The sequence below is a fragment of the Variovorax boronicumulans NBRC 103145 genome (genome assembly GCF_001591345.1).
Lineage (GTDB): Bacteria > Pseudomonadota > Gammaproteobacteria > Burkholderiales > Burkholderiaceae_C > Variovorax > Variovorax boronicumulans.
In genome coordinates this window covers 1-55,318 of sequence record NZ_BCUS01000018.1, presented here as the reverse complement: position 1 = coordinate 55,318, position 55,318 = coordinate 1, and the positions used below count along the sequence as shown (strand labels likewise).

Below are 55,318 nucleotides of genomic sequence, written 5' to 3'. Positions count from 1 at the left end.
CCGCCTCACGCGCCAGGTGGCCGACACCTGCCTGCAGTTCTGGGGCGGCATGGGCTTCACGCTGGAGAACCGCGTCTCGCGCCTGTACCGCGACGGCCGCCTGGGCTCGATCGGCGGCGGCGCCGACGAGGTGATGCTCGGCATCCTCGCCAAGACCATGGGCATCGCCAAGCGCCCGCCGCGCGGCTGACCGGCATGGACGCTGAACTGCAGGCCGACCGTGCGGCGCTCGCCGACACGGTGCGCCGCTTCGCCCAGACCGAGATCGCACCGAACGTGCAGGCCTGGGACGAGGCCGGCGAATTCCCGCGCGCGCTGTACACCCGCGCGGCCGAACTGGGCCTGCTGGGCCTGGGCTATCCGGAAGCACTCGGCGGCACGCCCGCCTCGTATGCGCTGAAGCTGCCGGCGTGGGTCGCGCTCGCGCGCCACGGCCAGAGCGGCGGCGTGCTCGCGAGTCTGTTCTCGCACAACATCGGCCTGCCGCCCGTGGTGCTGCATGCCAGCGACGCGGTGCGCCGCGAGGTCGTGCCGGGCGTGCTGCGCGGCGAGAAGATCGCCGCGCTCGCGATCACCGAACCCGGCGGCGGCTCCGACGTGGCCGCGGTGCGCACGACGGCCAAGCGCGACGGCGATCACTACGTGCTGAACGGCGAGAAGACCTTCATCACCTCGGGCATGCGCGCCGACTGGATCACCGTGGCCGTGCGCACCGGCGAAGGCCGCGGCGCGGGCGGGCTCTCGATGCTGCTCGTGCCGGGCGACGCGCCCGGCCTCTCGCGCACGCGGCTCGCGAAGATGGGCTGGCTGTGCTCCGACACCGCCACGCTGCACTTCGACAACGTGCGCGTGCCCGCGCGCTACCTGCTCGGCGACGAAGGCGGCGGGTTCCGCATGGTCATGGGCAACTTCAATGGCGAGCGCGTGGGGCTGGCGGCCGGTGCGCTGGGCTTCGCGCAGGCTTGCCTCGACGAAGCGCTGGCCTGGTCGCGCGAGCGCAAGACCTTCGGCGCCGCGCTCATCGAGCACCAGGCCGTGCGCCACAAGCTGGTCGACATGCAGATGCGCATCGCCTCGACCGAGGCCTGGCTCGAGGCCGTGTCCGCCGAGGGCGACGCGCACGAGGCAGCGGGCCGCATCAACGCGCCGGAGTGGGTGGCACAGGTCTGCCTGCTCAAGAACCACGCCACGCAGACCATGCAGTTCTGCGCCGACCAGGCCGTGCAGATCCTCGGCGGCATGGGCTTCATGCGCGGCACCGTGAGCGAGCGCGTCTACCGCGAGGTCAAGGTGATGATGATCGGCGGCGGCGCCGAGGAGATCATGAAGGAGCTGGCGGCGCGCCAGCTCGGGTGGGTGTAGCGGCGGCGCCGACCTTTATTCCGGCCCGGCCGGAACGCCGCTGCGCGGCAGGTGTCCAACCGTTCAGCACCTTTGCTGAGTCGCGGGAGATCACCATGCTCTCTTTCACTTATGGCATCGGCGCCGTCGCCCTGGTCCTGCTGGCGGCGCTGCTCTTTTCGGCGATATGGATCTTCCGGGAGTACGAGCGCGGCATCGTGTTCACCCTGGGGCGCTTCTCGAAGGTGGCAGGGCCCGGGCTGGTGTTCGTGATCCCGGCCATCCAGCAGGTGGTGCGCGTCGACCTGCGCACCGTGGTGCTCGAAGTGCCGACGCAGGACGTGATCTCGCGCGACAACGTGTCGGTGAAGGTCAGCGCAGTCGTCTACTTCCGCATCGTCGATGCGGCCAAGGCCATCATCGAGGTCAAGGACTTCTTCAACGCGACCAGCCAGCTGGCCCAGACCACGCTGCGCTCGGTGCTCGGCAAGCACCAGCTGGACGACATGCTGGCCGAGCGCGAGAAGCTCAACCTGGATGTGCGCGAATCGCTGGACGTGCAGACGGCGTCATGGGGCATCAAGGTGTCGAACGTCGAGATCAAGCAGATCGACCTCACCGAATCCATGATCCGCGCCATCGCGCGGCAGGCCGAGGCGGAACGCGAACGCCGCGCCAAGGTGATCCATGCCGAAGGCGAGCTGCAGGCGTCCGAGAAGCTGTTCCAGGCCGCGCGCGTGCTGGCGCAGGAGCCGCAGGCGATCCAGTTGCGCTACCTGGAGACGCTCACGGTGATCGGCGCGGACAAGAACACGACCATCGTGTTTCCGCTGCCGGTGGACCTGATGGCGAGCTTTCTCGGCAAGCAGCACGCATAGCGCGCAACGCACAAGAGCGGAAAACCGTTCGAAGCACCCGCCGGCCTCCTTTCATGCCGGCTGACGCCTGACGTGCGTCAGTCCGCGTCTTCCCCACCGCCTGCCTGTGCGGCCAGCGCGGCCGCCGCGCGCAGCTTGTCCTTCTTGCTCGGTCGCGCGCCCTTGATGCCGCCGTTGCCCGAGGTGTCGACCACCACCGGCGCCGTCTCGGTCGGCTCGAAGCCCGCGATGCGCTCGCGCGGCACGCGCTGGCCCTGGCGCTTCTCGATCAGGCGGAAGTGCGCCTCGGTGGCGGGGCTCACGAAGCTGATCGCCAGCCCGCTCGCGCCCGCGCGGCCGGTGCGGCCGATGCGGTGGATGTAGTCGGTCGGCGAACGCGGCAGGTCGTAGTTGATGACCACGGGCAGCTGCGCGATGTCCAGGCCGCGCGCCGCCAGGTCGGTGGCGATCACCACGTCCCAGCGGCTCTGCTTGAACTGCGCCAGGATGTCGCGGCGCGTGCCCTGCGCGATGTCGCCGTGGAAGGGCACGGCGTAGATGCCGTTGCGGTACAGCTTCTCGGCCACGGTCTGCGCGGCGTGCTGCGTGGCAACGAACACCAGCACGCGGTCCCAGGTGCCCTCGTTGTCCTTCAGCAGCTGGCGCAGCAACTGGGTGCGGCGGGCGGCGTCGACCTCGATGGCGCGCTGCACGATGTCGGGCCGGGTGCCGGGCTCGCCCTGCACGTCGACCAGGGCCGGGTCGTGCAGCATGTCGTCGGCCAGCGCCTGGATGGCGATCGGGAAGGTGGCCGAGAAGAGCAGGTTCTGGCGCCGCGCCGGCAGCAGCGCCAGGATGCGCTGCAGCTCCTCGGCAAAGCCCAGGTCGAACAGGCGGTCGGCCTCGTCGAGCACGAGCGTCGACACGGCGTCGAGCGCGAGCGCGTTGTGTTCGACCAGGTCGAGCAGCCGGCCGGGCGTGGCGACCACGATGTCGGCGCCGCCGCGCAGCCGCATCATCTGCGGGTTGATCGAGACACCGCCGACCGCGACGACGATCTTCAGGCGCTCGGGCAGGTGCCGTGCGAAGTCTTCCAGCGTCTCGCCCACCTGGGCCGCGAGTTCGCGCGTGGGCACGAGCACCAGCGCGCGCAGCCGGCGCGACGCCGACGCGGCGGGCTCGGCGGCCAGGCGCTGCAACAGCGGCAGGGAAAATGCGGCCGTCTTGCCGGAGCCGGTCTGTGCCGAGCCCCGCAGGTCGCGGCCCTGCAAAATGGCAGGGATGGCCGCCGCCTGGATGGCGGTCGGCGCGGCAAAGCCGCTCGCGGCGGCCGCTTGCGCGAGCGCGGGGGTCAGGCCCAGGGTATCGAATGGCATGGAACGGGCACCGGGAAAAAGAGAGAGATCGAAAGAAAGACGGATCGAATGGGAACGATGAAGAACAGCCGCACCGGCAGCACGCTGGTGTACTCCACCGAGGCGGGCGGGCGCATGTGCCCCGACTGCGGCGCCCCGATGGCGCAATGCCGCTGCAAGGAACTCGCGAAGGCCCGCACGGCGGCCACGGACGGCATTGTCCGCGTATCGCACGAGACCAAGGGCCGAAAGGGCAAGGGCGTGACCGTGGTCAAGGGCCTGCCGCTCGACGCTGCGGCGCTGGCGGCCGTGGGCAAGCAGCTGAAAGCGGCCTGCGGCACCGGCGGCACGGTGAAGGACGGCACCGTGGAGATCCAGGGCGATCACCGCGAGGTGGTGATCGCCGCCCTCGTGAAGCAGGGCCACACGGTCAAGCGCGCAGGCGGCTGAGGCACGCATGAACCCCGAAGACCTGCAGCGCCTGGTGACGCTCGAAATGCCTTTTGGCAAGCACAAGGGCACGCTGATTGCCGATTTGCCCGGAAATTACCTGACCTGGTTTGCGCGCGAGGGTTTTCCCGCGGGAGAAATTGGCCGGCTGCTCGCTTTGATGCATGAAATAGACCACAACGGCCTGTCCGACCTCCTGAAACCGTTGCGAAACCGCCCGTCGGGTCGGAATGTTTCTCGATAACACAAGATTTCCCCCCTTTTTTCGGAAATCGGGCCGGATAATCCGGCTCACGTGTCTGCGAGCCTTGGCTCCCGTGCACGTAATTTGGTGATCGGTCAGTTTCGCGCCACAGCGCATTAGTTTGTTGTGATTCTGGGACTCCATCGCTTTGTGTTTTTTTGGTTTGAATTAGGAGTCCCTCCATGGGCAAGAAACTTTACGTGGGCAACCTCGCCTACTCCGTGCGTGACAACGACCTGGAACAGGCTTTCGGCGAGTTCGGCTCGATCGTCAGCGCCAAGGTCATGATGGAACGTGACACCGGCCGTTCGAAGGGCTTCGGCTTCGTCGAAATGGGCACGGACGCTGAAGCACTCGCAGCTGTCGAAGGCATGAACGGCGCATCGCTGCAGGGCCGCGCCCTGACGGTGAACGAAGCCCGTCCGATGGAAGCACGTCCCCCCCGCACCGGCGGTGGTGGCGGCTACGGCGGTGGTGGCGGCGGCGGCTACGGTGGTGGCGGCGGCGGCGGCGGTTACGGCGGCGGCGGTGGCGGCCGTAGCGGTGGCGGCGGTGGTTACGGCGGCGGCGGCGGTGGCCGCGGCGGCTACTAAGCCCTCCCCCACACACTCATGAGCGCCTCGGCGCTCTGAATGAATAAAAAGCTCCTTCGGGAGCTTTTTTCGTTTCCGGCCCACCCCACAACCCGGCCCCGGTCCCTGCCCCTTCGAGGAACACCGTGGAACCGGCTCTGCCGGGCCGCTGGTGTTGCCCCCGGAGGGGGTTGGCGTAGCGACACGAAGTGCGCGAAGCCTGGGGGAGAGCCCGTACTTTCCCTGTAAGCATTTGTCCGTACCGCGCTGGTCAGCCGACGGTCAGCCGCTGGCGACGACCCTCGTCCCTTCGAAAACAGAGGGTCGAGACAATGAAAATCAAGAGACAGGCGGACTTCTTCTCAGGAGTCATGTTCGCCGCCGTCGGTGGCGCGTTCGCCATCGGCGCCACCACCTACACCATCGGAGACGGCGCCCGCATGGGGCCGGGGTACTTTCCGCTGATGCTGGGCATCCTGCTCGCGCTGCTGGGCGCGCTGATCATGTTCCAGGCCATGGTGGTCGAGAGCGCCGACGGCGACAAGATCGGCAAATGGGCCTGGAAGCCGCTGGCCTTCGTGCTCGGCGCCAACCTGGCCTTCGGCGTGCTGCTGGGCGGCCTGCCCAGCGTCGGGCTGCCGGCGATGGGCATGATCATCGCGATCTACGCGCTGACCATCATCTCGAGCATGGCGGGCGAGCACTTCAAGCTGCGCGACGTGCTGGTGCTGGCGACCATCCTGGCAGCCGGCAGCTATGTGGCCTTCATCTGGGCGCTCAAGCTGCAGATCCAGGTCTGGCCCACGTTCATTTCGGGTTGAGGAGCACACCGCCATGGAACTGTTCCACAACCTGGCGACCGGCTTCGGCGTCGCCTTCACTTTCACCAACCTGCTGTACTGCCTGGTCGGTTGCATCCTGGGCACGCTGATCGGCGTGCTGCCGGGCATCGGCCCCGTCGCGACCATCGCGATGCTGCTGCCCGCCACCTACGCGCTGCCGCCCGTGTCGGCGCTGATCATGCTGGCCGGCATCTACTACGGCGCCCAGTACGGCGGCTCGACCACGGCCATCCTGGTGAACCTGCCCGGGGAGTCGTCCTCGGTGGTCACCTGCATCGACGGCTACCAGATGGCAAGGCAGGGCCGCGCAGGCCCTGCGCTGGCCGCGGCGGGCCTGGGCTCGTTCTTCGCGGGCTGCGTCGGCACGCTGATCCTGGCCGCCTTCGCGCCCCCGCTGACCGAGTTGGCCTTCAAGTTCGGCCCTGCGGAGTACTTCTCGCTGATGGTGCTGGGCCTGATCGGCGCCGTGGTGCTGGCCTCGGGCTCGCTGCTCAAGGCGGTGGCGATGATCGTGCTGGGCCTGCTGCTGGGCATCGTGGGCACCGACGTGAATTCGGGCGTCGCGCGCTTCAGCTTCGACATTCCCGAGCTCACCGACGGCATCGGCTTCGTGGTGATCGCCATGGGCGTGTTCGGCTACGGCGAAATCATCGGCAACCTCTCGCAGCCCGACGACGAGCGCGAGGTGTTCACGCACAAGGTCAAGGGCCTGTGGCCCACCAAGGACGACTTCAAGCGCATGACGCCGGCCGTGCTGCGCGGCACGGCGCTGGGTTCGGCGCTGGGCATCCTGCCGGGCGGCGGCGCGCTGCTGGCGGCCTTCGCGGCCTACGCGCTGGAGAAGAAGATCAAGATGCGCCCCGGCGAAGTGCCCTTCGGCAAGGGCAACATCCGCGGCGTGGCCTCGCCCGAGTCGGCCAACAACGCCGGCGCGCAGACCTCCTTCATTCCGCTCTTGACGCTGGGCATTCCGCCCAACGCCGTGATGGCGCTGATGGTGGGCGCGATGACGATCCACAACATCCAGCCCGGCCCGCAGGTGATGACCAGCAACCCGGAGCTCTTCTGGGGCCTGATCGCCTCGATGTGGATCGGCAACGCGATGCTGATCATCCTGAACCTGCCGCTGATCGGCATGTGGATCAAGCTGCTGACGGTGCCCTACAAGTTCCTGTTCCCCGCCATCGTGCTGTTCTGCGCGATCGGCGTGTACTCGACCAACAACAACACCTTCGACGTGTGGATGGTGGCGATCTTCGGCTTCATCGGCTACCTGTTCCTGAAGCTGCGCACCGAGCCGGCCCCGCTGCTGCTGGGCTTCATCCTCGGGCCGATGATGGAAGAGAACCTGCGGCGCGCGCTGCTGCTGTCGCGCGGCGCGTGGAGCGTGTTCGTGACGCGGCCGCTGTCGGCCGGTCTGCTGATCGCTGCGGCGCTGCTGCTGGCCATCGTGCTGCTGCCGGCGATCAAGGCGAAGCGCGAAGAGGCATTTGTCGAGGACTGACGGTTTCTTTTTCGCTCAGTTGCAAGAAAGCCCCCGTGTGGGGCTTTTTTGTTTTTGCGGATGCGTGCGTTCGGGGCGCGTGCACAGGACACCGGGTACTCCCCTCCGCGAATGTCCTCCGGCCTGCGGCCTCCCCCTTGATTTCGCTGCGGGGAGCACCCAGTGCCCTGCGCACGAGGGCACGCCCTGCACTTGCGGCCGATCAACGACCGCACGGCCCGACGATCACTTGAAGAACGCGTCGTAAGCCGTCTTCAGGATCAGCGCACTCACCACCACGATGAACACGATCCGCACGAACCCCGCCCCGTGCTTCAGCGCCACGCGCGTGCCGACCAGGCTGCCGGCCACGTTGGCCACCGCCATCACCAGCCCGTAGTGCCACCAGACGTGGCCCTTGGCGGCCAGCAGGATCAGCGCGGCGGCGTTGGTCAGGGTGTTGATGACCTTGGCCGAGGCCGAGGCGTTGAGGAAGTCGTAGCCCATCCAGCGCACGAACAAAAACACCAGGAAGCTGCCCGTGCCCGGTCCGAAGAAGCCGTCGTAGAAACCGATGGTCAGGCCGATGGTGCTGGCCGCCAGCGTCTCGGCGCGGCCGCTGAAGCGCGGTGCGTGCAGCCGGCCCATGTCCTTGCGCGCCAGCGTGTAGACCAGCACGCCCAGCAGGATGACCGGCAGCGCCCGGCGCAGGAAGTCGCCCGGGAAGACCGTGACGGTCCAGGCGCCGAGCATCGAGCCGCCGAAACCCAGCAGCGCGGCCGGCCACATCGCGCCCCAGCGCATCTGCACCCGCTGGCTGAACTGGGCCGCCGAGGCCGCGGTGCCCCAGATCGACGCGCTCTTGTTGGTGCCCAGCAGCGTGGCGGGCGGCGCGCCCGGAAACACCGCAAAGAGGGCCGGCACCAGGATCAACCCGCCGCCGCCCACGATCGCATCGATAAAACCCGCGAGCAGTGAGGCGCCCGTGACCACCAGCATTTCCATGCGGGCGATTGTCTCACCGGAATCGCTATCGAAACGATAGCTGTGGTGGCCGGTACCGGCTGGCCAGGAGGCTTGTTTGGCTTGGAGGAATGCGCCCGCATTCGCGCTGCGAACAGGCAAAAAAAAGCGCCGACCAGCGGCGCTTTTCAAATATCAGACAGGCATCTCGTACGGAGCCTTTGAAGAATGTTCTTGTTGATCGATCGGAAGCTTGTCTCCTCGGACCCTCGGCAGTACGAGCAGGGCCCGTCGCGAGTGCGCAGATTGTGCAAGCGCGCACCCGCCCGGTGCATTAGGAATTACCCGCTTCGTGTTACTTCGACCCTTCGGTTGGGAAACCAAAGTGTTTCAGTCAGTTAACAAGATGGCATGACTCGTGCACACAGGCCTCTTGTCCACCACTCCAAGAAGAAACGGTCATGGCCCTGCTGGCACCCCAAGCCTCCCTGAACGCGGCCGACACCGCCTGGATGATGACCTCGACCGCGCTGGTGCTGCTGATGACGCTGCCCGGCATCGCGCTCTTCTATGCCGGCATGGTGCGACGCAAGAACGTGCTGGCCACCATGGCCGGGGTGGTGGCGATCGCCGCCGTGGTCTCGCTGACCTGGTTCGCGCTCGGCTACTCGCTGGCCTTCACGCCCGGCTGGCCCTGGCTGGGCAAGCTCTCGCGCATCGGCTTCTCGGGCTTCGAGTACCTGAAGGAGGCCGGCCAGGTGGCCGTGAGCCACGTGGCGCCGAACGTGCCGGAATCGGTCTACGCCATGTTCCAGCTGAGCTTCGCGATCATCACCACCGCGCTGGTGCTCGGCGCTTTTGTCGAGCGCATGCGCTTCTCGGCGCTGCTGTGGTTCGCGCTGCTGTGGAGCGTGCTCGTGTACGCGCCGGTCGCGCACTGGGTGTGGGAGCCGGGCGGCTGGCTCGCGCAGATGGGTGCGCTCGACTTCGCGGGCGGCTCGGTGGTGCACGTCAACGCGGGCATCGCGGGGCTGGTGTGCGCCTATGCGCTCGGGCCGCGCCGGGGCTACGGGCGCGAGGCCTTCGAGCCCTACAGCCTGGCGCTCACCATGACGGGTGCGGGCCTGCTGTGGGTGGGCTGGTTCGGCTTCAATGCGGGCTCGGCGGTGGCGGCCGACGGGCGCGCGGGCCTGGCGATGCTGGTGACGCACATCGCGGCGGCGGCCGGCGCCATGAGCTGGATGATCGGCGAATGGATCGTGCGCCGCAGCCCGTCGCTCTTGGGCCTGTGCTCCGGCCTCGTGGCGGGGCTGGTGGCGATCACGCCGGCGGCCGGCTTCGTCACGCCGCTGTCGGCGCTGGCCATCGGCGCCATCGCCGGGCTGGCCTGCTACTGGGGCGCCACGGGCCTGAAGCACCTGCTCGGTGCGGACGACTCGCTCGACGTGTTCGGCGTGCACGGCATCGGCGGCATCGTGGGCGCGCTGCTCACGGGCGTGTTCGCCGACCCGCGCATCTCGGGCGCGGCGGGCAATGTGCTGACGCAGGCGATCGCGGTCGCCAGCGTGGCGATCTACAGCGCGGCCGGCACGGCCATCGTGCTGTTCCTGGTGCATGTGCTGGTCGGATTGCGCGTCGACCCCGAGAGCGAACTGGTGGGCCTCGATCTTGCTCAACACAAGGAACACCTGGGAGCCTGACCCAACGACGGAGACCCCGCCATGCCCTCCATGTCCGAAAGCGAACGCATCGCGCTTGCAGCACGCCTTCACGTGGCACTGCGGCGAAAGCACGGGCGCGTGACCGACACCGAATGGATGGCCACCAATGCCGAGTACGCCGCCGAGATCGTGCGCATGACGCGCCAGCACGCCGCCGAGACCAAGGACGACGAGCTCGACCAGCTCGCCACGCGGCTGGAGCAGGCCATGGAGCCGCTGGCCCGCGCCGCGCGGCTGGCGGCGCGCCAGCCCGACGGCCTGCCGCCCACGCCGCCGCCGCGCTATGTCGGCGGGCTGCGCTGACGACGCTTCAGTTCGCCGCCAGCGCCGCCTTGCGGATCGATTCCAGCGTGCTCGCGGGCGTGATCGCCTCCGGGTCCAGCAGGCAATGCAGGATCGCCGGCTTGCCGCTGGCGCGCGCACGCGCGAGTGCGGGGCCGAATTCTTCCGTCGTGGTCACGCGTTCGCCGTGGCCGCCGAACACCTCGGCATAGCCGCGGAAGTCGGGGTTCTTCAACTGCGTGGCGCTGATGCGGCCGGGGTAGTGCTTTTCCTGGTGCATGCGGATCGTGCCGTACATGCCGTTGTCCAGCAGCACCACGAGGATCGGCAGGCCGTACTGCACGGCAGTGGCGAACTCCTGGCCGTGCATCATGAAATCGCCGTCGCCCGCGAACACGACCACCTCGCGTTCGGGCCACAGCCGCTTGGCACCGACGCCGGCCGGCAGGCCGTAGCCCATCGAGCCGCTGGTCGGCGCCAGTTGGCTCGCGAACGCGCGGAACGGCCAGAAGCGGTGCACCCAGGTCGCGAAGTTGCCCGCGCCGTTGCAGAAGATGGTATCGGCCGGCAGCACCTCGCGCAGGTGCTGCATGACCTCGCCCATCTGCAACGGGCCGGGAATGCGAATCGCGGCCGGATCGCTCCAGCGCAGGAAGTCTTCGCGCGCGGTCTTCGTCTCGGCCTGCCACACGGGCGGTGACGCCGGACGCAACGTGGACACCGCTTCGGCAAACGCCTGCGGCGTGGCGTGGATGCCCTGCGTCGGGCGGTAGAGCTTGCCGAGCTCGTCGGCATCGGCGTGCACATGCACCAGCGCCTGCTTCGGCTGCGGGATCGCGAACAGCTCATAGCCTTGCGACGGCACTTCCGACAGGCGCCCGCCGACCAGCAGCACCAAGTCCGCATTGCGGATGCGTTCCAGCATGCGCGGATTCGCGCCGAGCCCCAGGTCGCCCGCATAGCAAGGGTGCTCGGCGGACATCAGCATCTGGCGGCGGAACGAGCAGTACACGGGCAGCGCATGCGCCTCGGCGAACTGCGCGAACTGCTGCGTCGCGGCTTCGGACCAGCGGCTGCCGCCCAGGATGACGACGGGCCGCTGCGCCTGCGACAGGCGCTGCTGCAGCTCGGCGATCTGCGCCGCGCCCGGATGGGTTTCGGTGACGGCATACGGCAGCGCATCGGCCACCACGGCGGCTTCGGTCAGCATGTCTTCGGGCAGCGCGATCACCACCGGGCCGGGCCGGCCCGAGGTCGCGACATGGAAGGCGCGCGACACCAGCTCGGGCACGCGCGCCGGATCGTCGATCTGCACGACCCACTTGGCCATCGTGCCGAAGACCGCGCCGTAGTCCAGCTCCTGGAAGGCTTCGCGGCCCATCGCATCGCGCGCGACCTGGCCGACGAACAGCAGGAGCGGCGTCGAGTCCTGGTGCGCGATGTGCACGCCGGCCGCCGCATTGGTGGCGCCAGGGCCGCGCGTGACGAAGCAGATGCCGGGCTGGCCCGTCAGCTTGCCCTGCGCCTCGGCCATCATCGCCGCGCCGCCTTCCTGCCGGCACACCGTCACGTCGATCGATGCGTCGTGCAGCGCGTCGAGCACGGCCAGGAAGCTTTCGCCGGGCACGCAGAAGAGCTGCTTGACGCCGTGGGTGATGAGCTGGTCGACCAGGATCTGGCCGCCGGTGCGGGAGGAAGTCATGAGGGTTCCAGTGGAATGAAGAGGAGAGGTCAGGAGAGCGCGGCGCAGGCGGCGGCGATGCGCGCACAGGCCTCTTCGAGCTGCGCCATCGACGTCGCATACGAGATGCGGAAATACGGCGCGAGCCCGAACACGCTGCCCGGCACCACCGCCACCTCGAAGTCCTGCAGCAGGTAGCGGCAGAAGTCGCTGTCGGTCTGCAGCAGCGCGCCGGCGGCAGTGCGCTTTCCGAGCACGCCCGCGCAACTTGCGAAGGTGTAGAAGGCGCCCTCGGGCACGCGGCAGTGCAGGCCCGGCGTGCGGTTGAGCGCGGCCACGACGACATCGCGGCGCTGTTGAAAGGATGCGCAGCGCTCGGCCACGATGCCCTGTGGGCCGGTGAGCGCCTCGATCGCCGCGGCCTGGCTCACAGACGACGGGCACGAGGTCGACTGGCTCTGCACCACGGCCATCGCCGCGATCAGCGGGCGCGGGCCGGCGCCGTAGCCCACGCGCCAACCGGTCATCGCATAAGCCTTCGACACGCCGTTCACCGTGAGCGTGCGTTCGCGCAAGCGCGGCTCCACGGCCACCGGCGTTGCGAACGCGAGGCCGTCGTAGAGGATGTGCTCGTAGATGTCGTCCGCCAGCACCCAGACGTGGGGATGGTCGAGCAGCACGTCGGTGATCGGCTGGAGCTGCGCGGCGCTGTAGGCCGCACCGCTCGGGTTCGACGGCGAGTTCAGAAACAGCCAGCGCGTGCGCGGCGTGATGGCCGCCTGCAGCTGCGCTGCCGTCAGCCGAAAGCCGTTCTCTTCGCCGCACGCCACCGACACCGGCACGCCGCCGCAGATCTGCACGATGTCGGCGTACGAGGTCCAGTACGGCGCGGGCAGGATCACTTCGTCGCCCGGGTTCAGGCTCGCCATCAGCGCATTGAAGATCACCTGCTTGGCGCCCGCGCTCACGCTGATCTCGTCGAGTGCGAAGTCCAGCGCGTTGTCGCGCTTGAACTTCAGCTGCACCGCCGCCTTCATCGCCGGGCTGCCGTCGAGCACCGTGTAGCGCGTGTCGCCGCGCGCAATGGCCAGCGAGGCCGCATGCCGGATGTTCTCGGGCGTGTCGAAGTCGGGCTCGCCCGCGCCCAGCACGATCACCGGGCGGCCGGCGCGCTTGAGCGCCTGCGCATGGTCGGTGATGCGCAGGATCTCCGAGACGTGGATGGCGCGCACGCGTTGCGCCGGCGAGAACACGGCGGCGTCTGTCACTTGGCGTAGGCCTCCAGTGGCTTGTCGTTGGGTTCGAGCACGAGCTGCTTGAGCGCGGGGCTCATCGGCAGGTTGAGGCTGGTGTTCTTCGGCGGGATCGCGGCCACGAACCACTTGGTGTAGATCTTCTCGAGCTCGCCGCTCTTCATGAGCTTGCGCAGTGAATCGTCCACCGCGGCCTTGAAGGCTGGGTCGTCCTTGCGGAACAGCAGCGCGATCGGCTCCGAGCCCAGCGCCTCGCCGGTGATGCGGTAGGCCGTCGGGTTCTTCGAGTTCGCGATGATGCCGGCGAGCAGGTTGTCGTCGAGCACGAAGGCATCGGCGCGGCCCGACTCCATGAGCAGGAAGCTCTCCAGGTGATCCTTGCCGAGCATCGTGTTGTACGAGACGTTCTGCGCGCGCTCGCGCTTGCGCAGCAATTGCACGGCGGTGGTGCCGGTCGAGGCCGACACGTTGCGGCCCGCGAGCTGGTCGAGCGTGGTGATGCCCGAGTCGACCTTGGTCGCCATGCGCACTTCGCTCACATACGTGGTGAGCGCGAAGGCCACCTGCTGCTGGCGCGCGGTGTTGTTGGTGGTGGGGCCGCAGCCGATGTCCAGCGTGCCGTTCTGCACCAGCGGGATGGTGTTCTGCGCGGTCACGGCCATGTACTCGAGCTTGGCGTTGGGCGTGATGTCCTTGAGCACGCGCTCGCAGAGTTCGACGTGGTAGCCCACGTACTTCTCGCCCGCGCCCAGCATGTAGGCCATGGGCGGCGAGGCTTCGCGCACGCCGAGCACGACCTTGCCGCTCGCCTTGATCTTGTCGAGCGTGCCGCCCGTGGGCGCCTGCTGCGCGGTGGCGGTGGTGCCGAAAGCGAGCGCAAGCAGCGCGGCGGTGGCGAGGGTCTTCAGTTGCATCTTCATCTTTGCTGTCTCCTGGTGGTTTTTCTGGGGGGATAGGTGCGGCCGCTGCCTGGCCGCCGCGGCGAAATGCCGCGCGGCAGGCGCCATGGGCCGGGGTTGTTCAGTCGCCGATGTCGAAGGTCACGCCCTGCGCAAGGGGGAGTGCCGTCGAGTAGTTGATCGTGTTGGTCGCGCGGCGCATGTAGGCCTTCCAGCTGTCCGAGCCCGCTTCGCGCCCGCCGCCGGTTTCCTTCTCGCCGCCGAAGGCGCCGCCGATCTCGGCGCCGCTCGGGCCGATGTTGACGTTGGCGATGCCGCAGTCCGAACCCGCGCTGGACATGAAGCGCTCGGCCTCGCGCACATTGAGCGTGAAGATCGACGACGACAGGCCCGCGCCCACTGCGTTGTGCCACTCGATGGCTTCGTCAAGCGAGCTGTAGCGCACCACATAGAGGATGGGCGCGAAGGTTTCGCGCAGCACCGGGCCGGCGTGCGACTTCAGCTCCACCAGCGCGGGACGCACATAGAACGCGTCCTGCGTGCCGATGCCCTCGACACGCTGGCCGCCGTGCACCGTGGCGCCGGTCTCGCGGCTTTCGTTCAGGGCCTTCTGCATGCCGTCGAAGGCCGCGCGGTCGATCAGCGGACCGACCAGCGTGCCGGCCTCGCGTGGGTCGCCCACCTGCACGTTGCCGTAGACCTTCACGAGCTTGGGCACCAGCTGGTCGTACACGCTCTCGTGCACGAACAGGCGCCGCAGCGTGGTGCAGCGCTGGCCCGCCGTGCCCATGGCCGCGAAGGCGATGCCGCGCAGCGTGAGGTCCAGGTCGGCCGAGGGCGTGACGATGGCGGCGTTGTTGCCACCCAGTTCGAGGATCGCGCGGGCGAAGCGCGCCGCCAGCTTCGGCCCGACCTGCCGGCCCATCGCCGTGGAGCCGGTGGCCGAGAGGATCGGCACGCGGGGGTCGTCGACCAGCACCTCGCCGATGTCGCGCGGGCCCAGCAGCAAACCGAGCAGGCCTTCGGGCGCGTCGCCGAAGCGTTCGATGGCGCGCTGCGCGATGGCGTGCACGGCCAGCGCGGTGAGCGGTGTTTTCTCTGAAGGCTTCCACACCACCGGGTCGCCGCACACCAGCGCGAGCGCCGCGTTCCACGACCACACGGCCACGGGAAAGTTGAAGGCCGAGATCACGCCGCACACGCCCAGCGGGTGCCAGGTTTCCATCATCCGGTGCTCGGCGCGCTCGGTGGCCAGCGTGAGGCCGTAGAGCTGGCGCGAGAGGCCGACCGCGAAGTCGCAGATGTCGATCATTTCCTGCACCTCGCCCGCGCCCTCGGACGGGATCTTGCCGGCCTCCAGCGTGACGAGGCGGCCCAGGTCGCGCTTGGCGGCGCGCAGCTCTTCGCCCAGCAGGCGCACCAGCTCGCCGCGGCGCGGCGCCGGCACCAGGCGCCAGGCCTTGAAGGCCTCGTGCGCACGGCCGATGGCGCCGGTGGCTTCCACGGCCGTGGTCTGCGGCACCTGCGCGATCACCTCGCCGCTGACCGGCGAGCGCACCGTGAGGTCGCCGCGGGTGTGGGCGGTGCGGGGCACGCCCAGGCGATGCAGCAGTTGGTCAACCTCGGCGGGAAGGGACACGGGGGTCTGGGCTTCTGGCATGGACGCTCCAGGGAGAAGGAAGGACAGAAGAAGAAATGCGACAGCAGGAACGGGCCAATATGTGCGAAACCCGCGCCCTTGCCTAGCGAAAAATTGGAAGGACTTGGTGCGTTTTTCGAATGAACTTCATGGTGACACCTTCCTTCAACGCACGATAAGCGCCTGCCCGCACAATGCGCGCGTGCCCCGAAAACCGCCCGATCCCTCGCCGCCCCCACCCTATTGGCTCTACCTGCTGGAATGCGAAGGCGGCGTGTACTACGCGGGCATCGCGCTCGACGTGGAGCAGCGCTTCTTCCAGCATGTCTTCGGGCTGGGCGCCAAGTTCACGCGCGCGCGTCCGCCGCAGCGCGTGCTGGCGGCACGCCAGTACCCCGACAAGGGCGCCGCGCTGCGGGCGGAGATCGCGCTCAAGGCGCTGCCTCGCGCGCGCAAGCTGGCGTTCTTCGACAGTTAGCCACCCGCCGCAGGCGACCTGCACAGCATCACCGGCAGACACAGCAGATAGCGCACGGCGCCGGCCAGCCCTGCGCCGTGGGCTGGAGGAGCAGGCGGCACCGCCCGATGCGGAAATCCGGCAGCAGGCGCTCGATGCCGCCGCGGCCTCGCGCCCGCTGCTGGCCGAGGCCTTCGCCAGCTACCGCAAGGCCGGCCCCGATGCGATGTTCGAGGTCGGCGTGGACCTCATGCTCGAAGGCGCCAAGGCGCCAAGGCGCGCCTGGCGGCTGACACCCAGCGCGGCGCCAAGCCGCGCCGCTGAACCGCCTCAGCGGTTGCGGTTGTCTTCCAGGATCCAGCCCGCCGCCTTCTCCGCCATCATCAGCGTCGGGCTGTTGGTGTTGCCGCTGGTGATGGTGGGCATCGCGCCCGCATCGACCACGCGCAGGCCGTGCACGCCGCGCACGCGCAGGCGCGCGTCGAGCACCGCCATCGGGTCGCCGTCGGCGCCCATCTTGGTGGTGCCGACCGGGTGGAAGATGGTGGTGGCGATGTCACCGGCCAACCGCGCGAGGTCTTCGTCGGTCTGGTACTGCACGCCGGGCTTCCACTCCTGCGGCTTGTACTTGGCGAGCGCGGGCTGCTGCGCGATGCGGCGCGTCACGCGCAGCGAATCGGCCGCCACCTTGCGGTCTTCCTCGGTGCTCAGGTAGTTGGGTGCGATGGCGGGCGCGTCTTCGAAACGCGCGCTCTTGATGCGCACCGAGCCCCGGCTCGTCGGGTTCAGGTTGCACACGCTCGCGGTGAAGGCCGGGAAGCTGTGCAGCGGTTCGCCGAAGGCGTCGAGCGACAGCGGCTGCACGTGGTATTGGATGTTGGGCCACGCGCGGTCGGGCGAGCTGCGCGTGAAGGCGCCGAGCTGCGACGGCGCCATGCTCATCGGGCCGCTGCGTTTCAGCAGGTATTCGAGACCGATCTTCGCCTTGCCGACCAGCGACGAGGCCAGCACGTTGAGCGTGGGCGCGCCCTCGATCTTGTAGACCGCGCGGATCTGCAGATGGTCCTGCAGGTTGGCGCCGACGCCGGGCGCGTCCAGCGCCACGTCGATGCCGTGCTGGCGCAGCAGCTCGGCCGGGCCGACGCCCGACAGCTGCAGGATCTGCGGCGAGCCGATGGCGCCCGCGCTCAGGATCACTTCGCACTCGGCATGCGCCGTGGTCATCTCGGAGCCGTCCCACACCTGCGCCCCGGTGCAGCGTTTCGTGCCGTCGGGCAGCGTCTCGAACAGCAGGCGCGACACCTGCGCGCCGGTCCACAGTTCGAAGTTGGGGCGGCCGTAGCAGGTGGGCCGCAGGAAGGCCTTGGCGGTGTTCCAGCGCCAGCCGTTCTTCTGATTGACCTGGAAGTAGCCCACGCCTTCGTTGCTGCCGCGGTTGAAGTCGGCGGTGTGCGGCACGCCGGCCTGCACGGCCGCGTCGGCGAAGGCGTCGAGGATGTCCCAACGCAGCCGCTGTTTCTCGACACGCCACTCACCACCCGCGCCGTGCATCTCGTCGGCGCCGAGGTAGAAGTCTTCGTGCTTGCGAAAGGCCGGCAGCACGTTCTCCCAGCGCCAGCCCTCGTCGCCCGTGAGTTCAGCCCAGTGCTCGTAGTCGCGCGACTGGCCGCGCATGTAGATCATGCCGTTGATGCTCGAGCAGCCGCCCAGCGTCTTGCCGCGCGGATAGCGCAGCGTGCGGCCGTTCAGGCCCGCGTCGGGCTCGGTGTTGTAGAGCCAGTCGGTGCGCGGGTTGCCGATGCAGTACAGGTAGCCCACCGGAATGTGGATCCAGTGGTAGTCGTCCTTGCGGCCGGCCTCGATGAGCAGCACGCGCTTGGTCTTGTCGGCGCTCAGGCGGTTGGCGATGAGCGAGCCGGCGGTGCCGGCGCCGATGATGATGTAGTCGAAGGTGGTGTCGCTCATGGCGGCTGGCTTTTTGTCTCTCGTTGTTCTTCGGATGCGAAGCGCCGCGCGTGCGGCGCCCCCTTTTACCTTTACTTCGCCGTGGGCATCACGAACTCGGCGCCCTTGCCGATGCTCTCCGGCCAGCGCTGCATGATCGACTTCTGCTTCGTATAGAAGCGCACGCCCTCTTCGCCATACGCGTGCATGTCGCCGAACAGGCTCTTCTTCCAGCCGCCGAAGCCGTGCCAGGCCATCGGCACCGGGATCGGCACGTTGATGCCGACCATGCCGACCTGGATGCGGCGGCCGAACTCGCGCGCCACGTTGCCGTCGCGCGTGAAGCAGCTCACGCCGTTGCCGAACTCGTGCGCGTTGATGAGGTCGACGGCTTCCTTGAAGGTCGCGACGCGCAGGCAGCCCAGCACGGGGCCGAAGATCTCTTCCTTGTAGATGCGCATCTCGGGCGTGACGTGGTCGAACAGCGTGCCGCCCATCCAGAAGCCGTCGCCACAGCCTTCGCCCGCCTTGTTGCCGTCGAAGCTGCGGCCGTCGACCAGCAGCTTCGCGCCTTCCTTCTCGCCCTGCGCGATGTAGCCGGAGATGCGCTCGTGCGCGGCGCGCGTGACGATCGGGCCCATCTCGGCCGCGAGGTTCTCGCCGTCGAGCACCTTCAGCGTCTTCGTGCGCTCGATGAGCTTGGGCAGCAGCCGGTCGGCCACGTCGCCCACCAGCACCGCGACGCTGATCGCCATGCAGCGCTCGCCGGCCGAGCCGTAGCCGGCGCCGATGAGGGCGTCCACGGCCTGGTCGATGTCGGCGTCGGGCATGACGACCATGTGGTTCTTCGCGCCGCCCAGCGCCTGCACGCGCTTGCCGTGGCGTGCGCCGGTTTCGTAGATGTAGTTGGCAATGGGCGTGGAGCCCACGAAGCTGATCGCCTTGACGTCGGGGTGCTCCAGCAGCGCATCGACCGCGGCCTTGTCGCCCTGCACCACGTTGAACACGCCGTCGGGCAGGCCGGCCTTCTTGAGCAGCTCGGCCATCAGCAGCGACGGGCTCGGGTCGGTCGGGCTGGGCTTGAGCACGAAGGTGTTGCCCGCGGCAATGGCCACCGGGAACATCCACATCGGCACCATCACCGGGAAGTTGAAGGGCGTGATGCCCGCGACCACGCCCAGCGGCTGGCGCAGCGTCCAGTTGTCGATGCCGGTGCTCACCTGGTCGGTGAAGTCGCCCTTGAGCAGCTGCGGAATGCCGCAGGCGAACTCGACGATGTCGATGCCGCGGCTCACCTCGCCCTGCGCGTCGGTGAACACCTTGCCGTGCTCGGCGGTGATGAGGTGGGCGAGCTCGTCCTTGTGCTGGTTGAGCAACTCGAGGAACTTGAACATCACGCGCGCCCGGCGGATCGGCGGCGTGTCGGCCCAGGCCGGGAACGCGGCCTGCGCGGCGGCCACGGCGGCCCCCACCTGGGCGGCGTCGGCCAGGCCGACCTTGCCGGTGACGGCGCCGGTGGCGGGGTTGGTCACGTCCTGCGTGCGGCCGGAGGTGTTGGCGGCGGGGGCGCCGGCGATGTGGTGATCGATATTTCGGGTGCTGATGGACATGTGCGGGTCTCCTGAAGGCAATTTGGCCCAATCCACGAAGAGAAAGCCAATGAATTCGCGTCGATGGCGCTATAAATCAGTCTTATATGACTACGTCATCGATGGACCTCCAGATTCTGCGCGCCTTCATCCTGGCGGCGCGCGAGGGCAACGTCTCGCGCGCCGCCGAGAAGCTGCACCTGACGCAGCCTGCGGTGAGCCTGCAGCTCAAGCGTTTCGCAGAAGAAACCGGGCTGGTGCTGTTCACCCGCACGCCGCACGGGCTGGCGCTCACGGCCGACGGCGCGGCCATGCTGCCGCAGGCCGAGCGCGTGCTGGCGGCCGTGGGCGACCTGCAGCAGGCCGCGCGCAACCTGCAGGTCACGGTGCGCGGGGCGCTGCGCATCGGCACCATCCTCGACCCGGAGTTCACGCGGCTGGGCGTGTTCCTGCGCGAGCTGGTCGAGGCCGCGCCGCAGATCGAGACCGAACTGCGCCACGGCATGAGCGGCAGCGTGCTGGCGCAGGTGCTGCGCGGCGAGCTCGACGTGGGTTTTCACCTCGACCCGGGCGATGAACCCGACGACGCCGCGCCGGCGCCGCTGGCGGTGCGCACCCTCACCCGCTTCAGCTACCGCGTGGTCGCGCCGGCCGGCTGGGGCCCGCAGGTGCTGGGGCGCGACTGGAAGGCGCTGGCCGCCCTGCCCTGGCTGGCCACGCCGCCCGAGTCGGCGCACCACCGTTTGCTGGAACGCGTGTTCGGCCCGCTCGGCCTGGCGCCCCGGCGCGTGGCGCTGGTCGACCAGGAGGCCTCGATGCTCGACCTGCTGAAGTCGGGCGTGGGCCTGAGCCTGGTGCGCGACTCGATCGCCATCCGCGAAAGCCAGGCCCACGGCCTCGTGCTGGCCGACCGCGTGCGGCTGGATTGCGCGCTGCGTTTCGTCTCGCTGGCCGCGCGACGCGACGAGCCCGTGATCGCCAGCGCCTGGGATGCGCTGGCCCGGGCCTGGAGCTGAAGATTGGCTGAAAAAAACGGCGTCTGGCCCTACGCAAACGAAGGGCCAGACGCACACAAGCCCCGGATGCACGCGGTTACGATGCGCGCTCTCGCTTGGACCTTTGTTTACGTTTTGTCCCGCACCTTTGCCCATGTCGCCCACCCCGTCGCCCGCTGACGCCCCCGCCACCGACGACGCCTTCGCGCCGCCGCGCGCGCAGACGCAGGACGTGGACGGCCGCACCTGGGCCGTGGCCAGCGGTTGCTGGACCACGCTGGCGATGTCGACGCGCCCGGCCTGGGAGGCGCTGGCCAGGGACCTCGCGGCGCTGCCGCCCGCGGACGACCGGGCCTGGGACCTGCGCCCCATCGGCCAGCTCGACCACATCGGCGCCCAGCTGCTGTGGGAGCACTGGCGCCAGGCCTGGCCGGCCAAGATCGAGCTGTCGCCACAGCACCAGGCGGTGCTCGACCAGGTGGCGAAGTTCACGGTGGCCACGCCCGACGAGCCGCCCAAATCGCTGAGCGACCGGCTGCACGCACTGGCCCACCACGGCCCGCGCGCGATGGTCGTGCTGCGCGACTTCGTCGGCCTCATCGGCCAGCTCGCGCTCGACCTGTGCACGCTGGCGCGCGCGCCGCATCGCGCGCCGTGGCGCGACTTCTCGGGCCACCTCTATCAGTTCGGCGCCACGGCGCTGCACATCACGGCGCTGGTCGGCCTCTTGATCGGCGTGGTGCTGGCGTACCTGATCTCCCAGCAGCTGCGCAACTACGGCGCCGAGGCCTTCGTGGTGAACATCCTCGGGCTGTCGCTGATCCGCGAGCTCGGGCCGGTGCTGGCCGCCGTGCTGATCGCGGGCCGCTCGGGCTCGGCGATCACGGCGCAGATCGGCGTGATGCGCGTCACCGAAGAGCTCGACGCGATGCGCGTGATGGGCATCCCGCACGGCTTCCGTCTCGTGATGCCGCGCGTGCTGGCGCTGGCCATCGCGATGCCGCTGATCAGCCTGTGGACCTCGATGGCGGCACTGGCCGGCGGCATGCTCGCGGCCGATGCGGCGCTGGGCATCTCGCCGTCGTATTTCCTGTCGGCATTGCCGCGCGCGGTGCCCATCTCCAACCTCTGGCTGGCCCTGGCCAAGTCGGCGGTGTTCGGCGTGCTGATCGCGCTGATCGGCTGCTACTTCGGCATGAAGGTCAAGCCCAACACCGAGAGCCTGGGGCGCGGCACCACGTCGTCGGTCGTGACCTCGATCACCGCGGTGATCCTGGTCGACGCGCTCTTCGCAGTGCTCTTCAAGGGCATAGGATTCCGCGGATGAACGCCGCCGTGACGTCCCCCTCGAGCACCGTGGTCGACATCCGCAAGCTCTGGACCGTGTTCAAGAGCCCCGATGGCGAACAGGTGGTGCACCGCGACCTCGACCTGCACCTCGACCGCGGCGAGGTGCTGTCGCTGGTCGGCGGCTCGGGCACCGGCAAGACGGTGCTGCTGCGGCAGATCCTCGGGCTGCAGAAACCCACGAAGGGCGCGGTCGAGGTGCTGGGCCGGGCGCCGGGCGAACTCAGCGCGGCCGGCGCGGCCAACGTGGGCATGCTGTTCCAGCACGGTGCGCTGTTCTCGGCCTTCAGCGTGCTGGAGAACATCGCCTTTCCGCTGCGCGAACTCAAGCTGCTGCCCGACGAGCTGATCCGCAACGCCGCGCTCGTGAAGCTGCAGATGGTGGGGCTGGAGCCGCAGCATGCGAACAAGAGCCCGTCGGACCTGTCGGGCGGCATGATCAAGCGCGTGGCGCTCGCGCGCGCGCTCATCATGGACCCGCCGCTGCTGCTGCTCGATGAGCCCACGGCCGGCCTCGACCCCGAGGCCTCCGACAGTTTCTGCGACCTGCTGCGCGGCCTGCACCGCGAGTTGGGCCTGACGGTCGTGATGGTCACGCACGACCTGGACACCCTGTTCGACCTGAGCACCCGCATCGCGGTGCTGGCCGACCAGAAGGTGATCGTGAGCGGCACGGCGCGCGAAGTCATCGCCTATCCGCATCCCTTCATCCACGAATACTTTCTCGGCGGGCGCGGCCAGCGCGCCCTGGAGGCGCTGCACGACAAGCCCGCCGCCGGCAAAGCACCACCCGCGCCGCAGCCCGAGGCCGCGCGCGCTGAAGAAAGGTAGGTCCCCTCATGGAAAACAAGGCCCATGCCCTCGCCGCCGGCGCCTTCGTGCTCGGCCTGATCGCCGCGCTCGTCGCGCTGGTGGTCTGGTTCACGCGCGACAACACCGTGCGCAACGTGTACGAACTCTCCACCCGCGACGCCGTGAGCGGCCTGCAGCCGCAGGCCCAGGTGCGCTACCGCGGCATCTCGGTCGGCAAGGTGACCTCGATCGACTTCGACCCCAAGACCAAAGGCAACGTGCGCGTGCGCATCACGGTCGACGAGCGCGTGCCGCTCACCACCTCCAGCTTTGCCACGCTGAGCTACCAGGGCGTGACCGGCCTGGCCTTCATCGCGCTGGACGACGAGGGCGAATCGACCGTCGCGCTCAAGCCCGACAACAACAACCCGCCGCGCATTCCGCTCAAGCCCTCGATGCTCGCGAAGCTGCAGGACCGCGGCGAGGAAATCATCGACCAGGTGGAAGAAGTGACCAAGCGCGCCAACGCGCTGCTGGCCGACGCCAACCAGAAGCGCGTGGCCGACGCGCTGGAAAACATCGCGGCCGCCTCGGCCAGCGCCAACACGCTGCTCAAGCAGCTCGACAACACCGTCAAGACCGGCCTGAACCCGACGCTGGCCGCCATGCCCGAGACGCTGTCGACGGTGAAGAAAGCAGCCGGCGATGTCTCGCGCGTGGCCAACAACTTCAACTCCACCGTGGGCAAGCTCAACGCACCCGACGGCCCGGTCGAGCGCCTGAGCGAGGGCACCAAGGCGCTGGCGCAGGCGGTCGATTCGTTCAACGCCGCCACCCTGCCGCGCGTGAACCGCGTGGCCGACGACACCGCCCACGCGGTGCGCCGCCTGGGCCGCGCGGCCGACAGCATCAACGACAACCCGCAATCGCTGCTGTTCGGCAACGGCGGCGCGGCCGCGGGCCCGGGCGAGCCCGGCTTCGTCGCGCCCGCCGCACGCCACTGACCGGGAGCAGACACACCATGCGCATGAAGAACACCCTCCCCGCCCTCGCCAGCCTCGGCTGTGTGCTGCTGGTCGCCGGCTGCGGCATGCTGCCCGACAAGCCGGCGCGCGCCACGCTGTACGACTTCGGCCCCGGCCTTTCGGCCACCGCACCGGCCACCGCTGCCGCGCCGACCACCGCGCTGCCGGCGCTGTCCCTCGCGGAGTTCGACAGCAACACGCGCCTGGACGGCACGCAGATCCTGTACCGCCTGGGCTATGCCGACGCCAACGAGCTGCGCCCCTACGGCCAGTCGCGCTGGAGCCTGCCGCCCGCGCAGCTGCTGCGCCAGCGGTTGCGCGACACGCTGGCCGAGCGCCGCACCGTGCTCGGCCCCGAAGAAAGCGCGACGCTCGCGCGCACCGAGGGCATCGTGCCCGACACGCTGCGCATCTCGCTCGACGAGTTCAGCCACTACTTCGACGCGCCCGCGAGCAGCACGGGCCTGGTGCGCCTGCGCGCCACACTGGTCCGCACCGCCACCGGCGGCGACCGCGTGATGGGCCAGCGGACCTTCACCGTGCGCCGCCCCGCCGCCAGCGCCGACGCGCCCGGCGGCGTGAAGGCGCTCATCGCGGCGAGCGACGCGGCCATGGCCGAGGTCGTGCAGTGGGTGGACCAGCTGCAGCAGCAGGAGCCGCCGCAGCCGCGCACGGCGGCACCGCGGCGCTGAACGGCTTTTCATTCCAACCAACCCTGAGGAGACCCGCCCCATGAACGCAACGCGCATCGTCGGCATCCTGCTGGTCGTGGCCGGCATCGCCGGGCTCGGCCTGGGCGGCTTCAGCTTCACCAAAGAAACCCACCAGGCCAAGCTGGGCCCGCTGGAGTTCTCGGTGAAGGAAAAACAGACCGTCAACATCCCGGCCTGGGCCGGCGTGGCGGCGATCGTGGTGGGCGGCGCGCTGGTGCTGCTGGGTGGCAAGAAGGGCTGAGCGCCCGCCGACCACCGCCATGGCCGACGCCTTCGTGCCGCTGGAAGGCGGCTGCACCTGCCGGCAGGTGCGCTACCGCCTGAACGCCCCGCCGCTCTTCGTGCACTGCTGCCACTGCCGCTGGTGCCAGCGCGAGACGGGCTCGTCCTTCGCGCTCAACGCGCTGATCGAACCCGAGCATGTGCAGGTGCTGCAGGGCGCGGTCGATCTGGTGCTCACGCCCTCGGCCAGCGGACGCGGCCAGAAGTACGCGCGCTGCCCGGCCTGCCATGTCGCGCTGTGGAGCCACTACGCCGGCGCCGGCGACGCCGTGAGCTTCATCCGCGTGGGCACGCTCGACACGCCCGACCGGCTGCCGCCGGACCTGCACATCTTCACGATGTCCAAGCAGCCGTGGGTGGTGCTGCCGCCCGGCGCACCTGCGGTGCACGAGTACTACGACCGCAAGGACTACTGGCCCGCCGGGAGCCTCGCGCGCTGGCGCGTGCTGCGCGAGAAGATGCGGGCCGGCTAGCGCTTCAGTCGCCGGCCATCCCGGCAACCAACTTCGGCAGCAGGTCTTCCGACGCCCCCCGCAACACCACCGCCGCCGCATCGTCCAGATGCGGCAGCGGCTCGATGTTCAGCGTGACCAGCCGCGCACCGCGCGCCATCGCCAGCTTGGGCAGCTCGGCCGCCGGGTAGACGATGGTGGTGCTGCCGACCACCAGGAACAGGTCGGACTCCTGCGCCGCCACCTGCGCGTCGAGCAGCACGCCGGCGTTCAGCATCTCGCCGAACATGACCACGTCGGGCCGCGCGTGCGAGCCGCAGCGCAGGCAGCGGTGGAAGGGCCACGGGCCGCTGCGGTTGCCGCAGTGGTCGCAGCGCCAGCGGCGCAGCGAGCCGTGCAGTTCGAGCACATCCTGTCCGCCGGCCTTGCCGAGCAGGCCGTCGACGTTCTGCGTGATGAGCCGGGTCGCAGGGCGCAGCCGCTGCAACTGCGCGAGCGCGAGGTGGCCGGGGTTGGGCGACGCGGCCTCGATCAGCGCCAAGCGCTGGGCCCAGAACTTGGTGAAGCCGCCCGGGTCGCGCGCGAGGTCGTCCGCATGCGAGAACTTGAGCGCGTTCTGGCTCATCCACAGGCCGTCGGCGTCGCGGTAGGTCGGGATGCCCGAGGCCTTGGACAGCCCCGCGCCCGAGAAGACCACGATGCGCCGCGCACCGCGCAGCAGCGCCACGGTGCGGTCGATGCGCAGCGCGAGGTCGTCGGAAGAAGAGAAAGAAGACAAGGCGGAAGAAAACAGGGTCATCGATCGGAAACGGAGGGAACCACGGCGCCGGTGGCGCTCGCCCCCAGGCGCTGCGACACCGTGCCCGCGCAGGCCTTGAGCGCGCGCGCGATCTCGCCGTCCCAGGCGGTGTGGAAGATGCCGGCCGGGCCGATGGCGGTCACGGCCAGCACGATGGCGCCGGTGTGGTCGAACACCGGCGCGGCCATGGCGCTCACGCCCTCGATCACCTCGCCGTCGGAGCGGCTGATGCCGTGGTCGCGCACTTCCTGGCACTGGCGTTCGAAGTCGCTCCACGAGGGCAGCGGCTGCACCGGCGGCATGCCGGCCGGCGGCGCGGGCTCGGCGGCGCCCTTGCGCTGCTTCTGGCGCTGGCGCTCGTCCTCGAGCTGCGCGCGCACCACCGCCGGGTCGAGGTAGGCGGCAAACACGCGGCCCGAGGCCGTGTTGGTGAGCGAGAACACCGTGCCGTGGCGCATGTTCACGTGCACCGGCGAGGGCGACTCGGCCGTGCGCACGATGGTCGCGCCGCGCGCGCCCCACACGGCCAGCGCCACGGTGTGGCCGATCTGCTGCGCGAGCTGGCCGATCAGCGGCGTGGCGATGTGCACCGGGTCGGCCTGCTGCAGGCTGATCAGCCCCAGTTGCAAGGCCAGCGGGCCGAGCAGATAGTGGCCGCTGGCGCGGTCCTGCTCGATGAGGCCCAGCCGGCCGAAGCTCACCATGTACGGGTGGGCCTTGGCGGCCGTCATGTCCGCTTCGCGGGCAAGGTCTTTGAGCGCCATCGGGCGGCCGTGGTGCACCAGCGCGCGCAGCAGCTGCCCGCCGACCTCGATGCTCTGGATGCCGCGCTGGGCGCGGTCGGTGTCAGTCGCTGCCATGGCCGCCTTGCCGTCTGGTTGTTCGTTCATCAAGAAGGCATTAGACATGAACTGATCTCGGGCTTACACTCCGCGCATTCGTTATCTGCAAACTCGTTCGCCTTAAACGAATCAGGCGAATCCCAAAACCACCCCACCGGAGACACACGATGAGCCAAGCCAAGAAATTCGCCAGCCAGGCCGACCTGGAAGAAAAGAAGATCACCTTCAGCCAGATCTCGGAGCACGCCTGGGCCTACACGGCCGAGGGCGACCCCAACACCGGGATCATCATCGGCGACGACTGCGTGCTGGTGGCCGACACCCAGGCCACGCCCGCCATGGCCGCCGACGTAGTGCGCCGCATCCGCGAAGTGACCGACAAGCCCATCAAGTACGTGGTGCTCACCCACTACCACGCGGTGCGCGTGCTGGGCGCGGCGGGCTACGGCGCCGAACACATCCTGGCCAGCCAGGACACGCGCGACCTGATCGTGGAGCGCGGCGAGGAAGACAAGGCCAGCGAAATCGGCCGCTTCCCGCGCCTGTTCCAGAACGTCGAGACGGTGCCCCCGGGCCTGACCTGGCCCACCATGACCTTCACCGGCAAGATGACGCTGTGGCTGGGCAAGCTTGAAGTGCAGCTGCTGCAGCTGGGCCGCGGCCACACCAAGGGCGACACGGTCGTCTGGCTGCCGCAGGAGCGCGCGCTGCTGTCGGGCGACCTGGTCGAGTTCGGCGCCACGCCGTACGCCGGCGACGCCTACTTCCAGGACTGGCCGCAGACGCTGGACAACATCGCCGCCCTGAAGCCCCTGGCCCTGGTGCCGGGCCGCGGCGCCGCGCTGACCACGCCCGAAGCCGTGGCCGAGGGCCTGAACGGCACGCGCGCCTTCATTTCCGACGTGTACGCCAGCGTGCAGGAAGGCGTGAAGGCCGGCCGCGACCTGAACGCGGTCTACAAGGAAACCTACGCGAAGCTGCAGCCCAAGTACCAGCAGTGGGTCATCTTCGACCACTGCATGCCCTTCGACGTGAGCCGCGCCTACGACGAGGCCTCGGGCCACGCCGACCCGCGCGTGTGGACGGCCCAGCGCGACATCGACATGTGGAAGGCCCTGGAAGGCTGATCGCGCCGCGACCTTCCCCCGCGCGGGGAAGGCGACGGAAACGACAAGAACACGGAGACATCACGTGATCGACTATCAAAGCCTGCGCTTCGACTACACCCGCCACGCCGACCAGGACGCCGCCGCGCCCGCCCGCCACCCCGTGGTGGTCGTGGGCGCCGGCCCGGTGGGCCTCACGCTCGCCATCGACCTCGCCCTGCGGCAGGTTCCCGTGGTGCTGCTCGACAACGACAACAGCCTGTCCAGCGGATCGCGCGCGATCTGCTTCGCCAAGCGCACGCTCGAGGTGTTCGACCGCCTCGGCTGCGGCGACCGCATGGTGGACAAGGGCGTGTCGTGGAACGTCGGCAAGGTGTTCTTCCATGACGAGCAGGTCTACCGCTTCGACCTGCTGCCCGAGCCCGGCCACGAGCGCCCGGCCTTCATCAACCTGCAGCAGTACTACGTCGAGGGCTACCTCGTCGAACGCGCCGCGGCCTTGCCGCTGATCGACCTGCGCTGGAACAACAAGGTGATCGGCATCGAGCAGCGCGACGATGGCGCGGTGCTCACCATCGAGACGCCTGAAGGCAACTACGAACTGGCCGCTGGCTACGTCGCCGCCTGCGACGGCTCGCGCTCCAACCTGCGCCAGATGCTGGGACAGGAAGCCAAGGGCCGCGTGTTCCGCGACCGCTTCCTGATCGCCGACATCACGATGGACGCGCAGCTGCCGACCGAGCGCCGCTTCTGGTTCGACCCCTCGTTCCACCCCGGCCAGAGCGTGCTGCTGCACAAGCAGGCCGACGGCATGTGGCGCGTCGACTTCCAGCTCGGCTGGGACGCCGACCCGGTGGAAGAGCGCAAGCCCGAGCGCATCACGCCGCGCGTGCGCGCGCTGCTGGACAGCATCGGCTTCGAAGGCGTGCAGTTCCAGATCGGCTGGGCCAGCGTCTACACCTTCGCCTGCCAGCGCATGGAGCGCTTCCGCCACGGCCGCGTGCTGTTCGCGGGCGACTCGGCGCACGGCGTGTCGCCCTTCGGCGCGCGCGGCGCGAACTCGGGCGTGCAGGACGCCGACAACCTCGCCTGGAAGCTCGCGGCCGTGCTGGCCGGCGACGCACCCGACGCGCTGCTCGACAGCTACGCCAGCGAGCGCGAATACGCGGCCGACGAGAACATCCGCAACTCCACGCGCGCCACCGACTTCATCACGCCCAAGAGCGAGGTGAGCCGCCTCTTCCGCGACGCCGTGCTCGAGCTCACCAAGCGCCACGCCTTCGCACGCTCGCTGGTCAACAGCGGGCGGCTGTCGGTGGCCACGGTGCTGCGCGACTCGCCGCTCAACACGCCCGACGCCGACACCTTCGCCGGCGCGATGGTGCCCGGCGCCGCCGCGGCCGACGCGCCCGTGCGGCGCGCCGACGGCAGCACCGGCTGGCTGCTGCGCGAATGCCATGTGGCGCGCTTCACCGCGCTGGTGTTCGGCACCGGCGACGCCGCCGAGCGCAGCCTGCAGGCGCTGAACGCCAGCGACCTCGCGCTGCATGTGGTGCGCGTGGAAGGCACCGGCGCCGACGCCGAACTCGCCACGCAGCGCTACGACGCGCAGCCCGGCACCGTCTACCTGCTGCGGCCCGACCAGCACGTGTGCGCGCGCTGGCGGCAGCCCACGGCGGCGAACCTTCGCGCGGCCCTCGACCACGCACTGGCAAAGGCATGACCCCGATGCAACCGCAACTGATCACCACGCCGAACCTCGAGGCGCCCGACGATTTCTACGAGGCGCTCATCGAGGCCCACCAGGGGCTTTCCACCGAGGAAAGCCACGCCTTCAACGCACGGCTCGTGCTCGTGCTGGCCAACCACGTCGGCTCGCTGGCCGTGCTGCGCGAAGCCTTCGACGCGGCGCGCGCCGGCTGAACGGCCGCACGTTCCCACCTCATCGCGACTTTCGAAAGACAAGCCCATGACCCAAGCAACACCCGCCACCGAACGGCGCTACCAGAGCGGCTTCGGCAACGAGTACGCCTCCGAGGCCGTGCCCGGTGCGCTGCCGCAAGGCCGCAACAACCCGCAGCGCGGCCCCTTCGACCTGTACACCGAGCTGCTCTCGGGCACCGCCTTCACGGCGCCGCGCCACGAGAACCGCCGCACCTGGCTGTACCGCCGCCAGCCCTCGGTGGTGTCGGGCCGCTACCAGCCCTACGCGCAGGCGCACTGGACCACCGGCGCCGACCGCGAGATCGCGCTGCCGCCCGAGCCGATGCGCTGGGGCCCGCTGCCGCTGGACGGCGCGGCCGACGTCGACTTCATCGACGGCATGCACACGCTGGCCGCCAACGGCGATGCCGAATCGCAGGTCGGCATCGGCTCGCTGATGTACCTGGCCGGTCGCTCGATGGACCAGCGCGCCTTCGTCAACGCCGACGGCGAGATGCTGGTGATGCCCCAACAGGGCCGCCTCGTCGTCACGACCGAACTGGGCGTGCTCGACGTCAAGCCCGGCGAAATCGTGGTGCTGCCGCGTGGCATGGCCTTCAAGGTCGCCCTGCCCGACGGCCTCTCGCGCGGCTACGTGTGCGAGAACTACGGCGCGCACTTCCGCCTGCCCGAACTCGGCCCCATCGGCTCGAACGGCCTGGCCAACGCACGCGACTTCCAGGCGCCCGTGGCGGCCTTCGAGGCAGACGGCGGTGCCTACGAGCTGGTGAAGAAATTCGGCGGCCGCTTCTGGACCGCACCGACGAAACAGTCGCCCTTCAACGTGGTCGCCTGGCACGGCAACCTCGCGCCGGTGAAGTACGACACGGCCAACTTCATGGTGATCGGCTCGATCAGCTTCGACCATCCCGATCCCTCGATCTTCACCGTGCTGACCTCGCCCAGCGACACGCCCGGCACGGCCAACTGCGACTTCGTGATCTTCCCGCCGCGCTGGATGGTCATGGAAAACACCTTCCGTCCGCCGTGGTTCCACCGCAACCTCATGAGCGAGTTCATGGGCCTGGTGCTGGGCGAGTACGACGCCAAGCCGGGTGGCTTCAAACCCGGCGGCGCGAGCCTGCACAACTGCATGGTGCCGCACGGCCCGGACGAGGAAGCCTTCGACAAGGCCACGCACGCCGACCTCAAGCCGCACAAGCTGGACAACACGCTGGCCTTCATGTTCGAGAGCCGCTACCGTTTCATCCCGACGAACTTCGCGCTGCAAAGCCCGGCGCTCGACACCGACTACACCGACTGCTGGGCCGGTCTGAAGGACCAATTCAAGGCATGACGCACGCTCTCACCCTCACCCTCACCCGCCGCGCCGCGGCCCTCGCACTGCTCGCGGCGCCGTTCCTGCTGGCGCACGCGGCCGACTTTCCGTCCAAGCCCATCAAGTTCATCGTGCCCTACACGGCCGGCGGCACCACCGACCTGGTGGCGCGCACCGTGGGCCAGAAGGTGTCGGAGAAGCTGGGCCAGCCGGTGCTCATCGACAACCGCGGCGGCGCGGGCGGCAACATCGGCATGGACGCCGTGGCCAAGGCCGCGCCCGACGGCTACACGATCGGCTTCGGCGCCATCTCGACCAACGCGCTGAACCCGCACATCTACAAGTCGATGGCCTTCGACCCGCGCAAGGACTTCACGGCCATCAGCCTGCTGGGCATGTCGACCATCGTGCTCGAAGTGCCCGCAAGTTCGGCCATCAAGACCGTGCCCGAGCTCATCGCCGCCGCGAAGAAGAACCCCGGCCTGCCCTACGCCACTGCGGGCGCCGGCACCTCGATGAACCTGGCCGGCGTGATGTTCGCGCAGATGACCGGCACCGAGCTCACGCACGTGGCCTACAAGGGCAGCGGCCCGGCCATCACCGACATGCTGGGCAACACCATCGGCGTGATGTTCGACAACCTGCCGGCGTCGCTGCCGCACATCCAGGCCGGCAAGCTGCGCGCACTGGCCGTGGCGGGCGCCACGCGCTCGCCCTCGCTGCCCGACGTGCCGACGATGGCCGAGGCGGGCCTCAAGGGCTATGCGCTGGAGCCGTGGTTCGGCGTGTACGGGCCGGCGAAGCTGCCGGCGCCGATCGTGAAGGCGCTGAACGAAGCCTTCGTCGAAGCGCTCGCGATGCCTGACGTGAAAGCCAAGCTACAGCAGGCCGGTTTCTCGCCGCGCGGCTCGAGCGCGCAGGAGCTCACCACGCTCACCGACACCGAATACAAGCGCCTGGGCGACGTCGCCAAAAAAGCGGGCATGACCGCAGACTGATCCGATTCAAGAACCGAAAGACCTCCATGACCGCACTCAACGCCACCCACGACCCGAAGCTGCGCAGCTGGGTCGCCGCCGCCAACGTGGCCGGCACCGACTTCCCGATCCAGAACCTGCCCTTCGGCCGCTTCCGCGCCGCCGGCAGCAGCGAGGCCTTCCGCATCGGCGTGGCCATCGGCGACCAGATCCTCGACCTGCGCGCCACCGGCCTCATCGACACCGACGACATGAACGTGCTGATGAACGCCTCGGTGAAAGACCGCCAGGCCCTGCGCGCCGCGATCTCCGCGGGCCTCGCCGAAGGCAGTGGCCAGCAGGCGGCGTGGTCGAAGGCCCTGCTGGCGCAGGCCCAGGCCGAGATGACCGTGCCCTGCCGCATCGGCGACTACACCGACTTCTACACGGGCATCCACCACGCCACCACCATCGGCAAGCTGTTCCGTCCTGACCAGCCGCTGATGCCCAACTACAAGTGGGTGCCCATCGGTTATCACGGCCGCGCCTCGTCGATCGGCGTGAGCGGTCAGACCTTCAAGCGCCCGCAGGGCCAGACCAAGGCACCCGACGCGGTGGCGCCGAGCTTCGGCCCCTCGAAGCGGCTGGACTACGAACTGGAGCTGGGCTTCCTCGTGGGCCGCGGCAATGCGCTGGGCGAGCCCATCGCCATCGGCGACGCCGAAGACCACCTGTTCGGCGTGACCCTGCTCAACGACTGGTCGGCGCGCGACCTGCAGGCCTGGGAATACCAGCCGCTGGGCCCGTTCCTGGCCAAGAACTTCGCCAGCACGCTGTCGCCCTGGATCGTGACGACCGAAGCGCTGGCCCCGTTCCGCGCCAAGTTCGAGCGCCCCGCCGAAGACCCGCAACCGCTGCCCTACCTCGATGCGCCGTCGAACCGCGCCAGCGGCGCGCTCGACATCACGCTCGAAGTGCTGCTGCAGACCGCGAAGATGCGCGCCGACGGCGTGGCGCCCGTGCGCCTCACGCTCGGCAACACCACCGAAGCCGCCTACTGGACCGCCGCGCAGCTCATCACGCACCACACGGTGAACGGCTGCAACCTGCAACCCGGCGACCTGCTGGGTTCGGGCACGCTGTCGGGCCCGCAGCCCGACCAGGCTGGTTCGCTGATGGAACTCACGCTGGGCGGCAAGCAGCCCATCACGCTGCCGAACGGAGAGAAGCGCACCTTCCTGGAAGACGGCGACACGCTGGTGATGCGCGGCTGGTGCGAGCGCGAAGGCGCGGTGCGCATCGGCCTGGGTGAAGTCGCCGGGACGGTGGTCTGACCCTGGCTTAAGAGACGGTGCGCCCCGGGGGGCGCCTGTCAGGGCGTCGGCGCCGCCGACGATGCCGCGCCCGCCGGTGCCGGCACCGCGGCCGCCGCAGGCCAGGCCACCTCGCTGGCCACGCGCGGCTTGCCCATCGGCGCACCCGCGCGGCCGATGCGCACGGCGGCCATGTCGGCCTCGCTCGGGTACTGGTCCATGAGCCAGTAGTCGAACACGCGGCGCGCGAGAGGCGCCGCAGCGCCCGCGCCCCAGCCGGCGTTCTCGACGATGACGGCGAGCGCGATCTTCGGGTTGTTGGCCGGTGCGTAGGCCATGAACAGCGCGTGGTCGCGCTGGTGTTCTTCGAGTGCGCGCGCGTTGTACTTGGTGTTCTTGGCCTGCGTCACGGCCTGTGCCGTGCCGGTCTTGCCGGCCGCCTGGTAGCCCGCGCCCGCGAACACGCCGCGCGCGGTGCCGCTGGTGACCACGCTGGTCAGGCCCTCGCGGATCACGGCCACGTTGGCCGCCGTGTAGCCCAGGTTCTCGGCCGGCGGCTGCGGCAGCGGCACGACCTGCCCGCTGACCGTGTTGCGCATCGCCAGCGCCAGGTGCGGCCGGTGCTTCATGCCGCCGTCGGCCACGATGGCCGTGGCCTGCGCCAGCTGCAGCATGGTGAAGGCGTTGTAGCCCTGGCCGATGCCCAGCGAGATGGTCTCGCCCGCGTACCACTTCTTCTGCTCGGGCCGCTTGTAGGCGTTGCGCTTCCACTCGGTGCTGGGCAGCACGCCGCGCACCTCGCCGCCCAGGTCGATGCCGGTGATCTGGCCGAAGCCCATCGGCTTCATGAAGTCGTGGATCAGGTCCACGCCCATCTCGTTGGCCAGCGAGTAGTAGTAGATGTTGCTCGACACCTGGATCGAGCGGCGCATGTCGACGCCGCCCAGGTAGCCCTCGGGGCTGCCGAAGCGGTGGCCGCCGAAGTTGAAGTAGCCGGGGTCGTTCACCACCACGCTCGCGGCACGCTTGCCGGTCTGCAGCGCCGCCAGCGCCATGAAGGGCTTGTAGGTGGAGCCCGGCGGGTAGGTGCCGCGCAGCGCGCGGTTGAGCAGCGGCTTGTCGATCGATTCGGTGAGCGCCTGCCAGCTCTCGGTGTCGATGCCTTCGACGAACAGGTTGGGATCGAAGGTGGGCTTGCTCACGAAGGCCAGCACCTCGCCGGTCTTGGGGTCGATGGCCACGAGCGCACCGCGCCGGTCGCCGTACATGTCTTCCACCAGCTTCTGCAGCTTGATGTCCAGCGACAGCATGACGGTGTTGCCCGGCGTGGCCGGGTGGCTGGCGAGCCGGCGCACGGCGCGCCCACCGGCCGAGGTTTCCATCTGCTCGACGCCGGTCTGGCCGTGCAGCATCTTCTCGTAGCTCTGCTCGATGCCCAGCTTGCCGATGTAGTCGGTGCCTTTGTAGTTGGCCTGGTCTTCCTCGTCCCAGTCTTCCATCGCGGTCTTCTCGCGCTGGTTGATGCGGCCGATGTAGCCCAGCACGTGCGAGGCCAGCTCGCCCTGCGGGTAGTTGCGGAACAGGCGCGCCTTGATCTCCACGCCCGGGAAGCGGTAGCGCTGTGCCGCGAAGCGCGCCACCTCTTCGTCGCTCAGGCGGGTGCGGATCGGAATGGAGTCGAAGCTGCGCGAGTCTTCGCGCAGGCGCTTGAAGCGGCGGCGGTCGCGCGGCGACACCTCGAGCACGCTGGTCAGGCTGTTGATGGTCTCCTCGACGTCGCCGACCTTGGAGGGCGTGATCTCCAGCGTGTAGGCCGAGTAGTTGGAGGCCAGCACGATGCCGTTGCGGTCGAGGATGAGCCCCCGGTTCGGCACCACCGGCACCACGGCCGTGCGGTTGCTCTCGGCCTGCTCGGCCAGGTCGGCATGGCGCACGACCTGCAGGTAGACCAGCCGCGAGCCCAGCAGGCTGAAGGCGAACAGCACCGCCAGGCCGATGACGATCACGCGGCGCTTGAAGCGCGCCAGGTCGGCGGCAACGTTGCGGATTTCGGTCATGGCGTCAGGAAGCTTAGGCGTGCGCAGGTGCGATGGCAAATGCGAGGGGCGGCCGCCGCCGGGCCGCCCCAAGGCGGGCCGCGCCTCCCCCTCGGGGGGTGGAGTTACACGCAGCGAAGCGAAGTGAAAAGCCGGGGGGCACCATGACTAGAGGGGGCGGTTCTCGTCGGGTTCGGGCGTGCGGCGCTGGGGCGCCAGCAGCAGCGCGGTGGCCAGCGGCCACAGCGCCGCCTCGAGGGCCGGCGAGACCAGCACGCCCCAGCCCGGGAACACGCCGCCGCCGATCATGCGCGTGATCACCTCGATGAACTGCGACAGCGCAAACAGCGGCAGCACCTGCAGCGCCTGCGAGAGCACCGGGTACCACAGCAGGCGCCGGTGGATCATGATCGCGAAGAAGCCCAGCGTGGTGTAGGACAGCGCATGCTGGCCCAGCATCGACGACTGGTGCACGTCCATGAGCAGGCCGAACATGAAGGCCGCGCCGATGCCCACGCGCGCGGGCTGGTGCACGCCCCAGAACACGATCACCAGCGCCAGCAGGTCGGGCATCCAGGCGGCGCGGCCGATGGGAATCATGTTGACCAGCAGCGCCACGAGCAGGCTGGTCCACATGAAGACGGGGCTGACGGGCAGCAGGAGCTGCTGCTGGCCGGGGCGCTTGATCATCGCGTGGCTCCCGACGGTTTCTTCTCGTTCTTGCCGGCGCCCGGCTTGCCTTCGGGGCGCTTGCGCTGGGTGGACGCGGCCTCGACGTGCGGCGGCGCCACCGGGGCGCCGGAGGGCTCGAGCACCAGCACGTAGCGCGCCGCGGTCACGCGGGCCAGCGGCACGCAGTAGATGCGTGCGAAGGCCGAGTCGGCGCGGCGCTCGATGCGTTCGATCTTGGCCACCGGCAGGCCGGCCGGGTAGATGCCGTCGACGCCGCTGGTAGAGAGCAGGTCGCCCTCCTGCAGGTCGGCGTTGGCGGCCATGAAGCGCAGCTCCATGCCGCCGCCGTGCGCCGAGGCGTCGCCGAAGGCCACGCTGCGCACGCCGGTGCGGGTGTTCTGCACGGGAATGGCCAGGTCGCGGTCGATCACCAGCGTGACCTCGCTCGTGAAGGGCAGCACCTGCGTCACCTGGCCCAGCACGCCGCGCGCGTCGATCACCGGCGAGCCGGCCGCCACGCCCTGCGCGAGGCCCTGGTCGATGACGATCTTGCGCGTGTAGGGGTCAGCCGCGTCGTACAGCACCTCGGCCGGGCGGCCCGGCGTGGTGGTGGTCTGGCGCAGCTCGAGCAGCTCGCGCAGGCGGGCGTTGTCTTGCGCGAGCGTGTCGGCGCGGCTGGCGGTCTCGGCCTGCAGCATCAGGGCCTTGCGGGCCTCGTCTTCGTTGCGCTGCGCGGTCTGCAGCTCTTCGAAGTAGCGGCTGCCGCCCATCACCAGCATGACCGGCTTGAGCGCCGCCATCTGCACCGGGTAGAGCACCGCGCCGATGGCCGAGCGGATCGGCTTCACGAGGTGAAAGCGGGCGTCGGCGACCATGAGGAAGAGCGAGAGCGCGCCGAAGAAGATCAGCTTGCTGAGTGCCGATTGCCCCTGGTTGAACAGGGGTGGCGCTGTGCGATCGAGCGTGCCCAGAGGCATGTAGTCAGACCCGGCGGTGGTGCGGCATCAAATAACAAAAAGCCGGCCTGCGCAAGCAGAGGCCGGCCGATGATGGCTTTCGCCTTTTACTCGCTCGTGAAGATGCTGCCCAGACGGTCCATGCGCTCCAGGGCGATGCCGCAGCCGCGCACCACGCAGGTCAGCGGGTCTTCGGCCACGAGCACCGGCAGGCCGGTTTCCTCGGCGAGCAGGCGGTCGAGGTCGCGCAGCAGCGCGCCGCCGCCGGTGAGCATCATGCCGCGCTCGGCGATGTCGGCGCCCAGTTCGGGAGGCGTCTGTTCCAGCGCGTTCTTCACGGCCGAGACGATGTTGTTCAGGGGGTCGGTCAGGGCTTCCAGCACTTCGTTGCTGCTGATGGTGAAGCTGCGCGGCACGCCTTCGGAGAGGTTGCGGCCCTTGACTTCCATTTCCTTGACTTCGGAGCCGGGGAAGGCCGAGCCGATGTTCTTCTTGATGACTTCGGCCGTCGGCTCGCCGATCAGCATGCCGTAGTTGCGGCGGATGTAGTTGATGATGGCTTCGTCGAAGCGGTCGCCGCCCACGCGGACCGAACCCTTGTAGACCATGCCGCCCAGCGAGATCACGCCCACTTCGGTGGTGCCGCCGCCGATGTCCACCACCATCGAGCCCGAGGCTTCGCTGACGGGCAGGCCGGCGCCGATGGCCGCGGCCATGGGTTCTTCGATGAGGTAGACGGCGGTGGCGCCGGCGGCTTCGGCCGCGTCCTTGATGGCGCGGCGCTCGACCTGGGTCGAGCCGCAGGGCACGCAGATGATGATGCGCGGGCTCGGCGTGAGCAGCGTGCGCGGGTGCACCATCTTGATGAACTGCTTGATCATCTGCTCGGTGATCACGAAGTCGGCAATGACGCCGTCCTTCATCGGGCGGATGGCCTCGATGTTGCCGGGCACCTTGCCCAGCATGGCCTTGGCTTCGCGGCCGACGGCCTGGATCACCTTCTTGCCATGGGGACCGCCTTCGTGGCGGATCGCGACCACGGAGGGCTCGTCCAGCACGATGCCCTTGTTGCGGGCGAAGATCAGGGTGTTGGCGGTGCCGAGGTCGATCGCCAGGTCGGTGGAGAAGTACCGACGGAAAGCTCCAAACATGTGCGGAATCCTCTGAGCACGGCCTGCGCATCGGCAGGTCGTCGCTCTATTTTTGGGTCGTTTGACGGGGTGAATTGATCGTTTTTGGCGCAAAAGCCGGCGCGTTCGCGGGGGTTGCGGCAAAGGCGGGATAATAACCGAATCCCCTCTGAATCCCGTGTCGGCACCCTCTTCGGCGTGCGATTGCCTCCGGTTTTTTCGACCCGTCAGCCATCTATGTCTCTTTCCGCTTCCGATATTGCACGCATCGCCTCCCTGGCGCGGCTGCAGCTTGCCCCTGATGAAAGCGAGCGCATGCTCACTCAAATCAACGGCTTCTTCGATCTGGTCGAACGCATGCGCGCGGTCGACACCACCGGCGTCGAGCCGCTGGCGCACCCCGTGGCCGCGCTCGAAGACGTGACGCTGCGCCTGCGCGACGACGTCGTGAGCGAGCCGAACAACCGCGAAGCCAACCAGAAGAGCGCCCCGGCCGTCGAAGCCGGCCTGTTCCTCGTGCCCAAGGTGATCGAATGATGAGCAGCGGTGAACTGCACCAATTGAGCGTGGTCGCGCTGGCCAAAGCCCTGGCCGACCGCAAGATTTCGGCCGTCGAGGCCTCGCAGGCCTTCTTGGGCCGCATGAAGGCCCACGAATCGCTCGGCACCTTCGTCGACGTCAACGAAGAAGTCACGCTGGCCCAGGCCCGCGCGGCCGACGCGCTCCTCGCCACCGGCAACGCGCCCGCGCTGGCCGGCGTGCCGATCGCGCACAAGGACATCTTCGTCACCACCGATTTCGCCACCACCGCCGGCTCGAAGATGCTCGCGGGCTACCGCTCGCCCTTTGACGCGACCGTGGTGCGCCGCCTGGCCGAAGCCGGCGCGGTCACGCTGGGCAAGCTCAGCTGCGACGAGTTCGCGATGGGCTCGGCCAACGAGAACGTCGCCGTGCCCGCCGTCGGCCACGACAAGGCGGTGCCGGTGCAGAACCCGTGGAACCGTGAACGCATTCCGGGCGGCTCGTCGGGCGCCAGCGCGGCTGCCGTGGCAGCGCGCCTCGCGCCCGCAGCCACCGGTACCGACACCGGCGGATCGATCCGCCAGCCCGCTTCGTTCTGCGGCGTGACCGGCATCAAACCGACCTACGGACGCGCCTCCCGCTACGGCATGGTGGCCTTCGCATCGAGCCTCGACCAGGCCGGCCCGATGGCCCGCTCGGCCGAAGACTGCGCGCTGCTGCTGTCGGCCTTCTGCGGCCCCGACCTCGACCGCGATTCGACCTCGCTCGACAGGCCCGCCGAGAACTTCAGCCGCTCGCTGAACGACTCGCTCGAAGGCCTGCGCATCGGCGTGCCGAAGGAGTTCTTCGGCGAAGGCGTGGCACCGGGCGTGCGCGCGGCGATTGATGCAGCGCTGTTGCAGTATGAAAAACTCGGCGCCAGGCGCGTCGAGGTCACGCTGCCGCGCACCGAGCTGTCGATTCCCGTGTACTACATCCTGGCCGCGGCCGAAGCGTCGAGCAACCTGAGCCGCTTCGACGGCGTCAAGTTCGGCCACCGCGCCAAGCAGTACAAGGACCTGGCCGAGATGTACGAACGTACGCGCGCCGAAGGCTTCGGCGACGAAGTGAAGCGCCGCATCATGATCGGCACCTACGTGCTCTCGCACGGCTACTACGACGCCTACTACCTGCAGGCGCAGAAGGTGCGCCGCATGATCGCGGACGACTTCCAGCAGGCGTTGACGCAATGCGACGTGATCGCCGGCCCCGCCGCGCCGACCACCGCCTGGAAGATCGGCGAACACGGCGACGACCCCGTGGCCGACTACCTCGCCGACATCTTCACGCTGCCCGCCTCGCTCGCCGGCCTGCCCGGCATGAGCGTGCCCGCGGGCTTCGACGGCGGCATGCCCGTGGGCCTGCAGCTGATCGGCAACTACTTCGGCGAAGCGAAGCTGCTCAACGCAGCGCACCGCTTCCAGCAAGCCACCGACTGGCACACGCGCACGCCGGAGGGCTTCTGACATGAGCGAGACCGTGAACACATTCGAAGCACAACAACAAGGCCGCCCGACCGGCCCGCTGGTGCGCGGCTATGAAGTCATCATCGGCTTCGAGACGCACGCCCAACTGTCGACCGCGAGCAAGATCTTCAGCCGTGCCTCCACGGCCTTCGGCGCCGAGCCCAACACGCAGGCCTGCGCGGTCGACCTGGCACTGCCCGGCACGCTGCCCGTGATGAACAAGGGCGCGGTCGAACGCGCCATCAAGCTGGGCCTGGCGCTGGGCTCGCACATCGCACCGCGCAGCGTGTTCGCGCGCAAGAACTACTTCTACCCCGACCTGCCCAAGGGCTACCAGATCAGCCAGTTCGAGATCCCGGTGGTGCAAGGCGGCGCGGTGTCGTTCTTCCTCGGCGAAGAGAAAAAAACCGTGCGCCTGGTGCGCGCCCACCTCGAAGAAGACGCGGGCAAGTCGCTGCACGAAGACTTCATCGGCCAGAGCGGCATCGACCTGAACCGCGCCGGCACGCCGCTGCTGGAGATCGTGACCGAGCCCGACATGCGCTCCACCGCCGAGGCCGTGGCCTATGCGAAGGAGCTGCACAAGATCGTCACGTGGATCGGCATCTGCGACGGCAACATGCAGGAAGGCAGCTTTCGCTGCGACGCCAACGTGTCGGTGCGCAAGCCCGGCGAGAAGCTCGGCACGCGCCGCGAGATCAAGAATCTGAACAGCTTCAAGTTCATGCAGCAGGCGATCGACTACGAGATCAACTCGCAGATCGACGAGCTCGAAGAAGGCCGCGCCATCGAACAGGCCACCGTGCTGTTCGATCCCGCCACCGGCGAGACGCGCACCATGCGCACCAAGGAAGACGCGGCCGACTACCGCTACTTCCCCGATCCGGACCTGCCGCCCCTCGTGGTGGCCGCCGAGTGGATCGAGCGCGTGCGTGCCACGATGCCCGAGCTGCCGCGCGCCACGGCCGAGCGCTATGTGCGCGACCACGGCCTGTCGGAATACGACGCCGCGCAGCTCACGCAAGGCGCGGCGCTGGCGCAGTACTTCGACGATGCGGTGAACGCCGGTGCAGCGCCCAAGCTGGCCAGCAACTGGATCACCGGCGAGATGGCACGCCGCCTGAACGCCGCCGAGATCGGCATCGAGGCCGCACCCGTGAAGGCCGCGCAGCTCGCGCAGCTGGTGACGCGCATCGCCGACGGCACGCTGCCCAACAACGCCGCGCGCCAGGTGTTCGAGGCGCTGTGGAGCGGCGAAGGCAGCGATGTCGACGCGATCATCGAAGCGAAAGACCTCAAGCCGATGAACGACACCGGCGCACTCGACAAGATCCTCGACGAGGTGATAGCCAAGAACGCGAAGAACGTCGAGGAATACCGTGGCGGCAAGGAAAAGGCGCTCAACGGCCTCGTGGGCCAGGTCATGAAGGCCAGCGGCGGCAAGGCGAACCCTGCGCAGGTCACCGAGCTGCTGAAAGCCAAGCTGGGCTGATCACGAGCGAGCCCCGGGGCCTTGCGCCAGGCCCCGGCGGGTCCGTTCAGCGCGGGTTGCCGCCGTTCTGCGGCGACCAGAGCGTCTTCAGGCGCCCGCGCTCTTCGTCGAAGCGCGCATTCACGCGCTTCTTCTCGTCTTCCTGCTCCGTGATGAAGCGGTTCTGCACGGCCACGCTCTGCGTGTTGTCCTCGATGCGGCGGCGCACGGCGCCGGGCGCCTTGCTCGTGTCCTGCTTGTAGAACTCGAGCTCTTCGTCGATCTTCTTGCGGTCGTCGGCGAGCTCGACGAGGCGCTTCTTCGCGGCCTGGATCACGGCGTCGATCTGCGACAGGGCCTCGACGCGCTCGCGGTCGTGCGTGGTGGCGTTGGGGTAGCGCACCAGCAGCGCGCGCTCGCGGCGGCGCTCGTCGATGAGCCGTGCGGCCTGGATGGCGGCTTCGCGCGCGCGGTCCTCGCGCTCCTGCTGCTCGCGCGCCGTGTAGGTCGGCTCCAGCTTGCGGCGCACCGTGCCGCTCGGGCCCAGTTCGCGCTGCTCGCGGTCGCTGCACTCGGCGATCGGCCGGTCGGCCGTGAGCGTGCGCCCGCGCGCGTCGACGCAGGTGTAGATGCCGACACCGGGCCCGTCCGTCCTGGCAGGCTGGGCCAGCGCCGTTGCGCACGACGACAGGGCCACCAGGCTCAGCCACAGCGACGCCACGGCGGCAGCAGAAGAGGGATCGCGCGCGGGGCGTCGCATCAGCGCTGCGTCTCAGGCGCCGTAGCGCGTGCGGTAGGCCAGCACGCGCTCGCGGTGCGCGCCGAGGTCGGCGGCGGCATTGCCCGAGAGGTAGCTCAGCAGGTCGTCCAGCGTGGCGATGGGCACCACTGCGAGGCCGAGCTGGTTGCGCACGTACTGCACGGCGCTGTGGTCCACGTCGACGCCGTTCTCGGTGGCTTTTTCCTGCCGGTCCAGGGCGATGGCCACGGCATGCGGCGTGGCGCCCGCGGCCTGGATCGCGGCGATCGATTCGCGCACCGCGGTGCCGGCCGACATCACGTCGTCGACGATCAGCACGCGGCCCTTGAGGGGCGCGCCCACGAGGTTGCCGCCTTCGCCGTGCGCCTTGGCTTCCTTGCGGTTGTACGCGAAGGGGTAGTTGCGGCCCCGGCGGGCCAGCTCGGCGGCCACGGTGGCGCCCAGCGGGATGCCCTTGTAGGCGGGGCCGAAGATCATGTCGAACTCGAGGCCGCTTTCGACCAGGCGGTCTGCATAGAATCCGGCGAGCCGCGCGATCTTGGCGCCGTCGTCGAAGAGGCCCGAATTGAAGAAATACGGGCTCATGCGACCGGCCTTGGTCTTGAATTCGCCGAAGCGAAGCACGCCGGCGTCGAGCGCGAACTGGACGAAGTCCTGTGCCACCGCGCTGCTTGTCTGACCGTCTACAGCCATTGGAAATTCCTTGTGTTCAAACTGACCAGTCTCAATCTCAATGGCCTGCGCTCGGCGGCCACCAAGGGCGTCGCCGACTGGGTGGCCGAACTCGCGCCGGATTGTATTTGCATGCAGGAGATCCGCGTCCAGGCCAGCGATGTCGAAGGCCGCTTCGAGCAGATGGCCGGCCTGCAGGGCCACTTCCACTTTGCCGAGAAAAAAGGCTACGCGGGCACCGCCATCTACACGAAGCATGCGCCCAGCGCCGTGGTGGTGGGCTGGGGTGATCCCGAATTCGACGCCGAAGGCCGCTACCTCGAGCTGCGCTTCGACACGCCCAAGCGCAAGTTCTCGGTCATCAGCTGCTACTTCCCAAGCGGCAGCTCGGGCGAGGAGCGCCAGGCCGCCAAGTTCCGCTTCCTGAAGGGCTTCTTCCCGCACCTGCTGGCGCTGAAGAAGGAGCGCGAGTTCATCCTGTGCGGCGACATCAACATCGCGCACCAGGAAATCGACCTGAAGAACTGGCGCGGCAACCAGAAGAACAGCGGCTTCCTGCCCGAAGAACGCGCCTGGATGACGCGCCTGCTCGACGCCGGCACCGAAGGCGCGGGCCTGGTGGACGTGTACCGCCGCCTCAAGCCCGACACCACGGGCGACGCCTACACCTGGTGGAGCAACCGCGGCCAGGCCTACGCGAACAACGTGGGGTGGCGGCTGGACTACCACCTGGCCACGCCGGCGATGGGCGCGCTGGCGCGCACCGAGGCGATCTACAAGACGGTCAAGTTCAGCGACCACGCGCCGATCACGGTGGAGTACGACTTCACGCTGTAAGTCGCCCGCCCGTCGATGCCGATCCCGACTCCGTCTCCGTCCACGACCCCGTCCTCGCCGCCCACGGCCGCGGCGACGGCGGTGTACCTGCCGCGCGACGTGGTGAACGCGCCCGAGGTGAAGGCCGCGATCGCGCGCCGCAGCGCCGAGCGCGGCGACGACGCCGACATGGCGGCCTGGCTGCTGAACCACTTCTTCCGCTGGGCCATCGGCAGCTTCGGCAACGTGCTGCCGGTGCAGTCGCCCGTCGACTACCTGGCCGCGGCCGGGCCCGACAAGCCGCTGCCCGAGTGGCTGGCCAAGCAGCTGCAGCCGCGCACCCCTGTCGCGGTGAACGCGGCGTCCGCGCAGGACAAGGAAAAGTCCAAGGGCAACAAGGGCAACACGGCCGAATCGCCCGCCGCCGAAGCCGCTCCGAAGACTTTCTACTACCTCGACCCCGATCACCTGCTGCTGGTCGACCGCGAACGCATGCTGGTCGAGTTTTTGCGTTCGCGGCGCGGCACGCGGCTCGAACAGAAGCTGCAGCGCATCACCTGCTTCATGGCCATGGCCCTGTGGGAGCAGGAGCACCAGCGCATGCAGGCCAAGCGCAACAAGGGCTGGGTGCCCAGCAGCGGCCTGGCGCTGAAGGAAGTGCTGCGCACGCCCAACGGCGTGATCTTCGAGTTCATCGGCAGCCATGCGGCCTTGCGCGAAGAGATGGCCTACGAGTCGTTCCACATGCAGCACTGCCTGGGCCAGTTCGCCAACATCAAGAAGCTCAATGGCGGCTACGGCGAGCAGTACGCCAGCGCCGCGCAGAGCGGCCGGCTGCGCCTGTTCACGCTGCGCAGCGCGGGCAACCTGCCGCACGTGACCATCAGCCTCGAAGTGCACGCCGACGGGCTGCGCGTCGACCAGATCAAGGGCAAGCAGAACCGCCACCCGATCCGCAAGTACGCGGACGACGTGCTGCAGTTTCTGCGCACGCTGCCGCCGCGCGGCGAGCGCCACAGCGACTGCGAGGGCATGGGCCTGGTGTTCGAGCCCGAGGCCTCGGACACCGCCCGGGGCGAATGGAAGTTCGTCACCGACGTACAGAGCCCCGACTTTCTGCTCAGCGTGATGAGCGGCAACTTCCACCTGATCGAGCACTTCGAGCAGCCGCCGCCGGCGCTGCAATGGCTGCTGCTGCGCATCGCGCCGCACGAGCTGGCGCGGCTGCGCCAGATGGACGTGGCGGTGGCCGCCGCCGCACGGCTGACGCTGCCCCCGAACCGGTTGCCGCCGTCGCTGCAGGCGGCCCCCACGCAGGCGCCCGCCACGATGCTGGAGATCGAAGGCATCTCGCTGAGCGCCGCCGTGTGCGCGCCGCCGCTGGGAGCGGCATTGCCATGACGCAGGCCATCGTCATCGTTGTGTTCCTGGGCCTGCTGTACCTCGGGGTGCGCATCGCGTGGTTCATCGTGCGCACCGCGTTCCGCCTCGTCGTGCGCGGCTCGGGCACGGCGATCGGCCACATGGAAAAGGCCAACGCCGACCTCGCGGTGCGCGCGGCGCAGGCCAGAGCCGATGCCGGCAAGGTGGTGCCCAACCGCCGCCGCTGGGCGCTGGCGCTCGGCGACATCCTGCTGCTGCGCAACGGCCTGCGCTGCGACAGCGACACGCTGGCGCTCGACGTGCCCGCCGAGCAGCGCCAGCGGCTGGCCAAGCAGGTGCTGCGCGAAATGAACATGGCCGCCGACCTGCCCGAGCGCGACATCGCCACGCAGATGCAGGCCGCGCTCGTCGGCTGGGTCGGCGGGCTCGGCCGCACCCACGCCAATTTCTACGAACAGCTCGCGGCCGAGGGCCAGGTGCGCGACGCGCTGGCCTTCGACTGCGCGCGCACCGCCTTCCTGGTGCGCTGCATCGCGCTGCTGGGCTGGGTGCCCGAGTCGCAGGCCTGGCTGGTGCTGTTCCTCAACGCACAGCGCGCGCAGGACAGCTTCGAGAGCTGGGAAGACTTCGGCCACGCCTATGCGCGGGCGCGGCTGCACTGGCTGCGCATCAGCAGCCAGGACGGCCCCGCCTCGTCGCGCGCCACGCTGGAAGTGCAGGAGCACCTGCAGAACACCCAGGGCAACTGGCTCACGCTGCCCTGGAAGCGCTACCGCATCTTCGATCCCCAACCCGTCACTCTCGCCCCTGCCGCGTCGGCCTGACGCGCGAGCCCCGCCCATGACCACCCACACGCCCCCCGCCGCAGCGACCGTGATTCCCCCCGCCCCCGCGCGCTGGAAGCTGTGCGACATCGACACGCTGCTGCGCGCCGGCGATTACGCCGCACTCGACCAGCGGCTCGACGACGCGCTGGCCGCCAGCTTTCAAGACCGCGACGAGGAAGAGCGCTACTACGGCGCCTTGCCCGACGACCTGGCCGGCTGCACCGCCGACGGCGCCGAAGGCCTGGCCCGCCTGGCCGCGTGGCAGGCCGCCCGCCCTCAATCGGCCCACGCCTGGCTGTGCGAAGCGCACTACTGGTACCACTGGGCCTACGAGTACCGCGGCTCCGGCTGGGCCAGCACGGTCACCGCGCTCGGCTGGGAATGCGCCCATGCCTGCGCCACGCGCTGCGCCGTCGCCGCGCTGCGTGCCCTCACGCTCGCGCCCACGATGTGGACCGCCTGCGCCCTGCTGCTGCAGAGCACCTCGGCCTTCAACGAGCCCGACTGGCTGACCGAGCTGGTGCGCAGCGGCCGCTGGCCCGACAAGCCGCTGCAGCACGACTTTTCGCTGGACGACGATGCGGCCACCCGCGACGAGCTGCTGGCACAGCTCGCGCGCTCCGGCCTCGCGCACGACGAGCGCGTCGCCTGCCCCGAGGCCGTGCCCACCGCCCTGCCCTCGCCCGTGCAGGGCCGCAAGGTGATCAGCGGCACGTCCTACTGGATCCACGCCACGCTGCACGTGCACCCGCGGCTGTTCTTCTTCATGCGCCAGTGCGTCTGGTTCCAGCAGCCGCGCTGGGGCGGCAGCCACGAGCGCGTGCGCGCCTTCATCGCCTCGCCCGCCTGCGCCCACCTGAGCGAGGTCGAGAAAGACCGGCTGCGCCACGAGATCTGGCGCGACGAATACCAGGGCAACGCGGTCGACAAGGACGAAGACCCGGCCGAAGCCCAGCAGCGCATGGCCGCCACGCGCCAGCGCGCCCAGGAGGCGCTCTACCCCTACCACCGCTGGGAAACCCTGCGCTGGCTGGCCGTGAGCCACTACATGCTCGACCAGCACGCCGAAGCGCTGGCCTGCCTGCGCGAGGCCGAGAGCCACCACCCCATCGACGACGACTACGCGATGAACATGGCGGTGCACGTCGCCCTGGAGCAGGACCCCGACGGCCAGTGGCTGGGCCAGGCCATCTGCAACAGCGCCAACGCCTACGAATGCAACACCGCGCTGATCCTGCACGGCTACTGCAGCCTGAAGGGCGCCTTCGGCTTCGTGCCCAACGCGGCGACCGGCAACGCCTGGCTGGCGGCCGCGCGCGAACGCAACGCCGGCACCGAGAACTGGGACGACCTGGCGCGCGCGCTGTGGCGCGTGCCGCGCAACCAGGAAGCCTTCGAGATCCTGGAGATGGGGCTGGCCGCCGGCGACAAATCGTGCCTGCTCACGCTCGGCATCTTCCACGCGGGCGGCGAGCACGGTACCAAGGACCGGCAGCAGGCGATGCACTGCTACGGCCAGGCGGCACAGGCCGGCAACAGCGTCGCAGCCTACAAGCTGGGCTACCTCTGCCACGACATGGCCTGGGAAGACGCCACGCCCGCGGCGCAGCGCCCCGCGCTGCAGGCGCAGGCGGTCGAGGCCATGCTGAAGGCCCGCGAGCTGGGCCACGACGACGCCACCGAGGGCGCGTTGATGTTCATCAGCGACCTGTCCGACATCCCCGTGCGACACCGCCACCTGGACTTCGTGCGCGAGCACGCGACCAACGGCGACGCCATCGCCATGGCCACGCTGTCGACCCTGCTGGCCGACGCCAACGACAAGGTGCTCTACAACTACCGCGAGAGCGTGCGCTGGATCATGGGCGCGCAGGCCGTGGCGCCCGAGGACGAGTTCGTGGTGAACGTCACCAAGAACACCCACCAGGACGGCTTCCTGTCGTCCACGCTCTACAAGCTCACGCGCCGGCAGATCAAGGCGCACGAGATTCCCGGCGGCGACAACGCGATGGTGTAACGGCTAGCGGGACAGCGCAGGCAGCGCCTTCGCCAGCGTCTCGCTGAAGGCGCGCATCGCCTCGGTCTCGTGCGTGCCGCGCTTGGTCAGGCGAAAGAAGTCCATGCCCACGCGCGGTTTCAGCAGCACGTCGGTCTTCACGCGGTGACGGCGGCAGGCCGCGAGCGCGAAGGTGGGCATCACGGCGGTGCCGAAGCCGGCCTCGACCATCGAGATCAGCGTGCCGAAGAAGTTGAAGGCGGGCCGCTGCGCGTCGGCCAGACCGATCTCGCCGAGCTGTCGTTCGATCACCTTCTGGATCGGGTTGCCGGGCGGCAGGCCGATCAGCGTGGCGCCGCGCAGCGCGGACCAGGGCGCGGTGCCGACCGGTTCGCCGTCGGCCGTGGCCTGCGTGACGCGCATCAGCTCGAAACGCCCCACGGGCGTGCGGTCGAGCCCCGCCGCGGCCTTGAAAAAGAAGCCCAGGCCGAGGTCGGCCTCGCCCGCGGCCACCATCGCTTCCACGTCGCGCAGGTCGGCGTCGAAGAGGCGCAGCACGACCTGCGGATGCGCGGCGCGAAAGCTCGCGAACACCCAGGGCAGCAGGTGCGAGGACACCAGCGGCGTGGCCGCGATGCGCAGCGTCTGGCGTGCCGCGTCGCCCTCGGCGCCGAGTTCGGCGGCCACGTCATCGAGGTCGGTGACGAGCCGTTCCACCACCGGCAGCAGCCGCCGGCCGGCCGGCGTGAGGCTCACCATGCGCGTGGTGCGGTCGAACAGGCGGCAGCCGAGCTGCTTCTCCATCTCGCGGATCAGGATGCTCAGGCCGGCCTGGGTGATGTGCGCCTGCTCCGCCGCGCGGGTGAAGTTGCCGATGCGCGCCACCTGCAGGAAGGCGCGCATCTGGCGCGTGGTCAGGTTCATAAGGATTCATGATAAATCCATATCACATCTAAATTTTCCATATGCATCGTTTGCGGTCCCAATACGGACCCCATGAGCACCGCACCTAACGAAGTCATCATCCTCGGCGCCGGCATCGGCGGCCTGACCCTCGCCCTGAGCCTGCACCAGGCCGGCATCGCCTGCCGCGTGTACGAGGCCGTGCCCGCGCTGCGCCCGCTCGGCGTGGGCATCAACCTGCTGCCGCATGCGGTGCGCGAGCTCTCCGAGCTGGGCCTGCTCGACGCGCTCGACGCCGTGGGCGTGCGCACGCAGGAGGCGGTCTTCTTCACCGAGCACGGCCAGCTCGTGTTCCGCGAGCCCGCCGGTCAGCACGCGGGCTACGACTGGCCGCAGTACTCGATCCACCGCGGCGACCTGCAGACCGTGCTGCTGAACGAAACCTTGAAGCGCCTGGGCCCCGACAGCGTGCAGTGCGGCCACCGCTGCACCGGCGTCGAACAGGACGCCGACGGCGTGACGGTGCACTTTGCCGACGGCCGCGCGCCGGTGCGCGGCGCGGTCGCGGTGGGCTGCGACGGCATCCACTCGGCGCTGCGCAAGCAGCTGTATCCGAACGAGGGCGCGCCGCGCTATTCGGGCATCAACATGTGGCGCGGCACCGCGGCCTGGAAGCCCTTTCTCTCGGGCGGCAGCATGGTGCGCGCGGGCTGGCTCACCGTCGGCAAGATGGTGATCTACCCGATCCGCAACGACATCGACGACCAGGGCCGCCAGCTCGTGAACTGGGTGGCCGAGATCCACGCGCCCCAGCCCGCGATGCGCGACTGGAGCCGCGCCGGGCGCCTCGAGGACTTCCTGCCCGCCTTCGCCGACTGGCACTTCGACTGGCTCGACGTGCCCGCGCTGATCCTGGCCTCCGACACCATCCTGGAGTACCCGATGGTCGACCAGGACCCGCTGCCGCGCTGGAGCCACGGCCGCCTCACGCTGCTGGGCGACGCCGCGCACCCGATGGTGCCGCGCGGCTCCAACGGCGCGGGCCAGGCGATCATCGACGCGCGCTTTCTCGCCGGTGCGATGAAGCGCGAAGGCGTGGGCATCGCGGCGCTCGACACCTACGACCGCGTGCGCGTGAAGGCCACCACCGACGTGGTGCTGACCAACCGCAGCAACCCGCCCGACACCATCCTGCGCGAGGTGTTCGAGCGTTCGGGCGGCCAGCGCGTCGAGAACCTCGACGCGATCGTCACGCAGCAGGAACTGCAGGCGATCTCCGACCACTACAAGCGCGTGGCCGGCTACGACCCGGCGGCGCTGAAGGCGCGCGCGTCATACCTCTGAGCGCCGGCACATTCACAGATCAAGACGGAGACAAGACCCCATGAGATTTCTGACCCGAACCTTCGCCACCCTGCTGGTTGCGGCCAGCGCCGCCGCGGCCCATGCCTGGCCCGACCAGCCAGTGACGCTGGTGGTGCCCTACACGCCCGGCACCGGCATCGACCTGATCGCACGCCAGCTCTCGGCCCGCCTGCCCGCCGTGCTCGGCCAGCCGGTGATCGTGGAAAACCTGGCCGGCGCCAGCGGCAACATCGGCAGCGAGAAGGTGGCACGCGCCAAGCCCGACGGCTACACGCTGCTGGTGCAGGTCAACACGCTGGTGATGAACAAGGGCCTGTACAAGTCGCTCGCCTACGACCCGGTAGCCGACTTCACGCCGGTGTCGCAGACCTCGTGGGGCACACTGCTGCTGGTGACCAACCCGGCCACCCAGAAGGCGGGCTCGCTCGCGCAGCTGGTGGCCACCGCCAAGGCCAACCCCGGCAAGCTGACCTACGCCACGCCCGGTGTCGGCACGCCGCACCACCTGTCGATGGCGCTCCTGATGCAGGGCACCGGCACCGACCTGCTGCACGTGCCCTACAAGGGCACGGCCGGCGCCGTGACCGACCTGCTGGGCGGGCGCATCGATGCGATGTTCCTGCCGGTGCACGTGGCGCTGCAGCACATCCAGGCCGGCAAGCTCAAGGCGCTCGCCACCGGCAGCGGCCACCGCCTGCCGCAGTTGCCCGACGTGCCCACCCTGGCCGAGGCCGGCGTGACCGCCGACAACGTCGACATGTGGTACGGCGTGCTCGCGCCCAAGGGCACGCCGGCCAACGTGGTGGCGCGGCTGAACACGGAGATCGCCGCGGTGCTGAAGTCGCCCGAAGTGGCGAAGTCCTTCGAGTCGCAGGGCATGGTGCCCGCCAGCTCGACGCCGGCGGCGTTCGGCGCGCTGATCCAGAAGGATGCGCAGCGCTGGGCGACGGTGGTGAAGAAGGGGAACATCACCGCCGACTGAACGCGGCGGGAAGCGCAGCTACTTGCGCGCAGCCGCCCGGTACAGGTTCTCGACCTTCGGCACGTTCGCCTCGAGCTTGGCGATGCGGTCCGGCCCGCTCGGGTGGGTCGACAGGAAGCTCAGGCCGCCCTGGTTCTTGGAGGCGGTGGCCATCTTCTTCCACAGCGACACCGAGGCCTGCGGGTCGTAGCCCGCGCGCGCGGCGAGCTCCAGGCCCACGAGGTCGGCGTCGGTCTCGTCGCTGCGGCTGAACTTCAGGGTGATGAGCTGCGTGCCGGCGCGCGCCGCGAGGTCGCCGACCTGGCCGAGCCCCAGCAGCTGCGCGCCGATGGACAGCGCCGCGCCGGTGCCGACGCTCTTGGCCATGCGGGCGCGGGCGTGTTCGCGCAGCGCGTGCGCCATTTCATGGCCCATGACCATCGCGACCTCGTCGTCGCTCAGCTTGAGCTGCTCGAGGATGCCGGTGAAGAAGGCGATCTTGCCGCCGGGCATGCAGAAGGCGTTGATCTGCTTGCTGCCGATCAGGTTCACCTCCCACTTCCACTCGCGGGCGCGGGTGTTCCACGGCAGGGCGAAGGGAATGAGCCGCTGCGCGATGGTGCGCAGGCGCTGCAGCTGCGGGTTGCCGTCGCCGGCCAGTGCGCCCTTGGCGCGCGCCTGTGCGAGCAGCTGGCCGTACTGCTGCACGCCGGCCGCCTCGATCTGGTCGGCGGGCACGAGGTTGCGCGCCACCGAGGCATTGCCGACATTGACCTGCGCCAGCGCCGGCGCGCTCAGCGCCGCACCGGCGGCGGCCAGCAGGAAGGCCCGGCGCGGGTTCCATGCCGAGGCTTCGGAGAGGGCGGAAAGGGGGCGTTCGCATCGTGTGCACATAGGTGCCCGGATGATAGGAACAAATGAAGACAAGTGGGCGCGCCGATGTCCCCGGCACTCCACGAAAACCTCCGCCTTCGGCTGCGGTGCGAGTGCCTTCGGGCGGCCGGGCGGCCGGGCGGCACTCATGGACAATCCCCCACTCATGTCCGCACCGCCCGCCGAACCCACCCAAGCCCCCGCGAGCACCGCGCTGCCCTGGCGCGACGCGCTCAAGGTCTACCTCGAACCCGCCACCCTGCGCATGCTCGCGCTGGGCTTCTCGGCCGGCCTGCCGCTGCTGCTGGTGCTGGGCACGCTGAGTTTCCGGCTGCGCGAGGCGGGCATCGACCGCACCACCATCGGCTACCTGAGCTGGGTCGGGCTGGCCTATGGCTTCAAGTGGGTCTGGGCGCCGCTGGTCGACCGGCTGCCGCTGCCGCCGCTGACCACGTTGCTGGGGCGCCGGCGCGGCTGGCTGCTGCTGGCGCAGGGCATGGTGATCGTCGGGCTGGTCGGCATGGCGATGAACGACCCGCGCCTGGGGCTGCAGCCACTGATCTGGTGCGCGCTGCTGGTGGCCTTCGGCTCGGCCACGCAGGACATCGCGCTGGACGCCTTCCGCATCGAATCGGCCGAGACGCGCAAGCAGGCCGCGCTGGCCGCCGCCTATCAAACGGGCTACCGGCTGGCGATGATCTGGGCCGGCGCCGGCGTGCTGTGGGTCGCGGCCTGGGCCGAGGTGGCGCCCGCCGTGGCCGTCACCGGCGCGGCGGCGTACCAGAACGGCGCCTGGAAGACGGCCTACCTCGTCATGGCGGCCTCGATGGCGGTCGGCGTGCTCACGGTGCTGCTGTCGCCCGAACCGGTGCGGCGCGTGCTGCCGAAGGCGAAGAACGCGGGCGAATGGCTGCGAAGCGTGCTGATCGAGCCTTTTGCCGACTTCATCCGCCGCTACAAGTGGCAAGCCGCGCTGATCCTGGCGCTGATCGCCATCTACCGCATCAGCGACGTGGTGATGGGCATCATGGCCAACCCCTTCTATGTGGACATGGGCTTCACCAAGGACCAGGTGGCCACGGTCAGCAAGATCTACGGCGTGATCATGACGCTGGTGGGCGCCTTCGTGGGCGGCGTGCTGTCGATGCGCCTGGGCGTGATGCGGGTGCTGATGCTGGGCGCCGTGCTGAGCGCCGCGAGCAACCTGCTGTTCGCCTGGCTGGCCACGCGCGGGCACGACCTGACGGCGCTGATCGCGGTGGTCTCGGCCGACAACCTGGCCGGCGGCATCGCCTCGGCGGCCTTCATCGCCTACCTGTCGAGCCTGACCAACATCAGCTACTCGGCCACGCAGTACGCGCTGTTCAGCTCGCTGATGCTGCTGCTGCCGAAGTTCATCGCCGGTTATTCGGGCGCGTTTGTCGACGCCTACGGCTACAGCACCTTCTTCACCGCCACCGCGCTGCTGGGCGCGCCGGTGCTGCTGCTGGTGGCGCTGGCCTCGCGCATGGCGGCCCGCACAGGCGACGGCGAGCGTCAATAGGGCCTGCGCCGGAGCTGTCATCTATAGGAAACAGCCGACGCAACCTGATACGCAACGCTGGTAGGCTGCGACATTCATTGCGTGAAAATTGCGCTTTCCCGCTTTTTCTTCTGTCGCCGACGCCCTTTCGCCTGTCGCCTGTCCCCACATCCATCGTGCCGTCCCGAATTTCTCCCCTTCAAATCAGTGCCTACACGGCCACCTCGGCCGTCGGCGTCGGCAAAGAAGCGCACGCCGACGCACTCGCGCACTCCCGCAGCGGCCTGCGCGCCAACGACTTCGGCGAGGCACCGCTGCCGACCTGGATCGGCCGTGTCGACGGCCTGGAAGACGTGCGCCTGCCCGAATCGGCCGCGTTCTGGGACTGCCGCAACAACCGGCTGGCCTGGCTGGGCCTGCAGGCCGACGGCTTCCTCGAGGCGGTCGCGGCCGCGCGCCAGAAGTACGGTGCCACGCGCATCGCGCTAGTGCTCGGCACCTCCACGGCCAGCATCGGCGAGACCGAGCTGGCCTACACGCAGCTCGACGCCGACGGCAACTTTCCGCCGGACCAGCGCCGCGCGGCCGTCCACACGCCGCATTCGCTGGCCATGTTCGTGCAGCAGGTGCTGGGCATCGACGGCCCGAGCGAGACGATTTCCACCGCCTGCTCGTCCAGCGCCAAGGTGTTCGCCTCGGCCGAGCGCCTGATCCGCCTGGGCCTGGCCGACGCGGCCGTGGTCGGCGGCGCTGACACACTGTGCGGCAGCGTGCTGTTCGGTTTCAACTCGCTGGAGCTGGTCTCCACCGAGCCCTGCCGCCCCTTCGACGCCGACCGCAAGGGCATCAGCCTGGGCGAGGCGGCCGGCTTCGCGCTGGTCGAGCGCGTGCAGGCCGGCGAGAGCGCCACGCAGCTGCTGGGCTACGGCGAAGCGAGCGACGCACACCACATGTCGACGCCACACCCCGAGGGCCTGGGCGCCGAGCGCGCACTCGACGACGCGCTGGCGCGCGCGGGCCTGGCCGCCGACGCCATCGACTACATCAACATGCACGGCACGGCGAGCCAGAAGAACGACGAGGTCGAGGGCGCGCTGGTGGCACGCCGCTTCCCGGCGCGCACGCACGCCAGCTCGACCAAGGGCTTCATGGGCCACACGCTGGGCGCCGCGGGCATCGTCGAGGCCGTGGTCTGCCTGCTGGCGATCGAGCGCGGCCTGATGCCGGGCACGGTCAACACGCGCACGCTGGACGAAGGCTTCGGCCCGCAGATCAAGCTCGAACCTGCCACGGGCGAGGTGCGCTACGCGCTCTCCAATTCCTTCGGTTTCGGCGGCAACAACTGCGCGCTGGTCTTCGGCAAGGCGGTCAACGCATGAACACGCCTCCGACGCTCTACATCGAAGGCCCCGCCTTCTGGACCCCCACGCTGCCCGGCTGGGAGGCCGCGCGCGCGGCCTTCCGCGGCGAAGGCGCGCTGGCCGATCCGCCC

Annotated in this window: 53 protein-coding genes (1 of these 53 cut by a window edge); 35 read left to right on the top strand and 18 right to left on the bottom strand. The window is 69.3% G+C overall.

Annotated elements, in window-relative coordinates; all coding sequences use genetic code 11:
* The 3 genes from VBO01S_RS07885 to VBO01S_RS07875 all read left to right on the top strand — a co-directional run.
* Window positions 1-190 carry the end of an acyl-CoA dehydrogenase family protein gene (locus tag VBO01S_RS07885; RefSeq protein WP_062472787.1) on the top strand. It extends 971 nt beyond the left edge of the window, so 190 of the gene's 1,161 nt are visible here — the last part of the coding sequence; its start codon lies beyond the left edge, outside the window; it ends in the stop codon at window positions 188-190.
* A 5-nt stretch (window positions 191-195) separates the two neighbouring features.
* Window positions 196-1,362, top strand: coding sequence for an acyl-CoA dehydrogenase family protein (locus VBO01S_RS07880; protein ID WP_062472785.1), 1,167 nt, complete (start codon window positions 196-198; stop codon window positions 1,360-1,362).
* A 95-nt stretch (window positions 1,363-1,457) separates the two neighbouring features.
* Window positions 1,458-2,219, top strand: a complete 762-nt coding sequence (locus VBO01S_RS07875) for a slipin family protein (RefSeq protein WP_062472784.1) — start codon at window positions 1,458-1,460, stop codon at window positions 2,217-2,219.
* A gap of 77 nt (window positions 2,220-2,296) precedes the next feature.
* Here VBO01S_RS07875 and VBO01S_RS07870 read toward each other — a convergent pair whose 3' ends face one another.
* Window positions 2,297-3,574, bottom strand: a complete 1,278-nt coding sequence (locus VBO01S_RS07870; protein ID WP_062472782.1) for a DEAD/DEAH box helicase — start codon at window positions 3,572-3,574, stop codon at window positions 2,297-2,299.
* 48 nt (window positions 3,575-3,622) lie between these two features.
* On the opposite strand from VBO01S_RS07870, the gene VBO01S_RS07865 reads away from it, so the two are divergent.
* The 5 genes from VBO01S_RS07865 to VBO01S_RS07850 all read left to right on the top strand — a co-directional run bounded on the left by VBO01S_RS07865 (window position 3,623) and on the right by VBO01S_RS07850 (window position 7,165).
* Window positions 3,623-4,003, top strand: coding sequence for a translation initiation factor Sui1 (locus VBO01S_RS07865; protein WP_062472780.1), 381 nt, complete (start codon window positions 3,623-3,625; stop codon window positions 4,001-4,003).
* A 7-nt stretch (window positions 4,004-4,010) separates the two neighbouring features.
* Complete coding sequence (locus VBO01S_RS31705; protein WP_056584018.1) at window positions 4,011-4,247, top strand: DUF3820 family protein; 237 nt, start codon at window positions 4,011-4,013, stop codon at window positions 4,245-4,247.
* Between the two features lie 182 nt (window positions 4,248-4,429).
* Window positions 4,430-4,840 carry an RNA-binding regulator gene (rbp, locus tag VBO01S_RS07860; RefSeq protein WP_062472778.1) on the top strand — a complete coding sequence of 137 codons (411 nt, stop codon included), beginning with the start codon at window positions 4,430-4,432 and terminating at the stop codon, window positions 4,838-4,840.
* Window positions 4,841-5,151: 311 nt separating this feature from the next.
* Window positions 5,152-5,640 carry a tripartite tricarboxylate transporter TctB family protein gene (locus VBO01S_RS07855; protein ID WP_062472776.1) on the top strand — a complete coding sequence of 163 codons (489 nt, stop codon included), beginning with the start codon at window positions 5,152-5,154 and terminating at the stop codon, window positions 5,638-5,640.
* Between the two features lie 13 nt (window positions 5,641-5,653).
* Complete coding sequence (locus tag VBO01S_RS07850) at window positions 5,654-7,165, top strand: tripartite tricarboxylate transporter permease (RefSeq protein WP_062472774.1); 1,512 nt, start codon at window positions 5,654-5,656, stop codon at window positions 7,163-7,165.
* A gap of 225 nt (window positions 7,166-7,390) precedes the next feature.
* Here VBO01S_RS07850 and VBO01S_RS07845 read toward each other — a convergent pair whose 3' ends face one another.
* Complete coding sequence (locus VBO01S_RS07845; RefSeq protein WP_062472772.1) at window positions 7,391-8,149, bottom strand: sulfite exporter TauE/SafE family protein; 759 nt, start codon at window positions 8,147-8,149, stop codon at window positions 7,391-7,393.
* A 419-nt stretch (window positions 8,150-8,568) separates the two neighbouring features.
* Here VBO01S_RS07845 and VBO01S_RS07840 point away from each other — a divergent pair, with 419 nt between their 5' ends.
* Both VBO01S_RS07840 and VBO01S_RS07835 read left to right on the top strand, forming a co-directional pair.
* Entirely contained in the window at window positions 8,569-9,807 is a 1,239-nt protein-coding gene (locus tag VBO01S_RS07840; protein ID WP_062472770.1) for an ammonium transporter, read from the top strand.
* 21 nt (window positions 9,808-9,828) lie between these two features.
* Window positions 9,829-10,131 carry a hypothetical protein gene (locus VBO01S_RS07835; protein WP_082818034.1) on the top strand — a complete coding sequence of 101 codons (303 nt, stop codon included), beginning with the start codon at window positions 9,829-9,831 and terminating at the stop codon, window positions 10,129-10,131.
* Between the two features lie 7 nt (window positions 10,132-10,138).
* On the opposite strand, the gene VBO01S_RS07830 is transcribed toward VBO01S_RS07835, so the two are convergent.
* The 4 genes from VBO01S_RS07830 to amaB all read right to left on the bottom strand — a co-directional run bounded on the left by VBO01S_RS07830 (window position 10,139) and on the right by amaB (window position 15,603).
* Window positions 10,139-11,812, bottom strand: coding sequence for a thiamine pyrophosphate-binding protein (locus VBO01S_RS07830; protein ID WP_062472768.1), 1,674 nt, complete (start codon window positions 11,810-11,812; stop codon window positions 10,139-10,141).
* A 29-nt stretch (window positions 11,813-11,841) separates the two neighbouring features.
* On the bottom strand, window positions 11,842-13,059 hold the full coding sequence (locus VBO01S_RS07825; RefSeq protein WP_062472766.1) for a pyridoxal phosphate-dependent aminotransferase: 1,218 nt from the start codon (window positions 13,057-13,059) through the stop codon (window positions 11,842-11,844).
* Window positions 13,056-13,964: an amino acid ABC transporter substrate-binding protein gene (locus VBO01S_RS07820; RefSeq protein ID WP_062472764.1), complete on the bottom strand. Its 909-nt coding sequence runs from the start codon at window positions 13,962-13,964 to the stop codon at window positions 13,056-13,058. Before VBO01S_RS07820 ends, VBO01S_RS07825 begins: the two co-directional genes overlap by 4 nt.
* Before the next feature lie 100 nt (window positions 13,965-14,064).
* Window positions 14,065-15,603, bottom strand: a complete 1,539-nt coding sequence (gene amaB, locus VBO01S_RS07815) for an L-piperidine-6-carboxylate dehydrogenase (protein ID WP_062472761.1) — start codon at window positions 15,601-15,603, stop codon at window positions 14,065-14,067.
* 181 nt (window positions 15,604-15,784) lie between these two features.
* Between amaB and VBO01S_RS07810 the strand changes: the two genes are divergently transcribed.
* Window positions 15,785-16,060, top strand: a complete 276-nt coding sequence (locus tag VBO01S_RS07810; protein WP_062472759.1) for a GIY-YIG nuclease family protein — start codon at window positions 15,785-15,787, stop codon at window positions 16,058-16,060.
* Window positions 16,061-16,369: 309 nt separating this feature from the next.
* Here the strand turns inward: VBO01S_RS07810 and VBO01S_RS07805 are convergent, their stop codons facing one another.
* A complete protein-coding gene (locus VBO01S_RS07805; protein WP_062472757.1) occupies window positions 16,370-18,004 on the bottom strand; it encodes a GMC family oxidoreductase in 1,635 nt (544 codons plus the stop codon).
* Window positions 18,005-18,075: 71 nt separating this feature from the next.
* Window positions 18,076-19,593, bottom strand: a complete 1,518-nt coding sequence (locus VBO01S_RS07800) for a CoA-acylating methylmalonate-semialdehyde dehydrogenase (protein WP_062472755.1) — start codon at window positions 19,591-19,593, stop codon at window positions 18,076-18,078.
* Between the two features lie 86 nt (window positions 19,594-19,679).
* Between VBO01S_RS07800 and VBO01S_RS07795 the strand changes: the two genes are divergently transcribed.
* The 7 genes from VBO01S_RS07795 to VBO01S_RS07765 all read left to right on the top strand — a co-directional run bounded on the left by VBO01S_RS07795 (window position 19,680) and on the right by VBO01S_RS07765 (window position 25,199).
* Window positions 19,680-20,588 (top strand): LysR family transcriptional regulator, encoded by a 909-nt coding sequence (locus tag VBO01S_RS07795; protein ID WP_062472753.1) that lies wholly within the window; start codon window positions 19,680-19,682, stop codon window positions 20,586-20,588.
* 133 nt (window positions 20,589-20,721) lie between these two features.
* Window positions 20,722-21,894, top strand: coding sequence for an MlaE family ABC transporter permease (locus tag VBO01S_RS07790; RefSeq protein ID WP_062472750.1), 1,173 nt, complete (start codon window positions 20,722-20,724; stop codon window positions 21,892-21,894).
* Window positions 21,891-22,745, top strand: a complete 855-nt coding sequence (locus VBO01S_RS07785) for an ABC transporter ATP-binding protein (RefSeq protein WP_062472748.1) — start codon at window positions 21,891-21,893, stop codon at window positions 22,743-22,745. Before VBO01S_RS07790 ends, VBO01S_RS07785 begins: the two co-directional genes overlap by 4 nt.
* An 8-nt stretch (window positions 22,746-22,753) precedes the next feature.
* Window positions 22,754-23,710, top strand: coding sequence for an MlaD family protein (locus VBO01S_RS07780; RefSeq protein ID WP_062472746.1), 957 nt, complete (start codon window positions 22,754-22,756; stop codon window positions 23,708-23,710).
* Between the two features lie 23 nt (window positions 23,711-23,733).
* Window positions 23,734-24,423, top strand: a complete 690-nt coding sequence (locus VBO01S_RS07775; RefSeq protein WP_255221076.1) for an ABC-type transport auxiliary lipoprotein family protein — start codon at window positions 23,734-23,736, stop codon at window positions 24,421-24,423.
* Window positions 24,424-24,463: 40 nt separating this feature from the next.
* Window positions 24,464-24,685: a hypothetical protein gene (locus tag VBO01S_RS07770; protein ID WP_062472741.1), complete on the top strand. Its 222-nt coding sequence runs from the start codon at window positions 24,464-24,466 to the stop codon at window positions 24,683-24,685.
* Window positions 24,686-24,704: 19 nt separating this feature from the next.
* Window positions 24,705-25,199 carry a GFA family protein gene (locus tag VBO01S_RS07765; protein WP_062472739.1) on the top strand — a complete coding sequence of 165 codons (495 nt, stop codon included), beginning with the start codon at window positions 24,705-24,707 and terminating at the stop codon, window positions 25,197-25,199.
* A gap of 4 nt (window positions 25,200-25,203) precedes the next feature.
* Here the strand turns inward: VBO01S_RS07765 and VBO01S_RS07760 are convergent, their stop codons facing one another.
* Both VBO01S_RS07760 and VBO01S_RS07755 read right to left on the bottom strand, forming a co-directional pair.
* Window positions 25,204-25,977 (bottom strand): SIR2 family NAD-dependent protein deacylase, encoded by a 774-nt coding sequence (locus tag VBO01S_RS07760; RefSeq protein WP_062472737.1) that lies wholly within the window; start codon window positions 25,975-25,977, stop codon window positions 25,204-25,206.
* Window positions 25,974-26,837 (bottom strand): IclR family transcriptional regulator, encoded by an 864-nt coding sequence (locus VBO01S_RS07755; RefSeq protein WP_062472735.1) that lies wholly within the window; start codon window positions 26,835-26,837, stop codon window positions 25,974-25,976. Before VBO01S_RS07755 ends, VBO01S_RS07760 begins: the two co-directional genes overlap by 4 nt.
* 149 nt (window positions 26,838-26,986) lie before the next feature.
* Between VBO01S_RS07755 and VBO01S_RS07750 the strand changes: the two genes are divergently transcribed.
* The 6 genes from VBO01S_RS07750 (at window position 26,987) to fahA (ending at window position 33,477) form a co-directional block, all read left to right on the top strand.
* Window positions 26,987-27,946, top strand: a complete 960-nt coding sequence (locus tag VBO01S_RS07750; protein ID WP_062472733.1) for an MBL fold metallo-hydrolase — start codon at window positions 26,987-26,989, stop codon at window positions 27,944-27,946.
* A gap of 64 nt (window positions 27,947-28,010) precedes the next feature.
* Entirely contained in the window at window positions 28,011-29,648 is a 1,638-nt protein-coding gene (locus VBO01S_RS07745) for an FAD-dependent oxidoreductase (RefSeq protein ID WP_062472731.1), read from the top strand.
* Window positions 29,649-29,653: 5 nt separating this feature from the next.
* Window positions 29,654-29,848 carry a DUF2783 domain-containing protein gene (locus tag VBO01S_RS07740; protein WP_062472729.1) on the top strand — a complete coding sequence of 65 codons (195 nt, stop codon included), beginning with the start codon at window positions 29,654-29,656 and terminating at the stop codon, window positions 29,846-29,848.
* Window positions 29,849-29,894: 46 nt separating this feature from the next.
* A complete protein-coding gene (hmgA, locus tag VBO01S_RS07735; RefSeq protein WP_062472728.1) occupies window positions 29,895-31,205 on the top strand; it encodes a homogentisate 1,2-dioxygenase in 1,311 nt (436 codons plus the stop codon).
* Complete coding sequence (locus VBO01S_RS07730) at window positions 31,202-32,185, top strand: Bug family tripartite tricarboxylate transporter substrate binding protein (RefSeq protein WP_062472727.1); 984 nt, start codon at window positions 31,202-31,204, stop codon at window positions 32,183-32,185. The genes hmgA and VBO01S_RS07730 overlap by 4 nt, the downstream gene beginning before the upstream one ends.
* Before the next feature lie 26 nt (window positions 32,186-32,211).
* A complete protein-coding gene (gene fahA / locus VBO01S_RS07725) occupies window positions 32,212-33,477 on the top strand; it encodes a fumarylacetoacetase (protein WP_062472725.1) in 1,266 nt (421 codons plus the stop codon).
* Between the two features lie 38 nt (window positions 33,478-33,515).
* On the opposite strand, the gene mrdA is transcribed toward fahA, so the two are convergent.
* The 4 genes from mrdA to VBO01S_RS07705 all read right to left on the bottom strand — a co-directional run bounded on the left by mrdA (window position 33,516) and on the right by VBO01S_RS07705 (window position 38,271).
* Entirely contained in the window at window positions 33,516-35,513 is a 1,998-nt protein-coding gene (gene mrdA / locus VBO01S_RS07720) for a penicillin-binding protein 2 (RefSeq protein ID WP_062472723.1), read from the bottom strand.
* Between the two features lie 147 nt (window positions 35,514-35,660).
* On the bottom strand, window positions 35,661-36,182 hold the full coding sequence (gene mreD / locus VBO01S_RS07715) for a rod shape-determining protein MreD (protein WP_062472721.1): 522 nt from the start codon (window positions 36,180-36,182) through the stop codon (window positions 35,661-35,663).
* A complete protein-coding gene (gene mreC / locus VBO01S_RS07710) occupies window positions 36,179-37,141 on the bottom strand; it encodes a rod shape-determining protein MreC (RefSeq protein ID WP_062472719.1) in 963 nt (320 codons plus the stop codon). Before mreC ends, mreD begins: the two co-directional genes overlap by 4 nt.
* An 86-nt stretch (window positions 37,142-37,227) precedes the next feature.
* A complete protein-coding gene (locus VBO01S_RS07705) occupies window positions 37,228-38,271 on the bottom strand; it encodes a rod shape-determining protein (protein ID WP_056583929.1) in 1,044 nt (347 codons plus the stop codon).
* Window positions 38,272-38,487: 216 nt separating this feature from the next.
* On the opposite strand from VBO01S_RS07705, the gene gatC reads away from it, so the two are divergent.
* Genes gatC through gatB form a run of 3 tightly spaced genes read left to right on the top strand, consistent with a single transcriptional unit; the run spans window position 38,488 to window position 41,769 of the window.
* The gene (gene gatC, locus VBO01S_RS07700) at window positions 38,488-38,787 is read left to right on the top strand and encodes an Asp-tRNA(Asn)/Glu-tRNA(Gln) amidotransferase subunit GatC (protein ID WP_056583926.1); all 300 of its coding nucleotides are present in this window, start codon (window positions 38,488-38,490) and stop codon (window positions 38,785-38,787) included.
* Window positions 38,787-40,277: an Asp-tRNA(Asn)/Glu-tRNA(Gln) amidotransferase subunit GatA gene (gene gatA, locus VBO01S_RS07695; RefSeq protein WP_062472717.1), complete on the top strand. Its 1,491-nt coding sequence runs from the start codon at window positions 38,787-38,789 to the stop codon at window positions 40,275-40,277. Before gatC ends, gatA begins: the two co-directional genes overlap by 1 nt.
* A gap of 1 nt (window position 40,278) precedes the next feature.
* Window positions 40,279-41,769 carry an Asp-tRNA(Asn)/Glu-tRNA(Gln) amidotransferase subunit GatB gene (gene gatB, locus VBO01S_RS07690; RefSeq protein WP_062472715.1) on the top strand — a complete coding sequence of 497 codons (1,491 nt, stop codon included), beginning with the start codon at window positions 40,279-40,281 and terminating at the stop codon, window positions 41,767-41,769.
* 46 nt (window positions 41,770-41,815) lie between these two features.
* Here the strand turns inward: gatB and VBO01S_RS07685 are convergent, their stop codons facing one another.
* A complete protein-coding gene (locus VBO01S_RS07685) occupies window positions 41,816-42,508 on the bottom strand; it encodes a hypothetical protein (RefSeq protein WP_062472713.1) in 693 nt (230 codons plus the stop codon).
* A gap of 12 nt (window positions 42,509-42,520) precedes the next feature.
* A complete protein-coding gene (pyrE, locus tag VBO01S_RS07680) occupies window positions 42,521-43,201 on the bottom strand; it encodes an orotate phosphoribosyltransferase (protein ID WP_056583914.1) in 681 nt (226 codons plus the stop codon).
* Window positions 43,202-43,213: 12 nt separating this feature from the next.
* On the opposite strand from pyrE, the gene VBO01S_RS07675 reads away from it, so the two are divergent.
* From VBO01S_RS07675 to VBO01S_RS07660, 4 genes are read left to right on the top strand one after another with little or no spacing between them, the layout of a single operon-like run.
* The gene (locus VBO01S_RS07675; protein WP_062472711.1) at window positions 43,214-44,017 is read left to right on the top strand and encodes an exodeoxyribonuclease III; all 804 of its coding nucleotides are present in this window, start codon (window positions 43,214-43,216) and stop codon (window positions 44,015-44,017) included.
* A 15-nt stretch (window positions 44,018-44,032) separates the two neighbouring features.
* On the top strand, window positions 44,033-45,397 hold the full coding sequence (locus VBO01S_RS07670) for a hypothetical protein (protein ID WP_062472709.1): 1,365 nt from the start codon (window positions 44,033-44,035) through the stop codon (window positions 45,395-45,397).
* Window positions 45,394-46,203: a DUF1266 domain-containing protein gene (locus VBO01S_RS07665; protein WP_062472808.1), complete on the top strand. Its 810-nt coding sequence runs from the start codon at window positions 45,394-45,396 to the stop codon at window positions 46,201-46,203. Before VBO01S_RS07670 ends, VBO01S_RS07665 begins: the two co-directional genes overlap by 4 nt.
* Before the next feature lie 16 nt (window positions 46,204-46,219).
* Window positions 46,220-48,223, top strand: a complete 2,004-nt coding sequence (locus tag VBO01S_RS07660; protein WP_062472707.1) for a DUF4034 domain-containing protein — start codon at window positions 46,220-46,222, stop codon at window positions 48,221-48,223.
* 3 nt (window positions 48,224-48,226) lie between these two features.
* Here the strand turns inward: VBO01S_RS07660 and VBO01S_RS07655 are convergent, their stop codons facing one another.
* The gene (locus VBO01S_RS07655) at window positions 48,227-49,126 is read right to left on the bottom strand and encodes a LysR family transcriptional regulator (RefSeq protein WP_062472705.1); all 900 of its coding nucleotides are present in this window, start codon (window positions 49,124-49,126) and stop codon (window positions 48,227-48,229) included.
* 72 nt (window positions 49,127-49,198) lie between these two features.
* Between VBO01S_RS07655 and VBO01S_RS07650 the strand changes: the two genes are divergently transcribed.
* Both VBO01S_RS07650 and VBO01S_RS07645 read left to right on the top strand, forming a co-directional pair.
* The gene (locus tag VBO01S_RS07650) at window positions 49,199-50,449 is read left to right on the top strand and encodes a flavin-dependent oxidoreductase (protein ID WP_062472703.1); all 1,251 of its coding nucleotides are present in this window, start codon (window positions 49,199-49,201) and stop codon (window positions 50,447-50,449) included.
* Between the two features lie 40 nt (window positions 50,450-50,489).
* Window positions 50,490-51,452, top strand: coding sequence for a tripartite tricarboxylate transporter substrate binding protein (locus VBO01S_RS07645; protein ID WP_062472701.1), 963 nt, complete (start codon window positions 50,490-50,492; stop codon window positions 51,450-51,452).
* A gap of 18 nt (window positions 51,453-51,470) precedes the next feature.
* Here VBO01S_RS07645 and VBO01S_RS07640 read toward each other — a convergent pair whose 3' ends face one another.
* Window positions 51,471-52,325 carry a M48 family metallopeptidase gene (locus VBO01S_RS07640; protein WP_062472699.1) on the bottom strand — a complete coding sequence of 285 codons (855 nt, stop codon included), beginning with the start codon at window positions 52,323-52,325 and terminating at the stop codon, window positions 51,471-51,473.
* Between the two features lie 127 nt (window positions 52,326-52,452).
* Between VBO01S_RS07640 and VBO01S_RS07635 the strand changes: the two genes are divergently transcribed.
* Both VBO01S_RS07635 and VBO01S_RS07630 read left to right on the top strand, forming a co-directional pair.
* A complete protein-coding gene (locus VBO01S_RS07635; protein WP_062472697.1) occupies window positions 52,453-53,847 on the top strand; it encodes an AmpG family muropeptide MFS transporter in 1,395 nt (464 codons plus the stop codon).
* A gap of 155 nt (window positions 53,848-54,002) precedes the next feature.
* Complete coding sequence (locus VBO01S_RS07630; RefSeq protein ID WP_174543630.1) at window positions 54,003-55,205, top strand: beta-ketoacyl-[acyl-carrier-protein] synthase family protein; 1,203 nt, start codon at window positions 54,003-54,005, stop codon at window positions 55,203-55,205.
* The last annotated feature ends 113 nt before the right edge of the window (window positions 55,206-55,318 follow it).

Bases quoted from the DNA above. Each gene is read 5' to 3' on its own strand.
- VBO01S_RS07845 (WP_062472772.1), bottom strand. From the start codon at position 8,149: ATGGAAATGCTGGTGGTCACGGGCGCCTCACTGCTCGCGGGTTTTATC.
- VBO01S_RS07855 (WP_062472776.1), top strand. From the start codon at position 5,152: ATGAAAATCAAGAGACAGGCGGACTTCTTCTCAGGAGTCATGTTCGCC.
- VBO01S_RS07850 (WP_062472774.1), top strand. From the start codon at position 5,654: ATGGAACTGTTCCACAACCTGGCGACCGGCTTCGGCGTCGCCTTCACT.
- VBO01S_RS07655 (WP_062472705.1), bottom strand. From the start codon at position 49,126: ATGAACCTGACCACGCGCCAGATGCGCGCCTTCCTGCAGGTGGCGCGC.
- VBO01S_RS07820 (WP_062472764.1), bottom strand. From the start codon at position 13,964: ATGAAGATGCAACTGAAGACCCTCGCCACCGCCGCGCTGCTTGCGCTC.
- VBO01S_RS07645 (WP_062472701.1), top strand. From the start codon at position 50,490: ATGAGATTTCTGACCCGAACCTTCGCCACCCTGCTGGTTGCGGCCAGC.
- VBO01S_RS07875 (WP_062472784.1), top strand. From the start codon at position 1,458: ATGCTCTCTTTCACTTATGGCATCGGCGCCGTCGCCCTGGTCCTGCTG.
- VBO01S_RS07870 (WP_062472782.1), bottom strand. From the start codon at position 3,574: ATGCCATTCGATACCCTGGGCCTGACCCCCGCGCTCGCGCAAGCGGCC.
- mrdA (WP_062472723.1), bottom strand. From the start codon at position 35,513: ATGACCGAAATCCGCAACGTTGCCGCCGACCTGGCGCGCTTCAAGCGC.
- rbp (WP_062472778.1), top strand. From the start codon at position 4,430: ATGGGCAAGAAACTTTACGTGGGCAACCTCGCCTACTCCGTGCGTGAC.
- VBO01S_RS07840 (WP_062472770.1), top strand. From the start codon at position 8,569: ATGGCCCTGCTGGCACCCCAAGCCTCCCTGAACGCGGCCGACACCGCC.
- VBO01S_RS07660 (WP_062472707.1), top strand. From the start codon at position 46,220: ATGACCACCCACACGCCCCCCGCCGCAGCGACCGTGATTCCCCCCGCC.
- VBO01S_RS07880 (WP_062472785.1), top strand. From the start codon at position 196: ATGGACGCTGAACTGCAGGCCGACCGTGCGGCGCTCGCCGACACGGTG.
- VBO01S_RS07865 (WP_062472780.1), top strand. From the start codon at position 3,623: ATGGGAACGATGAAGAACAGCCGCACCGGCAGCACGCTGGTGTACTCC.
- gatC (WP_056583926.1), top strand. From the start codon at position 38,488: ATGTCTCTTTCCGCTTCCGATATTGCACGCATCGCCTCCCTGGCGCGG.
- VBO01S_RS07760 (WP_062472737.1), bottom strand. From the start codon at position 25,977: ATGACCCTGTTTTCTTCCGCCTTGTCTTCTTTCTCTTCTTCCGACGAC.
- gatA (WP_062472717.1), top strand. From the start codon at position 38,787: ATGAGCAGCGGTGAACTGCACCAATTGAGCGTGGTCGCGCTGGCCAAA.
- hmgA (WP_062472728.1), top strand. From the start codon at position 29,895: ATGACCCAAGCAACACCCGCCACCGAACGGCGCTACCAGAGCGGCTTC.
- gatB (WP_062472715.1), top strand. From the start codon at position 40,279: ATGAGCGAGACCGTGAACACATTCGAAGCACAACAACAAGGCCGCCCG.
- VBO01S_RS07775 (WP_255221076.1), top strand. From the start codon at position 23,734: ATGAAGAACACCCTCCCCGCCCTCGCCAGCCTCGGCTGTGTGCTGCTG.
- mreC (WP_062472719.1), bottom strand. From the start codon at position 37,141: ATGCCTCTGGGCACGCTCGATCGCACAGCGCCACCCCTGTTCAACCAG.
- VBO01S_RS07805 (WP_062472757.1), bottom strand. From the start codon at position 18,004: ATGAGCGACACCACCTTCGACTACATCATCATCGGCGCCGGCACCGCC.
- VBO01S_RS07770 (WP_062472741.1), top strand. From the start codon at position 24,464: ATGAACGCAACGCGCATCGTCGGCATCCTGCTGGTCGTGGCCGGCATC.
- VBO01S_RS07650 (WP_062472703.1), top strand. From the start codon at position 49,199: ATGAGCACCGCACCTAACGAAGTCATCATCCTCGGCGCCGGCATCGGC.
- VBO01S_RS07755 (WP_062472735.1), bottom strand. From the start codon at position 26,837: ATGGCAGCGACTGACACCGACCGCGCCCAGCGCGGCATCCAGAGCATC.
- VBO01S_RS07835 (WP_082818034.1), top strand. From the start codon at position 9,829: ATGCCCTCCATGTCCGAAAGCGAACGCATCGCGCTTGCAGCACGCCTT.
- VBO01S_RS31705 (WP_056584018.1), top strand. From the start codon at position 4,011: ATGAACCCCGAAGACCTGCAGCGCCTGGTGACGCTCGAAATGCCTTTT.
- VBO01S_RS07750 (WP_062472733.1), top strand. From the start codon at position 26,987: ATGAGCCAAGCCAAGAAATTCGCCAGCCAGGCCGACCTGGAAGAAAAG.
- VBO01S_RS07800 (WP_062472755.1), bottom strand. From the start codon at position 19,593: ATGTCCATCAGCACCCGAAATATCGATCACCACATCGCCGGCGCCCCC.
- VBO01S_RS07740 (WP_062472729.1), top strand. From the start codon at position 29,654: ATGCAACCGCAACTGATCACCACGCCGAACCTCGAGGCGCCCGACGAT.
- VBO01S_RS07785 (WP_062472748.1), top strand. From the start codon at position 21,891: ATGAACGCCGCCGTGACGTCCCCCTCGAGCACCGTGGTCGACATCCGC.
- mreD (WP_062472721.1), bottom strand. From the start codon at position 36,182: ATGATCAAGCGCCCCGGCCAGCAGCAGCTCCTGCTGCCCGTCAGCCCC.
- VBO01S_RS07730 (WP_062472727.1), top strand. From the start codon at position 31,202: ATGACGCACGCTCTCACCCTCACCCTCACCCGCCGCGCCGCGGCCCTC.
- VBO01S_RS07670 (WP_062472709.1), top strand. From the start codon at position 44,033: ATGCCGATCCCGACTCCGTCTCCGTCCACGACCCCGTCCTCGCCGCCC.
- VBO01S_RS07795 (WP_062472753.1), top strand. From the start codon at position 19,680: ATGACTACGTCATCGATGGACCTCCAGATTCTGCGCGCCTTCATCCTG.
- pyrE (WP_056583914.1), bottom strand. From the start codon at position 43,201: ATGGCTGTAGACGGTCAGACAAGCAGCGCGGTGGCACAGGACTTCGTC.
- VBO01S_RS07635 (WP_062472697.1), top strand. From the start codon at position 52,453: ATGGACAATCCCCCACTCATGTCCGCACCGCCCGCCGAACCCACCCAA.
- amaB (WP_062472761.1), bottom strand. From the start codon at position 15,603: ATGCCAGAAGCCCAGACCCCCGTGTCCCTTCCCGCCGAGGTTGACCAA.
- VBO01S_RS07685 (WP_062472713.1), bottom strand. From the start codon at position 42,508: ATGCGACGCCCCGCGCGCGATCCCTCTTCTGCTGCCGCCGTGGCGTCG.
- fahA (WP_062472725.1), top strand. From the start codon at position 32,212: ATGACCGCACTCAACGCCACCCACGACCCGAAGCTGCGCAGCTGGGTC.
- VBO01S_RS07705 (WP_056583929.1), bottom strand. From the start codon at position 38,271: ATGTTTGGAGCTTTCCGTCGGTACTTCTCCACCGACCTGGCGATCGAC.
- VBO01S_RS07765 (WP_062472739.1), top strand. From the start codon at position 24,705: ATGGCCGACGCCTTCGTGCCGCTGGAAGGCGGCTGCACCTGCCGGCAG.
- VBO01S_RS07830 (WP_062472768.1), bottom strand. From the start codon at position 11,812: ATGACTTCCTCCCGCACCGGCGGCCAGATCCTGGTCGACCAGCTCATC.
- VBO01S_RS07790 (WP_062472750.1), top strand. From the start codon at position 20,722: ATGTCGCCCACCCCGTCGCCCGCTGACGCCCCCGCCACCGACGACGCC.
- VBO01S_RS07665 (WP_062472808.1), top strand. From the start codon at position 45,394: ATGACGCAGGCCATCGTCATCGTTGTGTTCCTGGGCCTGCTGTACCTC.
- VBO01S_RS07640 (WP_062472699.1), bottom strand. From the start codon at position 52,325: ATGTGCACACGATGCGAACGCCCCCTTTCCGCCCTCTCCGAAGCCTCG.
- VBO01S_RS07780 (WP_062472746.1), top strand. From the start codon at position 22,754: ATGGAAAACAAGGCCCATGCCCTCGCCGCCGGCGCCTTCGTGCTCGGC.